Here is a 57,671-nt window from a genome sequence, read left to right as displayed (position 1 = left end):
TGTTCTGCCTGTGTTTCGACGAACAGGCCGATCCGGTGGAGGTCTTCCGCGAGCATCGCGCCTTCGAACGCCATCTGCCCGCCGTCCCCGCCGCCCCCCATATGGTGGAGAGCCGCGATCCGGAGCGGCGCCTGCGCATCGGCTACCTGTCGCCGGACTTCCAGCGCTATCCGGGGCCGGGCTACCATTTCCTGCTGCCGCTGATCGAGGGGCACAACCGCGGCGCGGTCGAGGTCACCTGTTATCACAACGACCGCAGCCGCGATGCCACCACCGACCGTTTCCAGGCGGCCGCCGACCGCTGGCGCGGCGTGGCGGCCTTGTCGGACGAGGAGCTCGACCGGCAAATCCGGGAGGACCATATCGACATCCTTGTCGATGCCGGCGGCCACATGTCGCGCAACCGCATGCCGCTGATGGCCCGGCGGCCGGCGCCGTTGCAGGTCAGCCTGCCGCTCTATCCCAACACCACCGGTCTCGGCGCCGTCGATTACCAGTTCGCCGATCCCCGCCTCGCACCGCCTCAGGCGGACGCGCTGCATGTGGAGGAGCTGATCCGGCTGCCCGGCTGCGTGCTGTGCTACCGGCCGGCGGAATCCGTCTTCGCGCCGCCGGCCCGGCCGCCGATGGAGCGCAACGGCCACATCACCTTCGGGTCCTTCAACAACATCACCAAGGTGAATGCCGCCACCATCGCGCTGTGGGCCCGGCTGCTGGCGGCGGTGCCGACGGCGCGGCTGGTGTTGAAATGGCGGGGGCTGGGCGATGGCGGTGGGGCCGGCCTGCGTCTGCTGGCCGCCTTCGCCCAACACGGCATCGAGGCGGAGCGGCTGGACCTGCGCGGCATCACCCCCGATCCCTATCAGGACTATGTCACCATCGACGTGGCGCTGGATCCAGCCTTCGCCAATGGCGGGACGACGATCTGTGACGCGCTGTGGATGGGGGTGCCGGTGTTGAACCAGAGCGGGCCGACCAAGATCGGCCGCTGGGGGGCGACGATGCTGGATGCCGTCGGGCTCGGCGAGCTGGTGACACGCGACGACGGGGAGTATCTGGCCCGAGGCGTCCGGCTGGCGACCGACCGCGCCTTCCTCGATGCGCAGCGCGGGAACTTGCGCGAACGGATGCGGCGGTCGGCCCTGATGGACGAGTTCGGCTATGTCCGCGCGGTGGAGGCTGGCTACCGCGCCGCCTGGCGTCGCTGGTGCGCAGGTTTGCCAGCGGCCGCCTTCGATGTGGGGGAAGGGGAGGGCAGGGCATGAGCGTCCGTGATCTGGCCGGCGTCCGCAGCATCCTGGTCGTCAAGCTGGACGAGGCCGGCGATTTCGTGATCGCCACCCCCTTCCTGCGTGGCCTGCGTGCCGCCGCGCCCCAGGCGCGCATCCTGCTGGCGGTGCGCGAGACGGTGGCGGATCTGGCCATCACCTGCCGTTGGGTGGATGGGGTGGTGGCACCCAGGCCGAAGGAGGGCGGCGGCATCGATTTCCGCGGCATCACCCCCGGCGGGTTGGCGCTGTTCGCCGAGTGCTATCGCGCCGGTTTCGATCTGGCTCTGGTGCCGCGTTACGACTTCGACCGCCATGGCGCGACGACGCTCGCCGCCAACAGCCGGGCAAAGCTGGTCGCCGGCTTTGCCGAACGGGTCACGCCGTGGAAGGCGGAGGGCAACCGGGGCTTCGACCGCGCCTATGGCGTCGCCATCGCGCCGCCGCCCGGCCGGCACGAGGTGGAGCAGAACGCCGCCCTGTTGGAGGCGATCGGCGCCCGGCCGGATCTGGGGCCGCTGGAGCTGACCCTGACGGCGGAGGATCGCGCAGAGGCGCGGCGGCTTCTTGGAGCGGGTGATGGGCGGCCGCTGATGGTGGTTGCGCCGGGCGCCGCCAGCCCGCGCCGCGACTATCCGCCCGGCCCGCTGGCCACCGTGGTTGCTACCGTCGCCGGACGTCTCGATGCCCGGATCGCCGTGCTGGGCACGGAGGCGGAGCGGCCGGCGGCCATCGCGCTTGCCGGGGCGTTGCCGGAACGGACCATCGACCTGACCGGCGCCACCCCCCTGCGGGTCGCCGCCGCGCTGATGGCGGAGGCCGTGCTGGCGATCACCATGGATTCCGCCCCCGCCCATCTGGCCGCCGCCGCCGGGGTGCCGGTGGCGGTGTTCTCCTGCCATCCGGTTGGCGGCGATCCCAATCATTTCCACGCCCCGGACCGCTTCCGCCCCTGGACCGGCGGCCGGGACGGGCGCGCGCTGGTCCTGCGCCCGGATGCGGCGGTGCCACCTTGTTCCACCTCCTGCACGGCCGCCGACGCGCATTGCATCGCCGCCATCGATCCGGCGACCGCCGCCCGGCGCATCCTGTCCCTGGCGACCATCTGCGGGGAGGAGCGGCGATGAGCGGCCCGACCATCCATGTTTCCTTCCCGCGGCCGCCGGATGCCTATCCGGCCGTGCTGCACTGGCACGCCCAGCTCAGCCGCCATGTCTTCGCGGCGCTGCAAGGCCGGTTCGGTGGGCGGGTGCGCTTCTCTCCCTGGGAGGCGCCGCTGGAGCCGACGGGCCGCGACGTGCTGGTCTCCTTCCTGCCGCATCCGGCGCTGAAGGACTGGAAACGCTCGGTTCTGATCGAGAATTCCAATTTCGATGTCGACAAATGGCGCTTCGCCGCCTTCCGCCGCTTCGGCCTGAACGCGCCGGTTGATTGCGTGCGTGAGACCGAGGACTGGATGCGTCATCAGTTCGCCGCGCTGGTGTTGAGCAACGACGTCGCCATCCGCCGCGTCGCCCGCCGTGATCCGCAGGTGGCGGCCTGTCACGACCATATGGCCTCGCTGGTCCGGCATCTGTCGATCCACCCGCACCCCATCGACAAGGTGGAGTTCTCCCGCCTCGCCACCGGCTTCGCCCTGCCGCCGAAGGTGCGGATGCTGGTCTATCACGCCGGTCCGCGCAAGAATTCCGCGGAGCTGATCCAGACCCTGCGCGCCATCGGTTTGCAGGAGAACAGCGATTTCAGCGTCGTCGCCCATGTGCCGAAGGACCGCGCCGATCTGATGGCCTTCCTGCGCCAGAATTTCCTGGTCGTCGGCAACGGCTCCTACTCGGAGACCGGGCCGATCAACATGATCGAGTATCTGCTGTCGGGCTTCGCCATCTACGGCCATGACGACTGGTGGGACGGGGCGGGGAATCCGCGCTTCGCCTGGAGCTACGAACCGGCGGCGCAGGAGGCGAACCGGGAAAATCTGCGCCATATCTTCCACGAGCTTGGCCCGGCCGGGGTCGCCGCCGAACGCGACCGCGTGCGCACGGTGTTTCTGGAGCGTACCGACAATGACTGGCCGGCGCTGCTCGGCCCCGTCTGCGACCATGTCGAGGCACTGCTGGACAGCGACCATCCTGGCCATATCGGCGGTTGAGCCGATTGCTGGCTGAATGGCCGCGAAAGTTGCTTTCGAAAAAGAAAGTGGGCGGACCCCGTAGGATCCGCCCGAGGCGAGGAGACCGAAAGCCGGTGCCCGAACGTGCCTGCGAAGGCACCGGCGCTCCGGAGACCCGGCGGCGTGACTGTGCCGCCGGGCCGCCCGAACCGAGCGTCTCCTATCCCTGTGACAGCATTACCCCGCAATGAGCCCGCGCAGCTGCCGGTTGGCGACCGCCAGCATGGCGAGGTCGACCGCCGGCTGGGCCCGCAACTCGGCCAGAAGCTGCTCGACCCGCTCCACCACCAGCTTGCGGCTGGCGATCCAGCCATCGACCGCCGAGGCCTCGTCGCCGGCACTTTCCAGCACGCGGACGGTGAGCGCGCTCTGGTGGGCGAACAGGTCGTCGACGATGGCGGCGACCGCTTGGCGCTGCCAGTGGTTGTCGACCTTGGCGGTGCTGGCGCGGTCGCGCAGCCATTCCAGGCCGAAGCGGCGGCCGAGACCGAAATAGACCGAGGCGACGCCTTCCACCGCGCGGCCGGTGCGCTCGGCGATCCGCACCAGATCCGGAGCGGCGGCCAGCACCGGCAAGGCGGCGATCCGGCGGGCCAGATCCTCCGGTACGCCCTGGGCCATGGCATCGGCGATGCGGGTGGCGAGGCGCGAGGATTCCTCGGCGTCGAGGAAGCGGTCCAGGCCGGCGCCCAGGGCCTCGACCCCCGGACGGAAGGCGGCGGATTCGCGGCCGAGATCCAGCGGGTGCGGGCTGTGCGCCAGGAACCAAGCCACCGCCCGTTCCAGCAGATGGATGGTCTCCAGCATCAGCGCGGTCTGGAGGGCCGCCGGCACGGCCGTATCGAGCGCGTCGATGGCGTCCCACAGCGGGCGAAGCTGGAAGACGTCGCGGGTGATGGCGTAGGCGCGGGCGACATCCGCCGGGCCGAGGCCGGTCTTCTCCACCATGTCGCGGACGAAGGTGGGGCCGACGCGGTTGACCAGACTGTTGGTGACGGCGGTGGCGATGATCTCGCGACGCAGGCGGTGGCGGAAGATCGCCTCGCGCTGGCCCTCGCGCAGCGGCTGCGGGAAGTAGCGCAGCAGGTCATCGACCGTCGCCGGATCGTCCGGCAGCTCCGACGCCAGCAGATCGTCGTACAGCGTGATCTTGGCGTAGGCCAGCAGCACCGCCAGCTCCGGCCGGGTCAGGCCGCGGCGTTCGGCCATCCGCTGGGCCAGCTCCTCGTCGGTCGGCAGATACTCGATGGCGCGGTTCAGCCGGCCGGTCTTCTCCAGGTTGCGGATGAAGCGCAGCTGGGCTTCCAGCAGGCCGGCGCCTTGCGCCTCGGCGATGGTCAGGGCCTGGGTCTGGCGGTAATTGTCGGCCAGCACCAGCCCCGCCACCTCGTCGGTCATGGCGGCCAGCAGGGTGTCGCGCTGCTTCAGCGTCATGTCGCCGCGCGCCATGACGTCGCCCAGCAGGATCTTGATGTTCACCTCATGGTCGGAGGTGTCGACGCCGGCCGAATTGTCGATGGCGTCGGTGTTCAGCCGCACACCCCGGCCATCGCGTCCCTTCTGGGCGGCCTCGATGCGGCCACGCTGGGTGACACCCAGATTGGCGCCCTCGCCGATCACCTTGGCGCGGATCTGGCCGCCATCGACGCGCAGCGCGTCGTTGGCCTTGTCGCCCGCCTCGGCGTTCGTCTCGGTCGAGGCCTTGATGTAGGTGCCGATGCCGCCGAACCACAGCAGATCGACCTCGGCCGTCAGCAGGCGGCGCATCAGCTCGGCCGGCGACAGATGGGCCTGTTCGATGCCGAAGCGGGCGCGGACCTCCGCCGTCAGCTCCACCGTCTTGGCGCTGCGCTCGACGATCATGGCGCCGGTGGACAGCTTGGAGCGGTCATAGTCGGCCCAGGACGAGCGGGGCAGGGCGAACAGCCGGTTGCGCTCCTCCCAGCCGGTCGCGGCGTCGGGATCGGGGTCGAGGAAGATGTGGCGGTGGTCGAAGGCCGCCAGCAGGCGGATGTGGCGGGACAGCAGCATGCCGTTGCCGAACACGTCGCCCGACATGTCGCCGACGCCGACGACGGTGAAATCGGTGGTCTGGATGTCGGTGCCCATCTCGCGGAAATGGCGCTTCACCGATTCCCAGGCGCCGCGGGCGGTGATGCCCATCGCCTTGTGATCGTAACCGGCCGAGCCGCCCGACGCGAAGGCGTCGCCCAGCCAGAAGCCGTGATCGACCGATACCCCGTTGGCGATGTCGGAGAAGGTGGCCGTGCCCTTGTCGGCGGCGACCACCAGATAGGGGTCGTCGGCATCATGGCGCACGACCTCCTTCGGCGGAACGACCACGCCGTCGGCCGACAGGTTGTCGGTGAGGTCGAGCAGGCCGCGCATCAGCGTCTTGTAGCACTCGATGCCTTCGGCCAGGGCGGCCTCGCGGCCGGCGCTCACGGGCGGGGGACGCTTGACGACGAAGCCGCCCTTGGACCCCACCGGGACGATGACGGTGTTCTTCACCATCTGCGCCTTCATCAGGCCGAGGATCTCGGTGCGGAAATCCTCACGGCGGTCGGACCAGCGGATGCCGCCGCGGGCGACCTTGCCACCGCGCAGGTGGACGCCTTCCATGCGCGGGCTGTAGACGAAGACCTCGACCCATGGACGCGGCAGCGGCAGCTCTTCGATCGACCCGCTGTCCAGCTTGAAGGACAGGTGCGGCTTCGGCGCGCCGTCCGGCCCGGTCTGATAGGCGTTGGTGCGCAGGGTGGCGCGGATCAAATTGACGAAGCGGCGCAGGATGCGGTCGTCGTCCAGATTGGTGACGGCGTCCAGCGCGTCCTCGATCCGCTCGAGGATCGGCGCTTCGTCGACTAGGTTCCTGGGGTCGAAGCGGGCGGCGAACAGCCGGGCCAGCAGGCGGGCGGTCTGCGGGTGGGCGGCCAGCGTCGCTTCGATGGTGTCCTGGGCGTAGGCGAAACGGGCCTGCTTCAGGTATTTGGCATAGGCGCGCAGGATCGTGACCTCGCGCCCGGCCAGCCCGGCGCGCAGCACCAGACGGTTGAAGCCGTCATCCTCCATCCGGCCGTCCCAGATGTCGGCGAAGGCCTCCTGGAAGGTCTGCTTGACCTTGACGCAGTCGACGGCCAGGCCGGTCTGGGTGCGGGCCGAGAAGTCGTGGATCCACACCGACGGGGCGCCGCCGGCCGGGCGGACCTCATAGGGCTGCTCGGTGATGACCTTCAGGTCCATATGCTCCAGCATCGGCAGCACGTCGGACAGCGGCACCGGGCGGCCCTGGTGGTAGATCTTGACGTGCAGCTCGTCGCCGTCGGCCTCCAGCGGGTGGAACAGCACGATGCCGAGGCGCTGTTCGGCCAGCACCCGTTCGATGCGGTCGATGTCGTGGACCGCGGCCTCCGCCGTGAAGGTCTCGCGGTAGCCGGCGGGGAAGGCGTCAGCATAGCGGCGCAGCCGGGCGTTGCCGGCCTCCTCGCCCAGCGCCTCGACCAGGGCGTCACGGATGCGGTCGGCCCAACTGCGGGAGACCTGGACCAGCCGCGCCTCGATCTCGCCGATGTCGACCGCCGGGGTCTGGCCCGGTTCCGTCTTCACCATCAGGTGCAGGCGGGCGAGCGCGCTGTCCGACAGCTGGGTGAAGTAGGAGGTGCAGGTGCCGCGGAAAGCGGTTTCCAGCACCGACTGGATCTTGCGGCGCAAAGCCGTGTCGTAGCGGTCGCGCGGCACGAAGACCAGGGCGGAGACGAAGCGCTCGAACGGATCGCGGCGGACGAACAGGGCGAGCCGCTGGCGTTCCTGGAGATAGAGGATGCCGACCGCCGTTTCGAACAGCTCGTCCGCCGGGGTCTGGAACAGCTCGTCGCGCGGGTAGGTTTCCAGGATGTTCAGCAGCGCCTTGCCGTCATGGCCCGACGGGTCGAAGCCGGCGCGCTCCATGACGCGGGCGACCTTGCGTCGCAGGAACGGGATTTCGCGCGGGCTGCGGTTGTAGGCGACGGAGGTGAACAGGCCGACCGCCAGCGTGACGCCGACCACCTTGCCCTGGTCGTCGAAGCGCTTGACCAGGATGGCGTCGAGCGGGACCGAGCGGTGGACGGTGGCCTGCCGGGTCCCCTTGGTCACCAGCAGCGCGCGGGGCTGATGCAGGAAGGCGCGGATTTCCTCCGGCAGGACGGCGGCATGTCCATGCTCGTCGAACACGGTGACCTCGGGGTCGCGCAGCACGCCGCTGCCGCTGCCGTCGACCAGCTCCAGCCATGGCTCACGGCCTTCGTCGCCGATGGCGGCGGTGTAGAGGCGGCTGCCCAGCAGGGTCATGTTGCCGTCGTCGACCCAGCTCAGGAAGTCGGCCGCCTCCTTGGATTCCTCGGCGTCGGGGGCGTGGGCGATGTCGTCGCGGGCGGCGCGCACGCGCTCGCGCATCGGCATCCAATCCTCCACCGCGGCGCGGACGTCGGTCAGCACCCGTTCGATCCCCTCGCGCAGACGGGTCTGGGCGGCCGGGTCCGACAGCGGGTCGATCGAGCAGTGCATGAAGGACTCGTCCCGCGCGCCCTCTTTCTCCTCACCCGATTCCAACAGCTCGACGATGCGGCCGTCGGCGTCGCGGACGACGCGGGTGACGGGATGGATGACGAGATGGACGGTGACGCCCTGCCGGTTCAGCTCCGCAGTGACGGAATCGACCAGGAAGGGCATGTCGTCATTGACGATCTCGACCACCGAGCGTTCGGCCTGCCAGCCATGCTCGTCCAGCCGCGGCGCATAGACCCGCACCTTGGGCCGGCCGGCTTCGCGCTGCTGACCCCATTGCCACATGGCGAGAGCGGCGCCGTAAAGCTGTTCCGGCGTGCCGCGCAGCAGGTCGTCGGGGGGCACGTTGGCGTAGAAGCGCTGTACGAAGCGCTCCGCCCGCGCATTCGGAACCCGGCTGCGCACCAGTTCGGCCAGCTGTTGCCGCAAGTCGCCCGCCAGATCCTTCGTCGCCGTCCGCATGATGGTGATTGTCTCCTCTCGGGTTTTCTTTGGATTGGTAGTACCATCCCCCCACCGGTATTTCGACGGCAAATAAACGGCAGGATTTCTGACCAAGCGGCGAATTGCACTCCTTTGGGGTTATTTTTCCAAAGATTTGGACAATCCGGTGACATATCCACCGAATTTATCCATGGTTCATTCACACACGCGTGCTGGGCAATGGCGCGGCAAAGGCGCACAGCGTTCATCCGCCGCACCCGGCGGTCACCGGAAGACGGGGCCGGGCGCGGCGAAGCCGACTCGATTCGTCGGCATCGGCCATTTGCCGGCAAGATGATGGAAAATCAGGAAAAGGGACGGCGGGAAGCGTCAGTGATATTGACTAAACGGTCTTTCCGGTTCCAGCCGGCGCGTTTTCGGACAAGCAATCGACAAGCCGGCGGGCATGGGCGGAAAGATCAGCGAAGTTGCGGGCGCACAGCACCAGCAGGCGGGGCGCCCAGGGGTCGGTCAATGGCATGACGCGGAGGCCGCTGCTGTCGAGCGCGCGCAGCGCCGCGGTTTCCGGGACGATGCCGACCCCGACCCCGCGCTCCACCAGACGGCAGAGCGCCACCGGTCCCCGCACCCGCACGCGGTAGGACAGGCTGCGGCCGGCCCGGGTGGCATGGCTGTTCAGATAGTCCTGAAGCGCGCTGCCGGCGCTAAGACCGACGAAGGGTTCATCCAACAGCTCGGCGAAGGCGACACCGTCGCGTTCCGCCAACCGGTGGCGCAGCGGCAGGACGGCGACGAGCCGGTCGCTGCGGAAGGGGCGGGTCTCCAGCCTGCCGAGATCGACCATGTCGGCGACCACCCCCAGATCCGCCAATCCAGCGGCCACCGCCTCGACGATGAGATGGCTCGGCCGTTCCTCCAGATCGATGTCGATGCTGGGATTGTCGGCCAGGAAGCCGGCCAGCGCCTCGGGGAGGAATTCATTGATGGCCGCGGTGTTGGACAGCAGCCGGACATGGCCTTTCAGCCCCTTGGCATATTCCGCCAGCTCGCCGCGCATCCGCTCCAACTGGTGCAGCACGAGGCGGGCATGATGAACAACCGCCAGCCCGGCCGGGGTGGGGCGGACGCCCCGGCGCGAGCGTTCCAAGAGGGGAATACCGAGAGTCTCCTCCATCCCGCGCACCCGTGCGCTGGCGGATGCGAGCGCCATGGCGCTGCGCTCCGCCCCGGCGGTGATGCTGCCGGTTTCCACGATATGCAGGAACAGCCGCAGGTCGGTCAGGTCGAAGCGCATGGTCTGTTTGGATGGAACCATAAAGTGTTACGAGAGCACCCATATAATGCACTCGGGGGAACCACAAAATGGTGAGATGGTCCCCGTTTCCCGGACAGTCGGGGTTCGCCCAGGAAGAGGGACGGCCCCGATGACGGGGAAACGGAAGCGGTATTCGGCGGAGTTCAAGGCGAAGATGGCGCTGGAGGCGATCCGGGGTGAGCTGACGGTGTCGGAACTTGTGGCCAAGCACGGCGTACACCAGACGCTGATCAGCGCCTGGAAGAAGCAGGCGATGGAGGGGATGGCTGGTGTGTTCGCCGGCAAGGCGGAAGCCGCTGAAACCAGCCATCAGGGCGAGGTGGAGAAGCTGCACGCCATGATCGGCCAGTTGGTCGTGGAGCGGTATTTTTTGCGCAAGGCCTCCGGTCGATGAGCATCGGTCGGAGGCGGGAGCTGGGCGAGGCGGATCGTCCGCGTCTGTCGATCACCCGACAGTGCGAGCTGGTTTCGATCAGCCGGTCCAGCTACTAAGGAGCGGCCAAAGGCGAGCCGGCCGTGAACCTGGAGTTGATGCGGCTGATCGACGAGCGGGGGCACACTCAACCGGAACAGATTGGCGGCGTGACACGAACCTGAACCAAGCTTATTCCAGCCGCCAAACTGTCCGGGAAATGGGAGCCAGCTCAGACGACGATTGCGAGCTATTCGACCATGATCGAGAAGCGTCAATCGAAAGTGATTGGGGCCTGATCCGGCAGAAAGATTTGAGCGACGTTGTCGATGAAGTCCTGAACCGTGGGGAGCTCATCGCCAGGTCGGAAGCCCGGTGCCGACACCACTTTCAATTCGTGAAATTTGGTTCCGGAAATAGCGACGGTCTTTCCGGACAATGGCTTGGATGCATCGCTGACCATGTAGAGAACAGCCGGCGCAATGCGGTGGGGTTGCCACTTCTCAGCCAAATCCGGAGGCAGCAGTTTTTCGGTCAGGCGGGTTGTCGCGGTCGGTGCGATCGTCCAGACACGGATTCCGAATTTGGCGCCTTCGATGGCAAGTACGTTGCTCAAACCCCAGATGCCTGCCTTGGCGGCGCCGTAGTTCGATTGCCCGAAATTGCCAAGCAATCCAGAGGCCGACGAGGTGTTGACGATCACACCGCCACCGCCGTTTTCCTTCATCCAGGCGAAGATTGGCCGGGTCACCGCATAAGTGCCCTTCAGATGGACACGGACAATGGCGTCCCAGTCCTCTTCCTCCATCTTGATAAAGCTTTTGTCGCGCAGAATGCCGGCGTTGTTGACGAGAATATCGACCCGTCCGAAGGAATCGATGGCCGCTTGAAGCAGAGCGCTTCCGGTTGCCGGGTCGGCGACATCGCCACCATTGGCGACGGCTTCGCCACCATGGTCGCGGATTTCCTTCACCACCATTTGAGCGGCCGGTGATCCCTCGCCGCGCCCGTCTGCGGAGCCGCCGAAATCATTGACGACGATTTTGGCTCCCTCGCGGGCGAACAGAAGAGCGTATTCGCGACCGAGTCCGCCGCCCGCGCCGGTGATGATGGCGACCTTGCCGTCAAGCAATCCCATTTTTTCTTCCCCTGTTTCATCGTCTTGCGTTGCGGTCCGGATTCCAGGCCGGTTGCCGCCTTTCCATGAATGCCCTCGGCCCCTCCTCGAAATCGGGGTGGCTCCATTGAAGGCGCAGCAAATTCCAGCCATGTTCAAGCGACCGTTCATAACCGCTTTCCAAAGCCCCCCAGATCGCCTGCTTGGACAGGCGCAAGGCGTTGGGCGAGTTGGCTGCGATGGCTTTGGCCAATTCCCGCGCCCGCGCCATTGCCGATGGCGCGTCGGGTTCCAGCAAATCCACCAATCCCACTTGGAAAGCGCGCTCCGCAGTCATCCGATAGTTACGTCCGGCAAGCGTCAGCAGCAGCGCCGTGCCAAGCGTGGACCGTCGGGCGATGCCGATGTTCTCCAACGCGCCGACCTGGCCGACGCTGGTGTGTGGGTCCATGAACGACGCCTTGGCAGAGGCGACGACGATGTCGCTGTCGACGACGAAATGGAAGCCGCCACCGGCCACCAACCCGTTCACGCAGCAGATGACCGGCTTCCAGACCTTGTTCTGGTGGGGAGAGAGGTGATTGACCTCCTGGAAGGTGCCGTGTTGCAAGGCGTCCGCCTCGCCGGTCTTAAGGGCCGACACCGAAGCGCCGGTGCAGAAATGGCGCTCGCCCGCGCCGGTCACGATGACAACCTGCACGTCCCGGTCGTCGTCGACACGGCGCCAGAGCTCCCGCAACCCGCGATGCATGTCCCAGGTCAGAGCGTTGCCCTCGTGGGGTCGCGATAGCGTGATCGTGGCGACGCCGTCCTCAACCGCGTACAGCAGTCCTTCTGGTAAATTCATTCGATGCTCCTAGCCGCCTTTATTCACCAGGGTGGCGAGCGGTCTGGTCGCCGCGTTGAGATGATCAACGTTGGGCTGTATGGGCGCGCGTCGTCGGCCGCCGCGCTGACGGCGGCGTGACGGTGTCGGAGTTGGTGGTGGAGGGGATTGGGTGACGGCTGGGGCACGCTGCCCCGGTGCTCAGCAGATGAGCCGGGGCATGCGGCCGAGGGCGAGGTGGATGATCGCCTGATCAGGCGCGCTGGTCGGCAGGTGCACCTTGATCTGCGTCTTCATCTCCACGATACGCGCGGCGGTCTTCACCAAGCGCAGCCGCAAGGTGTCGAATTGCACCGTGCGCCAGCGGGAGCGTTTCGGCATCAGCGAGCGCAGGCTCCACAGCAGCCAGTACGCCCCGGCGTGCAGGAACAGGCGGAACTGGTTGGCCGTCGCCTTGGTGCAGGAGGTCCGGTCTGCGGCAAGGTGGGATTTCCAGGCTTTTATATGATTTTCCGCCTGTCCCCTCGCGCAATACAGGCCGGCATACAGCCAGCGACCCGTGCCGTGGCGTAGGTTGGTGACGATGAAGCGGCTGTCGGTGCCCTGGTCTCCTGCCTCGACGCGCGCGACGATGCGGCGGACCCGGCTCCAGGTGCTGGCCCCGTCATAGAATTCCTTGAAGCGGCGCACCTTGTCGGCTCCGGGCATGGCCTGGAAGCGCGCCGCGGTGCTGGCCTCCAGCGTGGTGACGTGACGGCGCAGTGTGCTGCTGGTCGGCAGACCGAGCACGTAGTCGAGCCCCTCCGCCTCGCACCAGTCCAGCACCTCCGGGCAGGCGTAATGGCCGTCGGCGCGCAGCAGGATCTCGGTCTTGGGCCAGTTTGCCCGAATGGCGCGGAGCAGGCGACGCAGGAAGGTCCGGATCTCCGTCCCCTTGGGCCGCTTGGCTGGGCGCAGCACAGCGGTGACAAAGCGGCCGTTGCCGTCGAAGACAACGATGGGCTGGAAGCCGTACTCGTCATAATGGGCGTTGAACAGGCGCAACTGCTGACCGCCATGCACCGTGTCGAAGGTGTCGTCTACATCCAGCACGATGCGCTTGGGCACCTGGCGAAAGGACGCGCAGTAGAGATCGACCATGGCTCGGCCCATGCGCAGCAGTGCGCGGGTATCCGGCAGGTTCTCCAGGCGCGAGATGGTGGCTTGCGAGCAAAGGTCACGCTCGGACGGCAGGCGTTCCAGGGCCATCTTGAACAGCGGGTCGGAGCGTAGGCTGCCGGCGTCGTTGCCGTCCTCGTAGCCCGCCGCGATGGCCAGCAGGCGAAAGCCGATGATGTCGGCCAGCGAATGCACGGTGCGCGTTGGATCGCGCGGGTCCTCAATACAGGCGGCCAGCCGATCGGCAATCCGCAGCCGCTTCGCCACCTCCCGCAGCACCAGCAGCCCGCCATCGGAGGACAGGCGGCCGCCATCAAAGCGCCCGATCACCGGCTTTCCAGCAACGGGTGACAGGCCGGGCAGCGGCAGGGTATGATCAACCATGGCGGGTGGGCGCTCCGGAAACGGCAGGAGTTGGCGTCAGCACCCAAATCCTACGGCCGCTCAACGGATGCCGCTACACCCGCCAACCCTCATGAATTTTCCCGGCTAGGGCGGCTTGGGCGCAAGAGCGGCGGCGGCTTCTATGATTTCCCGCCGGGAGCGCGCAAGCATCTTTGGCCCGGTCTGGCCGAACTTTATCCCGTCGCGGCCGAACAGCCGGGGGTTGACGAGGTGAAGCGCCGTCTGTTGTGCATCCAGGCGCTGGAGACGGCGCGTTGCGTCGAGGAGGGTGTGATCACCGATGCCGCCGGGGCGGATCTCGGGTCGATCCTGGGACTCGGTTTCCCCACCTGGACAGGGGGGACGCTGTCCTACATCGACACCGTGGGGCTTCGCGCGTTCGTCGCCGCGTGTCAGGAATTGGCGGAGCGCCATGGGCCGCGCTTCCTTCCGTCGCCCTGGCTGGTCGAACGCGCTGCGCGCAACGAAGCGTTCCTGCCGGTGGTCGGCTCTGCCTGAGCGGTTGGACGAAGGGAGACGATGATCATGCGTCGGACGATTTTCGATGAAGAGCATAAACAGTTTCGGGATTCGGTGCGGCGGTTCTTCCAGAAGGAGATCGGTCCCGAGGCGGCGCGCTGGCGCGACCAGGGGCAGGTCGACCGCGACGCTTTCCTGAAGGCGGGGCGGCAGGGCCTGCTGCTCATGTGGGCGCCGGAAACCTATGGCGGCGCCGGCGTGGATGATTTCCGGTACGAGCAGATCGTCTATGAGGAGAATTTCCGCCACGGCGAGCCAGGGTTCTTCCTGGTTCTCCATTCCCGCATCGTCGCCCCCTATATCGGCCGTTTCGGCACGGAGGAACAGAAGCGGCGCTTCCTTCCCGGCGCGGTCAGCGGGGAAACCATCCTGGCGGTCGCGATGACCGAGCCCGGGGCGGGGTCCGACCTCGCCAGCATGCGGACACGGGCGGAGGATCGTGGCGACCACTGGCTGCTCAACGGTTCGAAGACCTATATCTCCAATGGATTGCTGGCCGACGCGGTGGTTGTGGCGGCGCGCACGGTGCCCGACAGCCGCCATGGCATCGGCCTGTTCATCGTCGAGCGCGGGATGGAAGGCTTTTCCCGCGGTGGGCGGTTCCACAAGATGGGGCTGCATGCCCAGGACACCGCCGAGCTGTTCTTTGACAATGTGCGGGTTCCCAAGGCGAATGTCCTGGGCGATCCGACCAGGGGATTCCATTTGCTGGCCCATGGGCTGGCCGAGGAGCGGCTGATCGCGGCCGTCGGGTCGATTGCCCATGCCCAGGTGGCGTTCGATCTGACGCTCGACTATGTCAAGGAGCGCCATGCCTTCGGCCGCCCCATCGGAACCTTCCAGAACAGCCGTTTCAAGTTGGCGGAGATGCGTGCGCAGCTCGACGCGGCGCAAACCTTCGTCGACCAATGCGTCCTGGAGCATAACGCCGGCCGTCTGACCGGCGAGACGGCCGCCGCGGCGAAGCTGATCACCAGCGAGTTGGAAGGGCGGGTCGCCGACGACTGCGTGCAACTCCATGGCGGCGCCGGCTACATGGAGGAATACCGGATCAGCCGCATCTACACCGATGCCCGGATCACCCGCATCTTCGCCGGCAGTTCCGAAATCATGAAGGAAATCATTGGCCGCTCGCTCGGTCTGGATGACCGCGCGAAGTCCTGAGCCGGAACGAAGGGGAGGAGAGGGGCATGAAGACGGAGATCACGCGGCTGCTCGGCATCGAGTATCCGATCATTCAGGGCGGCATGCAGTGGGTCGGGCGGGCGGAACTGGCGGCTGCGGTCTCCAATGCCGGTGGACTTGGCATCCTGACGGCTCTCACCCAGCCGACGCCTGAAGAGCTGGCATCGGAAATCGCCCGGTGCCGCGCCATGACCGACAAGCCGTTCGGCGTCAACCTGACGATTCTGCCCGCCGTCACGCCGCCGCCCTACGAGCGCTATCTCGATGTCATCATCGAGAGCGGCGTGACCATCGTCGAGACCGCCGGCAACAGTCCGAAAGCGTTCGTGGAGCGCATGAAGGCCGCGGGTGTCCGCATACTGCACAAATGCACCACCGTGCGTCACGCCCTCAGCGCCGAACGCAACGGCGTGGACGTCATCAGCATCGACGGTTTCGAATGCGCCGGCCATCCGGGCGAGGACGACATTCCCGGTCTGGTGCTGATTCCCGCCGCGGTCAGGGCGCTGAGGATCCCGGTGGTGGCGTCGGGTGGGATCGGCGACGGGCGCGGCATGGCCGCGGCGCTGGCATTGGGGGCGCAGGGCGTCAATATGGGCACCCGCTTCCTGTGCACGAGGGAGGCGCCGGTTCACGAGGCCATCAAGCAGGCGCTGGTCCAGGCGTCGGAGCGCGACACCAGACTGATCTTCCGGACCCTGAAGAACACCGCCCGGGTTTTCCGCAATGCGGTGTCAGAGGAGGTGGTGGCGATGGAAGGGCGACCCGGTGGCTGCCTTTTCGAGGATATCCGCCCCCTGGTTGCCGGCGCGCGTGGCCGTGCCGCCCTGGAGGCCGGCGATGTGCATGGCGGCGTGGTGACGGCCGGCATGGTGGTTGGTCTGATCGACGACATTCCCACCTGCGCGGACCTGATCGCGCGGATGGTGGCTGATTGCCGGGAGCATCTCCGCTTGGCCCTGGCCCTGACCGAGACCTGATCCCGCGCCGGTCTCCGGGAGGGGCGCTTGTAGAACAAAGCTATCCGATCGTCTCCACCGTGACAGCGTGTCAATTGCAAGCATAAGTAGCCAGGGGGGAGGGCATGGGAAAAGTCCGTTCCGGAAAGTCCTTGTACGTCAGCATTCGCGCCAAGCTGTTTTTTGCCTTCGGCGCGGTCGCGATACTTGCCGCGGTGGCGAGCGGCATCGGTCTCTGGGCGATGAACGATGTCCATGACCGCATTCTGACCATCAGCGGCAAGGGGTTGTCCACGGTACTGCTTGCCCAGCAGCTCCAGGCGGACACCGGCACTGTCATGGCCCGGGCGCCGGAACTGGAAGGGCTTGCCAACCGCAGGGATCTGCCGCCTCTCGCCGATGACATGCGCGCCCAGGTCGATCTCCTGTCCGAAACGGTCGAAAAGCTTCTGCCGCTGCGTCCGGATGATCCGATCCTCGCCGGACTGACCGGAACCGTCGATCGCATGCGCAGCGCGCTGGAGGCGCAGATTCAGGCGGTGACCGAGCGTCTCGACTGGCAAACGAAGCGGCAATCGGCCCTGCGCGCGACCGAAAAGGCTTACGGCGCCTTCGTAGATGCCAGCCGTTCCACGGCCGCCGCCGCCCGTGCGGCGCTGGAGCATAGGGCTGCCGGTGACACGCTGGCTGGATCGGCCGAGCCGTTGAGTGCGTTCACGACGGTTTGGGATTTGACCTCTGTCGCCGGGGACATGCTGGATCGCCTGCGCGCCGGATCGGGCATGCTTGACATCCGCGAGCTCGATGCGCAACGGGAGACCATTGCGGCTCTGGCCGTTCGGGCGCACGCCCTGTTGGCGGTCCTCCCGGCGGAAAGCGCCACATCTCTGGAACCGCCTCTCATGGCGATGGCGGGCCAGGGGAGTGCGGCCGACGGTCTGCTCGCATTGCGCCGTGCCGAACTTCTGGCGGGGAATGCCAGCCGCACCGCCTCGATCGAGAGCCATCAGCGGTCCGAAGAGTTGAACATGGCCGGGTCGCAGCTCGTTCATGTCGTCCGTACCGAGAGCGACGAGCTGGTCGCCGGCGCCACCGAGCGTATCGAGAATGGACGTCGCCTGCTGATCGGGATCAATGTCGCGACCGTCGCCGGAACGGTGCTGATTACGTGGCTGTATGTTGGCCATTTCGTGGTCAACCGGCTGTCACGCCTTTCGACGGCCATGGCGGAGGTTGCCGGCGGGCGCCTGGACGCCCCGCTGCGGATGGCTGGACGCGACGAGATCGCCGATATGGCGTCGGCGCTGGAAGTGTTCCGAATCAATGCGTTGGCCGCTCAGGAGGCCGAGGAGCGCGCCGGGCGGTTGCGCCATCAGGCGGCCGAGGAGCGCCGCAAGACGACGCTTGAACTTGCGGCTCATTTTCAATCGACCTTCATGTCCGCGACGGAACGGGTCGCCCGATCCTCCTCCGATATGCATGCCAGTGCCGAATCGATGGCCGAATATGCCGGGCAGGCCGCGACGGAAGCGGCATCGGCAACCGTGGCGTCCCGCACGGCCATGAGCCGGGTTGAGACGGTGGCGTCGGCGGCGGAGCAGTTGTCCTCCTCGATCGCCGAGATCACGCGGCAGGTCGAGACCTCCGCACGGATCGCCCGGTCTGCGGTCGCCGACGCCCGCGAAACCGATGTCACGGCCCAGAGCCTGAATGAAGCGGCCGCCCGGATCGGCGAGGTCGTCCGGCTGATCGGCGAGGTCGCCGCCCAGACCAATCTGTTGGCGCTGAACGCGACCATCGAAGCGGCCCGCGCCGGGGAGGCGGGGAAGGGCTTCGCGGTGGTGGCGGGGGAGGTGAAGCACCTTGCCGCCCAGACGGCCAAGGCCACCGAGGAGATCAGCAACCAGATCGGCAGCATACAGATGGTAACCGCACGAACCGTCGACGCGATCCGCAAGATCGGCCGCACGATCTCGGAAATCGACGTCATCACCGGAGCCATCGCCACGGCGGTGGAGCAGCAGGGGGCAGCGACGCGGGAGATTGCCCGCAACGTGGTCGAGGTCGCGGACGGAACCAGCCTCGTTTTGTCCAGCATCGACGCCATCGCCGCCGCCGCCGCCCAAACCGGCGAGGCCGCCGTCCAGGTGGTCGACGCATCGCTGGAGATGAACACCGAAGCGGACGCCCTTTCGAACGAGGTGACCAGTTTCCTTCAGCAAGTCCGTGCGGCGTGACCAGGCGCTTTCCGGCGCGGTCCCGACCCAGTGCCATACGATCGCGTGGTCGTTAACCGGAGGGGCCCGCAAAAAAGGTACTTCAACACGGGGAAAGCTGGAGTTGCAGGTGGATTGACGTTTGCGACCCGCCTATATTGGGTCCAGTGAATGAAGATTCCATCTCTCTAATCTGACAGCGGGTGTATCGCCTGTGATGACCGGCGGCAAGGCAAAGGGAGCGGCAGGCTCCCCACGGGTTTCTTCCTCGAAGAGCGAAGCCGTGAAGACAAAGAGCAAGTCTTCTTCCGGTCTCAAGAGGGCGGAACGCGACCTCTATCTGGAGGCGTCGGCGTCGGCGGTGGCGACGGTGGTTGCCCTTCCGGAGCCGCGGGCGAAAGGCGACGCCTCGTCGCTTGTCCGGGACACGGTCGCGAAGCTGCGCAACATGATCATGTTCCATATCCACGAGAATGGCTTTCTCGGCTCCGAGGACAAGCTGATCAATGATCTCGGGGTCAGCCGGCCGACGTTCCGCCAGGCTGCCCGCCTGCTCCAGCACGAGCAGCTACTGACCATCAAACGGGGCGTGGGCGGCGGCTTCTTCGCCCGCATGCCGTCCGCCGAGACGGTGAAGCACATGATGTCCATCTACCTGATGGCTCGGGGCGTCACCTTGAGTAGCATCACCCAGGCCGGAGGCCCGCTCATCACCGAAGCCGCCCGCTTGGTTGCGGCCAATCCCTCGCGGGAGGTCCGGGCCAAGCTGAGCGCGTTCGTGGATGAGCATGCAGGCTTCGAGAATAGCGATGACACTCGTGCTCAGGCGCAGGTCATTCTTGCTTATCAGGATCTGCTGGCGACACTATCCGGAAATCCGGTTATCGAGCTTTTGGCCCAAACCATCAACCGGATCGTCCGGGAGCCTCGTTACGGCACCTTCAAGTTCACGCCGGAAAGAACCAGGGTCTATGCGGAATATCAGCGCCGACTTGCGGCAGCTGTTCTTGACGGGGATCCTGATGTGGCTGCCATCATAGCACAGCGGCATATGCACAACATGCTTGAATTTCTTTCACAAGATTTGGCGAAAGGGCTGGCTACCGACCAGGGATCGTCCGCCACCGTCTGACGCAGCCTGTTTCAGGAGACCGACATGATGTCGCCGGTTCGGGTGGAACATCCCGACGAGGGCCTTTGCCTGATCACCATCGATCGGGCGGACGCGCGCAACGCCCTCAACGACCTGGCCTATGCCCAGCTCATCGCCGCTCTCGACGATGCCGAGGCTGACCACGGCGTGCGGGTGATCGTGGTCACCGGCGCCCACGGTCATTTCACAGCCGGCAATGATCTGGCCGATTTCCAGGCGATGCCGGCTGATGCGCAGAGCGTACCAGGGATCCGGTTCCTGGCCCGGCTCAATCGGTTGGAGAAGCCGATCCTTGCGGCGGTGGAAGGTATCGCCGTTGGCATCGGCCTAACCATGCTGCTGCATTGTGATCTCGTTTATGCCGGTCGCTCGGCCCGTTTAAGGGCGCCCTTCGTGCAGCTTGGCCTGACGCCGGAAGGTGGATCGAGCCTGTTGCTGCCGTTGCTGCTCGGTCATCGGCGGGCTGCGGAGATCCTGCTATGCGGCGACTGGCTGTCGGCGATGCGAGCGGAAGCGTTGGACATCGTGAACGAGACGACTGAGGATGGTATGGCGCTGGAACGGGCGTTGCAGCGAGCAGCTCAACTCGCGGCTCTTCCGCCGCAAGCCCTTCGCGCCACGCGGCAGCTGATGTGCCGCGCGCGGCAGACGACCATCGACGAGACGATCATGTCGGAGGAGCGGGTTTTTCTGGACCATGCCCGCTCCGCTGAAGCGCGGGCTGCCTTTTCGAGCTTCTTTCAGAAGCGCTGATGGAGAGCGCCGCTTCTCCACGCGGGCGGCAAAGGCATCTCGCTCGCCGATTGAAAGGCGGTGTCCGATGGCTTCCTTCGAACACCGTTTTCAATCCGGCTGCTGTTTGTGGCTGATGGCTGACGGCTATATTGCCGCCGTCCGTCATACCACAGCCGTTTCGGGTGGCGCCTCCTCCGAGGGGTGCTTTGCCAGCTCCCGGCGAACGATCCTCTTGAGGAGGGTTTTGAGAAGCCTCATATCATCGGGATCGAGAGCCTCCGCTGCGTCCTCCTCGGCGGCCTTGGCGATCGCGAAAAGTTCGATGGCCAGCGCGCGTCCGCTCTGCGTCAATTGAAGAATGGCCGCCGGTCCGGTGCCCGCCATGGTGATGAGATCGGCTTGGAGCATCGTCCGCAGCAGATCGTCGCTCAGGCGCTCGTCGCTGACGGTCATCAGGGAATCGATCTCGCCGACGCTTGCTTCGTGGCGGGCCGCCAAAAGCGACATCACGTAATACTCGCCGTTCCCGATCCCCTTTTCACCACAGCGCCTGCGCACCGGCGCATAGAGTTGAAGCATGACCAGAGCGGCAAGATAGCCGAGGAAGTCTTTGCGGAAGCTGCTTTCGACCTCGACGGTCGAGGTGGCTTCGCGTGGAGGCTGGGGGAACATCCGGGCATAGCGACCGCCGTGGAAGAGCAGGGGCTGTTCGTCGGAATGGTCGAAGGCCAGCACCTCTCCCACGAAGATTATGTGATCCCCCCCTTCGTAACGATAGGCGGTGCGGCATTGGAAGCGTGCAGAGCAGCCTTCCAGCAGAGGGGTGTCGCCCAGCCCTTGCGTCACCGCCAAGTCGGAGAACTTGTCTTCGCCCCGGCGGGCGAAGCGGTCGGACAAGGGCTTTTGGCTGGCGGTCAGCACATGTACCGCGAAATGCCCGCAGTCCATGAAGGCTGGCAGGCTGGCCGAAGTTTTGGCGAGACTCCAAAGCACCATCGGTGGGTCGAGTGACACCGAATTGAAGCTGTTGGCCGTCAACCCGACAGGGGTGCCGTCAGCCGCATGGGTGGTGACGATCGTCACGCCGGTGGCGAAGGCCCCGAGCGCGCTGCGGAACTGCTTGGGATCGATTACAGCAGGCGATGTGTTCACGGAGCGTCTCCTGGTTTTGTCCAATTGGCAGATAATGAAGAGATATCTGAATTGAATGGAACCCCGTCGCCGTCGGGCTTGCCCTGGTTGTTCCGCAACCATCCGGATCGATGCGAGGATGTCTCTTAAAGGGAGCCGGTCAGAAATGCCTCGATCAGCGCGGCCACTTGAAGCGGCTGATCGTGATGCATGTTATGGCCGGCGTCTTCGATGACGATTTCCCGTCCTCGGCGCAAGGTGCCCAGTCGCTCGGCGAGATCGGCAGGATGTTCGGCAAAGGCCGAGGTTACAAAGGAGCGGGCGCCACGCAGACACAGGGTATCGGCGGTAACATTGCTCCAAATATCCTTGACCTGATCGGCGGCGAGGGGCAGAGCGGTTATCACCCGCGCCCGTGGGTCGGAACGGTATGCCCATCGCCCCTCGGCACGTTCGACCGTCAGATGTTCTATCAGGAACGCGCGGCGATCGTCGGAAAGCCGGGGGTAGAGCCTGGAGAACTCCTCGTTTACCGCTGATTGGCTTTCAAAGAACGTGTCTTCCTCCCGAGGGTTGCGGTGGCGGAGCCAGCGGGACAGCACTTTTGCCGGGGATCGCCCGCCGTAGCCCGGCACCGGGGCGTAACCCTCCATGTTCACCCACTTCGCAACCCGTTCGGGACGCGCGCCCGCGTAAAGGCCGGACACGTTGCCACCCATGCTGTGTCCGACCAGCATCGCAGGCCTGTCTGGAGAGTAGGCATCGAGAATGGCGTCAAGGCAGGCAGCATAGTCGCTGAGGTGATAGAAGCCGCTTCCCCAGGCACTCAAACCGAAGCCATGCCAGTCCGGCGCGATGATGTTGAAATGCCGAGTGAAACCATCGACCATGAATTGGAAGGTCGCCGAGGCATCCTGCCAGCCATGCAGCAAAAAGATGGTGGGTTGTCCCTTCTCACCCCATCGCCGTATGTGAATGGGGATTCCCAGCACCTCGATGAATTCGGAACGGCTTGCCTTCATGGCCGGCGGCATCCTGCTGTGGGTATGCTAAATGGAGAGGACTAAACGCCGCACATTGCGGCGGCGAGGTGGGCCGACGCAGCAGATGTACGGAGTGGTGCCCCTTAAAGGGCGTCCTTCAGCTCCGGCACCGCCTTGAACAGGTCGGCGACCAGACCATAGTCGGCGACCTGGAAGATGGGCGCCTCCTCGTCCTTGTTGATGGCGACGATGACCTTGCTGTCCTTCATGCCGGCGAGATGCTGGATCGCGCCGGAGATGCCGACCGCGATGTAGAGGTCCGGGGCCACGATCTTGCCGGTCTGCCCGACCTGATAGTCGTTCGGCACGAACCCGGCGTCGACCGCCGCGCGGCTGGCGCCCACCGCCGCCCCCAGCTTGTCGGCCACCGCCTCCAGCAGGGGGAAATTGTCGCCCGACTGCATGCCGCGCCCGCCCGAGATCACGATCTTCGCCGCCGTCAGTTCCGGCCGCGCCGACTTGGTCAGCTCCGCCGAGACGAAGCGCGACAGGCCCGAGGCCCCGGCCGCCGCCACCTTCTCCACCGAAGCCGAACCGCCCTCGGCCGCGGCCGCCTCGAACGCGGTGGCGCGGACGGTGACCACCTTCACCGCATCCGACGACTGCACCGTGGCGATCGCGTTGCCGGCATAGATCGGCCGCTCGAAGGTATCGGGCGAGACCACGCCGGTGATGTCGGAGATCGCCTGCACGTCCAGCAGAGCCGCGACCCGCGGCGCGACGTTCTTGCCCGCCGAGGTGGCGGGAGCCACCACATGGCCGTAGCCGCCGGCCTTGACCAGCGAGACCGCCAGCGGAGCGACATCCTCCGGCAACTGGTGGGCATAGGCGGCATCGTCGGCGACCAGCACCTTGGCGACGCCAGCCACTTTGGCGGCGGCCTGGGCGGCGGCCCCGGCCCCCTGGCCGGCGACCAGCACATGGATGTCCCCGCCCAGCTTGACGGCGGCGGCGATGGCGTTGAGCGTGGCGGGCTTCAGCGAAGCGGCATCGTGCTCGGCAATGACGAGAATAGCCATGGTCAGATCACCTTCGCTTCGGTCTTCAGCTTCTCGACCAGGGTCGCCACGTCGGGCACCTTGACGCCGGCCTTGCGCTTGGCCGGTTCGACCACCTTCAGCGTCTTCAGCCGCGGCGTCGCGTCCACCCCCAGCGCGTCGGGGGTCACGGCATCGAGCGGCTTCTTCTTCGCCTTCATGATGTTGGGCAGCGAGGCATAGCGCGGCTCGTTCAGGCGCAGGTCGGCGGTGACCACGGCCGGCAGCTTGAGTTCCACCGTCTCCAGCCCGCCATCGATCTCGCGGGTGACCGTGACCGAACCATCGGCCGGCGCGACCTTGGAGGCGAAGGTCCCCTGGCCCCAGCCGAGCAGCGCCGCCAGCATCTGGCCGGTCTGGTTGCAATCGTCGTCGATCGCCTGCTTGCCCAGGATGACCAGGCCGGGGCCTTCCTTCTCGACCAGAGCTTTGAGGATCTTGGCGACAGCCAGCGGCTGGGTCTCGGCGTCGGTCTGGACCAGGATGGCGCGGTCGGCGCCCATCGCCAGCGCGGTGCGCAGCGTCTCCTGGGCCTGGGCCGGGCCGACCGACACGGCGATCACCTCGGTCGCCTTGCCGCTCTCCTTCAGGCGGACCGCCTCTTCGACCGCGATCTCGTCGAAGGGATTCATCGACATCTTGACGTTCGCGGTCTCGACGCCCGTGCCGTCCGCCTTCACGCGGATCTTCACGTTGTAGTCTACAACCCGCTTCACTGAAACGAACACTTTCATAGGCATTTCCCAGAAATAAGCGAGGATCGGAGATCGGCTGGCACCCGCCGGGGCGGCGGCGCAACACGATGCGCGGCTGTCCCACCTGCTTCAGGGTACGCTCTATTGAGATATCTCAATTTTGGCATGAAGGACAAGTTCAAAATTGTCGGTTCAGTGGAATGGTGTGCTTGCCATTTTACGGCCCCTCAATGCGTTATGAACAATGGTACCGGCGCGCGAGTCAGCAGGATGCCTGTCGTACTGCCGATCATTGCTTCCCGCAGCCATGAGCGGCCGAAGCCGCCCATGACCACGAGATCTGCGTCGAACGCATCGAGACGCGCCAGAACCTGGCCGCTGACACCGTGGGTTTCGTCGAACGGCAGTACAGTGATCGAAGCCGTTACACCGTGCCGAGCGAGGAAGTCCAGCAACTGGCTGCCAGCCGGCGGGGATGTCGCCGCCTGGCTTTGCGCCATGACCATGAAAATCTCAGTGGCGCCTGCGTTGCGGAGCAGGGGGAGGGCACTGTGAACCGCGCGCACCGCTTCGCGGCTGCCGTTCCAGGCGACGATGATCCGGTTGCCGACGGCAGGGCGTGTCAGGCGGGGAGGCACCACCATGACGGGCACGCCGGAGGAGAGGATGGCGCGGTCCCCGGCACGGCCGTTTGTGTTGTCCGTCTCGGTGTTGCCGACCACGGCGAGATCGTAGTAGCGCGCTTGTTCCGCGATTCGTTCGGCTGGATTGCCCGTATCCTCCAGCCAGCGCAGGTCCCCATCGCCGGTTCCGCCATGCTTATGAAAGGCGATGCGCGCCTTCTTGGCCAATTCGTCGCTGGCGCGCTCCAATTCGGCCTGCAATCCGGGACCGGCAAAATTCTGCGCCGCGCGCGGGAGGGTCAGTGCCGGGCGGACATAGATCCCTGTCAGGCGGGCACCGTGCGCCGTCGCGAGGCGTGCTGCGACGCCGACGCGGACGTTCGCCTCGGCGGTGTGATCGACGTGAACGAGAATGTCTCTGAGCATCATGGCCACTGTCCTTCCAAGCGAGGTCCGCGATACGACGGCGGAGCCCATTGCGGCTAATGATATACCTCATTTCTAAAAATGTATCCCGGCATAGGAAAAATATGACAGTTCCATCTGGCGATCATCGGCATTGGGCGCTAAAATAGGTATCGCAATACAAGGTGCGGGACGTCGGGCATCCGGCCTTCTCCGCACGCTTCCAACCGGTTGAGGAGGAAACGCCAGATGAGCGCGAAGGCGGTTGTGGCAGGTGTTGGGATGATCCCATTCGTCAAGCCTGGGACCAGTGACACCTATGACCTGATGGGCGCCCGCGCGGTCAGGTTTGCGTTGGAAGACGCCGGCATCACTTACGGCGACGTTGGTCAGGCCTATGCCGGGTATGTCTATGGCGACAGCAGCTGTGGACAGAGAGCGCTGTATCACGTCGGCCTGACGGGAATTCCGCTGGTCAACGTCAACAACAACTGCGCCAGCGGGTCGAGCGCGCTGTTCCTGGCCAGGCAGGCGGTCGAGGCCGGGGCGGTGGATTGCGCGCTGGCCTTCGGCTTCGAACAGATGATGCCGGGGGCGCTGCCGACGGTGTTTGCCGATCGGCCGGATCCCCTGGCTGACTGGAAGAGCCTGTCCCAGGATCTTCAGCCGGCCGATCCGGCGACGCCGCCGGCCGCCCATCTGTTCGGCGGCGCCGGAGTGGAACATGCGGCAAAATATGGAACCAGGCCGGAAACCTTCGCCCGTATCTCGGAAAAGGCACGCCGTCATGCCGAACACAACGATCGGGCCATCTTCCGGACACCGCTGACGGTCGAACAGATCCTGGCGTCGCCGACGATCTACGGCATCCTGACACGCTATCAATGCTGTCCGCCGACCTGCGGCGCGGCGGCTGCGCTGATCGTGAGCGAAGACTTCGCCCGCAAGCGCGGAATCGATGCCAGCATCCGCATCCTTGGACAGGAACTGATGACCGACCTGCCTTCGAGCTTCGGGGAGCGGTCGATGATCAAGGCCGTCGGCTTCGATCTGTCGAAGACGGCGGCGGCGCGCGTCTATGAGATGGCGGGGATCGGACCCGACGAGGTGGATGTCTGCGAACTGCATGACTGCTTCACCGCCAATGAGCTGGTGACTTACGAGGCGCTCGGATTCGCACCCGAGGGCGGGGCGGAGAAGTTCATCCTCGACGGTGACAACACCTATGGCGGAAAGGTCGTCACCAACCCTTCGGGCGGGCTGCTGTCCAAGGGCCATCCCCTGGGGGCGACCGGTCTGGCCCAGTGCTTCGAACTGGTGGAGCAGCTTCGCGGCAAATGCGGCCCACGGCAGGTCGAAAATGCGCGTTTCGCCCTCCAGCACAACATCGGCACCGGCAGCGCCTGCGCGGTGACCCTCTATGGCAAGGTGTGACCTTATGTTCCAGGGAAACACGCTTCAACTCCACGCGCTTGGCGACGGACTCGCCGAGCTTCGTTTCGACCGCGCCGGGGAATCGGTCAACAAGCTCGACCGGCTTGCCCTCGATGAGCTGAACCGGGCTCTTTGCCTGGTGCGGGAGGACCGCACCGTCACGGGACTGCTGATCACCAGCGGCAAGGACAGTTTTATCGTCGGTGCCGACATTTTCGAATTCACGGACCTGTTCGGGATGGCGGAGGACGAGATTGCCATCCACAACGCGGGTCAGAGCGCGGTGATTACCGCCCTTGCCGATCTGCCGGTTCCCACCGTGGTCGCCGTGAACGGTTTGGCGTTGGGGGGCGGGCTGGAACTGGCCCTGGCGGCGGATGTCCGCATGCTGTCGGATTCGGCCAGGATCGGACTGCCCGAAGTGGGGCTTGGCATCTTTCCCGGCTTTGGCGGCACGGTGCGCTTGCCGCGTCTGATCGGTGTCGAGGCTGCGCTCCAATGGATCATGTCCGGCACGCCGCGCAAGGCGGACGACGCTCTGCGGGCGGGGGCGGTGGATGCCGTGGTTCCGCCGCCGGAGCTACGGGAGGCGGCGCTGGAACGTTTGCATGGACTCGTCGCCAGCCCGGACTGGAGCGAGCGTCGGAAGGAGGCCTTGTCGCCCGTCGTTCGGGCCGGCGAGGATCTCGCTCCCATCTTCGCGGCGGCGAAGGCGAAAGCCCGAAAGACGGGGCCTCATCTGCCGGCCTCCCTTGCCGTGGTGGAACTGATCGAAAGCGCGGCCGGCGTCGATCGTGACGCCGCCTTGGCCCTGGAGGCGCGTGCCTTTGCGCATATCGCCCGCACGCCGGCGGCTCGTGCGCTGGTCGCCGTCTTCATCAACGATCAGGCGGTGAAAAAGACTACGAAGCAGCAGACCAGGGCGGCACGGCCCGTCTCGCGCGCGGCGGTGCTTGGCGCCGGGATCATGGGTGGCGGTATCGCCTATCAGAGTGCGGTGTGCGGAATTCCCGTAATCATGAAGGATATCGCGCAGTCCGCCCTCGATCTCGGCATGACGCAGGCCGGCGCCCTGCTTGCCAAACGGGTCGAGACGGGAGCGCTGTCATCGGCCAAGGCGGATGGCATTCTCGCGTCCATCCGGCCGGGTCTGACCTATGACGGCATCGCCGAGGCCGACGTGATCGTCGAGGCGGTGGTCGAGAACATCGCCATCAAGCGCGCCGTGCTGGCGGAACTGGAGGAGCATATTCGTCCCGACGCCGTGGTCGCGACCAACACCTCGTCATTGCTCGTCGCCGATCTGGCTCGGGATCTGGAGTGGCCGGAAAACTTCGTCGGCATGCATTTCTTCAATCCGGTGCACCGTATGCCGCTCGTCGAGGTGATCCAGGGACCGCACACCTCGCCGGAGGCGGTGGCTACGATCGTCGGCTACGCCAGCGCCATGGGTAAGACGCCAGTGGTGGTTCGCGATTGTCCCGGCTTCCTGGTCAACCGCATTCTGGCGGCCAATGTGCTGGGGTTCCTGCGGCTGATTCACGATGGTGCGGATTTCCTGCGGATCGACGCTGCGATGGAGGGCTTCGGTTGGCCCATGGGGCCTGCATGGTTGCAGGATGTCATTGGTATGGACACCAGCCGCCATGTGATTGAGGTCATCGCGGCGGGCTATCCCGAGCGGATGAGGGTGGAATTCGCCACCGCCCTGGATGTGATGGTCGAGAGCAAGCGCTTCGGCCAGAAGAGCGGTGCCGGCTTCTACCGCTATGAAGCCGATGCCGCGGGGCACCAGCGCAAGGTGGTCGATCCGGATGTCGGAGCGCTTCTCGCGACCGTGCAGCCTGGCGGTTCACGGATTATCTCCGATGAGGAGATCGTCCAGCGCACGATGCTGCCGATGATCTTGGAAACGGCGCGGTGCTTGGAAGATGGCGTGGTCGGCTCGGCGGCGGAGGCGGACATGGCCCTGATCCTGGGGATCGGCTTCCCCCGCCATCTTGGTGGGGCGCTGCATTACGCCGATGAGCTTGGCGCGAAAACCATCATGGAGTGGTGCGATCGCTATGCCAACCTTGGGCCTTTGTACCACCCGACACCCCGGATGCGCCGGCTTGCGGTGGATGGTGCGGGCTGGGCAAATCTGGTCCAGCGGCCAGGAGCGCTATGATCGCGGAGGAACGGCTTGGCCGTAGTCGATCATGCTTCAGGCCGTGGTATAGGAGCGGAGAGACGCTCTCTTGAGAATTTGCGCTTCAGCCAATCGCAAGAATCGTTGGTTGCGCGCCCCCGCAACCACCATTACCGAACGCACCTGTTCCCGAAGGCCGGCCGCCTCCGAAGCGCCGGCCTTCACTGCTTTTGGGCTCAGTCCGAGGCTGAGCAGCGCCACCAGATCACCCTCCAGCGTGATCTCGACCCCTCGGGCATCGGCTGTGCCGAAGCGCACCGCCACCCGCACGATCATCGGGCGCAGCCGCTCGCGTGCTTCTATCCGGTGCTCCGGATCCTCCAGTGTCGCCGCCAGATCGGCGATCCGCTCCCGGTACAGGGCAGCCAAGCTGTCGGGCAGTTCCACAAGCGCTGGGGGGAGGGGAGGCAGGGCTCCGAAGTCGGGTTAACAGCGGTTTACGGATTGGGAAGTTTCTGATTCGGTGGAGGCTCAGGGCCGTCCACCACATCACCTCAGACATGCGGGGCGAGGCGTGTCTTGTCGAACGCGCTTTCAACGTTGGACCCGGCGGCGCTCGCCGAGGCCGTGCAGTTCATCACCCAACAGTTCGAGCGCCAGGACGCATAGCATCGGCGGTGATGCCCGTGACCATCATCTCGCGATCGTCAACAAACTTTGCAACAGAGCCAACTGGGTCGGCGCGCGGCAGGTGTCGATTTCCTGACAGGCGCACGCCGCAGCGGTCGCTGCCTGCCAGTCGGCCGTGGCGTGCGCCCGGAAGGTGCGCAGGATACGACGGGAGACCAGGTGGCGTTGGAGGTTAAGGCAGTTGAGAGTGGCGGCATCCGAGCAATATAAGGCCGTGAGGGGTACGTCGCCAACGTTCCCGTGACAACGCTTCGAAAGACCATTTTATGACTCCACCTTTGCACTTTATGATTCCATCCAGATCTTTTCCGGATGGAACCATAAAGTGTTACGAGAGCATCCATATACTGCACTCGCTCCGCCTCCGAGCACCGCGCCGCCCTCGCTCGTGCCTTCACCGCTTGGCGCGAGGTGATAGGCCTTGCTCAGGTCAACTGACCAACGATCCAGAAGCGGGGCTGTTTATCTTCATTGCGTCCTTGGCTGGTCAAGTTGACAACACTCCCGGAGAAGGATCAATCAGCCAATGGTTCCCACCGTCTGGCAAACATGCTTCAGTTCCGTGAAATCGGCGAAGGCATCGTAGCCGTGCAACCGGCCCAGGCCGCTTTGCCGGTAGCCGCCTGTTTCCGCCTCGGCGAACAGGCGGTTGTGGTCGTTGATCCAGACGGTTCCATTGCGCAACGCCCGGGCCATGCGCAACGCCCGGGCGCCGTCGCGGGTCCAGACGCTGGCCGACAGGCCGAACACGGTGTTGTTGGCCTTGGCCACCGCCTCCGCTTCGGTCTCGAAGCGCTCCAGCACGACGAAGGGGCCGAAAATCTCGTCCTGGCAGAAGAAGGCGGAGGGGTCGTCGTGCGCCACCAGCGATGGGGTGAGGAACGACGCGGCGGCGGGGCTGTCCGTCGGCACCCCGCCACGCAGCAGCACCTCGTCGCAGGCATCGAAGGCCCGTTCGACCTGGGTCTGCACCTGATCGCGCGCCGGCCGGTCGATCAGCGGTCCCATCCGTATCGCCGGATCGAGGCCGTTCCCCACCGTCATGGCCGCCAACGCTGCCCGCAGATGTGTCTTCATCGCGTCGAAGGCCGATGCATGGACCAGCACCCGGCGGGCGGCGGTGCATTGCTGGCCGGAGATGATGGTGGCGGCGGTGGCGATGCGCGCCGCGGTCTCTGCCGGATCGGCGTCGGGGAAGACCAAGCAGCAGCTCTTGCCGCCCAGCTCCAGCGACAGCTTCTTCATGGTGTCCGCCGCCGCGACCATGATGCGCTTGCCGGTGGCGGTGGAGCCGGTGAAGCTGACCACGTCGACCAACGGCGAGTCGACCAGGCGGGCGGCGGCGGCATGGCCGGTCTCGCTGATCATGTTGCAGACGCCGCGGGGCAGGCTGGGAACCTCGGACAGGGCGCGCAGGAAGGCGGCGGTCAGCAAGGTGGTCTGTGCCGCCGGCTTGACCACGACGGTGCAGCCGCAGGCCAGCGCCGGACCGATGGCCCGCGCCAGCAGCACCGCCGGCGCATTCCACGGAATGATCAGCGCCGCCACGCCGGCCGGCTCTCGCAGCATGGTGGACAGCACGCCCGGCTCGACCTCCAGCACATGGCCGGGAACATGGCGAGCGAGGCCGCCGTAATAGCGGATTTCCGAAATGGCGCCGGCGATCTCGCCCCGCGACTGGGCGATGGCCTTGCCGTTCTCCAGCGTCAGCAGGCGGGCGAGATCCTCGGCTTGCGTGTCGAGCCTGTCGGCCCAGCCGAGCAGGATGGATTGGCGCAGCCGCGGGTTTTGCGCCCAGTCGGGCCGATTGAAGGCGGCATGCGCGGCGGCGATGGCGGCCTCGGCCTCGGCGCGTCCGCCATCGGCGGCATGGCCGAGGACGCTGCCGTCGGCGGGGTTGATGCTGGCGAAGCGGTCGGTGCCGGGCACCCATGCGCCGTCGATCCAATGCCGGCTGTCCAAGTTGGTCACCGCTATCCTCCCCTACCCGTTGGACGTTTTCATTGCGAGGGGCGCGCGGGACCTGCGCGCTCTCCTTCCCACCGCCAGCTAATCGCTGGCGGCGGTGTCAAGGCAAATAGTCTTTTCTAATCAATGAGATCACTTTACCTGATGGCTCTCGGCGGCATCTCTTGCGGCAGTCCGGCCGGCGTCCAGATGTGCGCCGGGGCGCGCCGCCTCGATCAGGCGTTCGTTCATGGTCTCCATGAAGCGGACGGCGGCGAGGCTGAGCGGCCGCCGCGGGTGATGGAGCCAGGCGAGCGTGCGCATGATCGTCGGTTCCACGATCGGGGTCGCCCGCAGGGTGCCGTCGGCCAGACCGCGATGGACGGCGATGCTGGGCAGCACGGTGACCCAATCGGTGCGCGCGACCAGTTCGGCGATGGAGATCAGGGTGTCGATCTCCAGCTGGGGTTTCAGGTCGATGCCCTGCGCCTCGGCGGCCTGCTCCAGCACCGCCCGCAACCCGTGCCGCTTGGACGGGATGACCAGGCGGAATTGCGCGAGGTCGCTGAGCCGTACCGTGTCAGGCAGGGGAGGCGGCTGCGCCGCCCCGCTGACCAGAACCATCTCCTCGTTCAGGATGTCCGTGGTTTCCAACCCCAGCCGCTTGCGCGGCCGGTTGATCACCGCGATGTCGAGCTGGCCCGAGGTCACCTGCTCCACGAAGGTGGCGGTGTAGCCGTCGGCGACACTCAGTTCCACGCTGGGATACTGGTTGGAGAAGATCTCGATCGTCCGCGACAGCACCGACTGGGTGACCGAGGCGATCAGGCCGATGGAGACCTGGCCGGAGATGCGGCCGGCCAGATTGCCGATCTCCTGCTTGGCGGCGGCGATGTCGCGCAGGATCGGCAGGAACAGCCGGAACATGGTGCGGCCGGCCGCGGTCGGGATCATGCCCTGCGGGCTGCGCTCGAACAGCTTCTCGCCGAGTTCGGCCTCCAGCTTGGCGATCTGCATGCTCAGCGCCGGCTGCACGACGTTCAGCCGCCGCGCCGCGCGGGTCACGTTGCCTTCCTCGTACAGGCACATGAAATACTGGAGCTGGCGCAGGTCCATCAGATGCTCGCGCTCGGCTGATCGGCCGGGGCTTGGCGGGCGGGGGAACGGCCGGACCGGCGCGCGGCTTCCCCCCAGCGCCGCACCCGTCCGCTGTCCAGCTCGAACAGGTCCAACACCCGCCCGACCGTGTGATCGATCAGGTCGTCCAACCCATCCGGCTTGGCGTAGAAGGCCGGGACCGGCGGGGCGATGATCGCGCCCATCTCGGCCAGGGCGGTCATCGTGCGCAGATGACCGAGATGGAGCGGCGTCTCGCGGACCATCAGCACCAGCCGGCGCCGCTCCTTCAGCACGACGTCGGCCGCCCGGCTCAAAAGGCCGGTCGTGGTGCCGCAGGCGATATCGGACATGCTGCGCATGGAACAGGGCGCCACCACCATCCCCATCGTCCGGAACGACCCGGAGGAGATCGAGGCCGCGATGTCGTCCGCCGGATGGGCGACGCTGGCGAGCGCGCGGACCTCGGCGACCTTCCAGTCGGTCTCCATGGCGATGGTGACCTCCGCCGATCGGGTCAGCACCAGATGCGTCTCGATCTCCAGCGCCCGCAGGGTCTGCAGCATCCGGATCCCATATACGACCCCCGACGCGCCGGAAATGCCGACGATCAGCCGCCGCGGGGCCGTCGGGCGCGGTCGCCCGTCCGGATCTATGCCGTGGTGCGGCGTATCGGCGGAGATCTCCATCGGTCGGCATCCTCATCCTGGTCGGTCGCCGCCCGCGAATGGGGCGCACGGCTTGCGGTCGGACTATGGCGGAACCGGGTTCCCATCACAAATAATGATTGGGAATGCTGATCATCATAAAAACTGATAGAGGTTGGGTGGACGGTGGAAGTCCGCTTTCATCAAGGCTGCGATGGTCCGCGAAACTATCAGTCAGTCATGCGATCAAATCGGATGATCGGGCCGATGATTTTAAATTATTTGATTAGCGTTCCAAATCGCGCGACCTATGAAGCGGCGGAACGAGCGCCGACGATCAGCCAATGCACGTTGAGGGAGTAAAGTCCTTGGTCAGTAACGAATCGAACGCCGGCGGATCCAAAGAATTCGAGCAGAGTGCATCGGATCTTTTCCTGACCCAGCTCTCCGCGCATGGCGTCGATTACTTCTTCGCCAACGGCGGAACCGATTTTCCGCCGATCGCCGAGGCGTTCGCCCGGGCGGCGGAAGCCGGCACGGCCGTTCCGCGCCCCATGGTGGTCCCGCACGAGAATCTCGCGGTGTCGATGGCGCACGGAGTCTACATGACCACCGGACGGCCGCAGGCGGTCATGGTGCATGTCAATGTCGGAACCGCCAACACCGTCAACGCGGTGTTGAACGCCAGCCGCGACGAGACCCCGGTGCTGCTGTTCGCCGGCCGCTCCCCCTACAGCGAAAGCGGCCGCCACGGCACCCGCACCCGCTACATCCACTGGGCGCAGGAGATGTTCGACCAGGGCGGCATGCTGCGCGAGGCGGTGAAGTGGGATTATGAACTCCATCTGCCCGAACAGGCCGGCGACCTAGTGGCGCGCGCTTGGCAGGTGGCGATGACGGCGCCGCGCGGCCCGGTCTATGCCACGCTGCCGCGCGACGTGCTGGCCGACCCGATCCGGGTGGCCCGCCCCGATGCCGGCCGCCGCGCCGCGCCCGCCGCTCCCCACCCGCAGCCCGACGACATCCGCACCCTGGCCGACTGGATCGCCGGGGCTGAGCGTCCGCTGATCGTCACCCAGGGCGCCGGGCGCACCCAGGCCGGTTTCGACGCGCTGGCGCGGCTGGCCGAGCGTTTCGCCCTGCCGGTGGTCTCCTTCCACCCGCGCTTTCTCAACATCGCCGCCGACCATCCGATGAATCTCGGCTCGCTGCCCGGCGGGCTGCTGGCCCAGGCCGATCTGGTGATCGCGCTGGACGCCGATGTGCCCTGGATCCCGGCGCTGGAATCGCCGCCAGCGGGCTGCCGCGTGGTGCATGTCGCGACCGATCCCACCTACACCCGTTATCCGATGCGCAGCTTTCCCGCCGACCTCTGTATCGCCGGCGAGACCGCCGACGTGCTGACGGCCGTCGAAGCCCTTCTGGATCGTCACGAGGGGCTGGACCGCAAGAGCATCACCGCCCGCGGTGAGGCGTTGCGGGCGCAGTCGCAGACGCTCGCCGGCAAGCGGCTGTCCCCCGACGCGGCGCCGTCCGACGGCCGCATCGGTCCGGAATGGCTCAGCGCCTGCATCGGCGAGGCGGTCGGTCCCGACGCGATCATCGTCAACGAATATCCCCTGCGTCTGGACCATTGCCCGCAGACCCGCAGCGGCACCTATTTCGGCCTCAGCGCCGCCGGTGGCCTCGGCTGGGGACTGGGGGCGGCGCTGGGGGCCAAGCTGGCCAACCCCGACCGGCTGGTGGTGGCGACGCTGGGCGACGGCGCCTACATGTTCGCCAACCCGACAGCCTCCCATTGGGTCGGCGAGGCCCACGACCTGCCGGTGCTGACAATCGTCTTCAACAACCAGCTCTATGGCGCCGTGCGCAATGCCACCATGGCGATGTACAAGACCGGCGTCGCCGCGCGCAACGGCGGGCGCATGCTGGCCGACCTCAGCCCGTCGCCGGCCTTCGAGAAGCTGGTGGAGGCGAGCGGCGGCGTCGGCTTCCGGGTCGAGCGGCCGGAGGAACTGCGCGACACCCTGCGCCGTGCGGTGGCGGTTGTGACGCAGGAGCGTCGTCAGGCGCTGGTCAACGTGCTGTGCGACTACTGATGTCGGCGCGCGATCCGGCCATGGAGACGGCGACGTCTCAAGCTTCCGCGGTGCCGTCCGCTCCGAAGCCGCAAGCGACTCCCGCGGCCGGGGCCGGCTGGGGCAGCGGCGGGTTGAGCAGCGAGGCGGCGCGGCTGCGCCGCCGCTTCCCCACCGTCGCCGATCTCGCGGCGCAGGCCCGGCGGCGGACGCCGCGCTTCGCCTATGATTTCGTCGCCGGCGGGGTGGGGGACGATCATGGGCTGGCGCGCAACCGCCAGGCGCTCGATGCCATTCAGATCGTGCCGCGCTATGGCATCGACCTGCGGGGCGTGTCGACCGAGACCACGCTGTTCGGCCGCGGCTATGCCCTGCCGGTCGGGGTGGCGCCGATGGGGCTGGCCGGCCTGCTGTGGCCGGACGCCGACGAGGCGATCGCCGCGGCGGCCCAGCGCGCCCGCATCCCCTACGTGATGTCGACGGTCGCCAACAGCTCGATCGAGCGCATCGCCCGCATCGCGCCGGACGTGTTCTGGTACCAGCTCTACAATGTGCCGGAAAACGACCATGCGGTGTCGCTCGACCTGATCCGTCGGGCGCAGGCGGCGGGCGCCCATGCGCTGGTGCTGACGATGGACGTGCCGGTGCGTTCCAAGCGGGTGCGCGACGTGCGCAACGGCCTCGTCGTGCCGTTCCGCCCGACCCTGCGGACGGCATGGGACGTGGCGCGGGCGCCGCTGTGGGCGCTGGCGATGCTGCGGCGGGGCCAGCCGCGCTTCTTCAATTTCGAACCCTATCTGGGTCCGGACGCCAGCACCGGCGATCTCGCCGGCTTCGTCTACCAGAAGATGACCGGCCCGCTGACCTGGGAGTCGGTCGCCCGCTTCCGCGACGTCTGGCGCGGTCCGCTGATCGTCAAGGGCATCCTGCATCCGGACGATGCCGACAAGGCGGTGTCGCTGGGGGCCGACGGCATCCTGGTCTCCAACCATGGCGGCCGCCAGTTCGACGCGGCTCCGGCGGCCATCGACGCCTTGCCGGCGATCGAGGAGCGGGTGCGCGGCCGTGCCACCGTCCTGGTCGACGGTTCCATGGTCTCCGGCCTCGACCTGCTGCGCGCCCGCAGGCGGGGAGCCGCCGCGGCCTTCGCCGGCCGCGCCTTCCTGATGGCCTATGCCGCCGCCGGTGCCGACGGGCTGGACCATGTCGTCCGCCTGTTCACCGAGGAGTTCCGGACCGCCCTCATCCAGAGTGGAACCCTGCTTCACGATCCCATGCCACCGCGCGCCGGTGCGCCCGGGCCCTAGCACGCCCGCACCGTAGCGCGGCGGCGACCGGGCCGGCCGACCCCGTCGGCCCCCGCACGCATCCACATGCCCGCAAAAGACCCAGGCAAAGGGCGGGCCTTGCCACACCGGGAGGACATTCGCCATGGACGCCAACTGGACCGCCATGTCGCTCGCCATCGTCTACATCCTGGCGATGGGCGTCATCAGCTATGCCGCCAAACGTTTCGCCAACACCGCGCACAATTTCACCTCCGGCGGCACCACCTATCCGGCGCTGCTGGTGGGCTTCCTGCTGATGTCGGAGTTCATCGGCACCACCGCCAGCGTCGGCACCGCCCAGGCCGCTTACAAGTGGGGCATCTCGGCGGCGTGGAACCTTGCGGCGCTGGGCATCGGCTTCGTGCTCTACGCCTTCCTGTTCGCCCGCAAGTTCAAGGATCTGGGCGAGAACACCATCTCCGGCGTGATGGCGAAGACCTATGGCAAGGGGACGAAGCTCGCCACCAGCATCATCATGATCGCGGCGCTGCAGATCGTCGCCATCTCCGTCTATGCCAGCGGCGGCGCCGTGCTGGCCGGGCTTCTGAAGATCGACCGGGCGACCGCCATCGTCATCACCGGGGTGGTCGCGGCGCTCTATGTCAGCATGGGGGGCATGCGCTCGGTCATCTACACCAACGTGATGCACGCGATCGTCAAATACATCGGCATCCTCGTCGCCACCGCCTTCGCCCTGTCGCAGGTCGGCGGCATGGGGGAACTGCGCGCCCGCCTGCCGGCCGAGATGTTCGCGATAGACACCGCCGGATGGCCGCAGATCTTCGCCTGGATCCTGGCGGGAACCGGCGCCGTCTTCTCCACCCAGTATGTGCTCCAGGCGATCAGCACCGTCGACAACGCCGCCAAGGCGCAGCGGGCCAGCCTCTACACCGCCCTGCTGCTGGTGCCCTTCGGGCTGGCGGCGGCGCTGTGCGGCATGTGCGCGTCGCTGATGTTCCCGAAGATCAACGCGCTCCAGGCCTTCCCGATGGTCGTGTCGCAGATGGACAGCCTGATGGCCGCGGTGGTGGTCGCCGGTCTGGCCGGCTCGCTGTTCGGCACGATCTCCGCCATCAGCATCGGCACGGCGACGCTGCTGTACAAGGATTTCTATCTGCCGGCCGTCCATAAGACCGACGCCGTCACGGCCGCCGACTCCCGCGCGTTGATGTTCGTGCGGATCGCGTCGACCGTCGTCTGCCTGCTGCCGATCCCGCTCGCCATCTTCGCCCCCGACGTGCTGAAGGTCACCTTCCTGGCGAAGTCGCTGCGCCTGACCCTGGCGGTGCTGGTCCTCTTCATCTTCTACGCCCCGCAGTTCGGCACGCCGAAGGGCGCCCTCACCAGCATCCTGCTGTCGCTGGTGCTGACCATCGGCTGGTATCTGGCCGGCGATCCCTATGGCATCGACAACGCCTATGTCGCCCTGGTCATCCCGCTGATCGTGATGAGCGTCAGCCACCTGCCGCGCCTGATGTCCGCCTCCCGGACGATGCGGGACACCGCCTGAACCAGGGCCACGCCCGGCTCCTCGCGAGACCTCTTGCCCGCTCCCTTGCCCGCATCGTCTCACCGTCCATTCCAAGGCAGACAGCCATGAGCAACCACGCCACAGACCGTTTCCTCACCCCGGCCCCAATGTTGTCTCCGGTTCCGGAAACGCGGAGCGCCGCCTACAGCCTGCGCGGCTGGCTCGACCGGCTGGAGGCGACCGGCCGCCTGACGGTGATGCGGCCGGGTGTCGGGCTGGTGCACCAGCTCGCCGCCGTCGCCAAGCGCCTGGACGGAACGACCGCCACGCTGTTCCCCCACCCCGACGGCCATTCCGGCACGGTGGTGTCGGGCCTGGTGTCCGACCGGGCCTGGATGGCGGAGGCGCTGGGGGTACCGGGGGACGAACTGATCGCCCATTGCCAGCGCGCCGCCACCGAACCCCTGCCCTGGCGCGAGGTGGCGGAAGCGCCGGCGCAGGAAATCGTCCACCGCGGTCCGATCGACCTGACCCGGCTGCTGCCGATCCCGACCCATAATGAGCATGACAGCGGCCCCTACATCTCCGCCGGGCTGACCATCGCCCGCGATCCGGAGACGGGGGTGCAGAACGTCTCGATCCACCGCTGCCAGATCAACGGGCCGGACCGCATCGGCATCCTGCTGCTGCCGCGCCACACCGACCATTTCTACCGCAAGGCGGAAGCGAAGGGCGAGGCGCTGGAGATCGCGCTGGTGATCGGCGTCGATCCGGCGACGCTGCTGGCCTCCCAGGCCATCGTGCCCGTCGGCCAGGACGAGCTGGAGATCGCCGGGGCGTTGCGTGGCGAGCCGCTGGACGTCGTGCGTTGCAAGACCAACCGGGTGCGTGTCCCGGCCGAGGCCGAGATCGTCATCGAGGGCCGGCTGCTGCCGCGGGTGCGCGAGGCGGAGGGACCGTTCGGCGAATTCCCGCAATATTACGGCGAGCGCGCCAACCGCCATGTGATCCAGGTCGATGCGGTGACCCACCGCGTCCGTCCGCTCTTCCACACCATCGTCGGCGGCGGGCTGGAGCATCTGCTGCTGGGCGCCATCCCGCGCGAGGCGACGATCCTGGCGACGCTCCAGCGCAACTTCCCCAACGTGCAGGATGTCCATCTCTCGCTGGGCGGGGTCGGTCGTTACCATCTGGTGGTGAAGCTGCGGCAGACCCAGCATGGCGAGGCGAAGAACGTCCTGCTCGGCGCCTTCGCCGCCCATTACGACATCAAGCATGCGGTGGTGGTCGATCCCGACGTCGACATCCACAACGCGCGCGAGGTCGAATGGGCCATTGCCACCCGCTTCCAGGCCGACCGCGATCTGGTGGTGGTGGGGAACAGCCAGTGTTCCAAGCTCGACCCCTCGACCGACGAGGGGCTGGGGGCGAAATGGGGCATCGACGCCACCATCCCGGTTGGCTCGCCCGAGATGAAGTTCAAGCGCATCCGCGTTCCGGGCGAAGAGTCCGTCGATATCGACCGGTTGGCCGCCCCCGCCGCCGTCTGGCGCGCGGCGATCGAATGAGGATGACGATGACGGCCACGCAGACCGTTGAGACCAAAGGCTATCCGCCCCCGTTCGTCGGCCGTGCGATGCCGCGGGTGGAGGATGCCGCCCTGCTGACCGGCGTCGCGCGCTATGCCGACGATTTGCCGGTGAAGCCGGGCACCCTGCATGCCGCAATCCTGCGCTCGCCGCACGCCCATGCAGAGCTGCTGGACATCGACACCGCCGCCGCCCTGGCGTTTCCCGGCGTCGCCGCCGTGGTCACCGGGGCCGAGGCCAGGCGCTTCGCCAGCCCGTTCCTGGTCGGCATCCGCGCGCCGATGGAGCATTGGTGCCTCGCCATCGACCGTGTGCGCCATGTCGGCGAGCCGGTGGCGGTGGTGCTGGCCGACAGCCGCTATGTCGCCGAGGACGCGCTCGACCGGATCGAGGTGCGCTACCGCCCGCTGCCGCCGGTGACCTCGATTGCGCAGGCTTTGGAGGAGGGGTCGGAGCCGCTGCATCCGGCGGTGGGCTCCAACCTCGTCAACAGCCGCAGCTTTCGCTACGGCGATCCCGAGGCCGCCTTCGCCAGCGCCGCCCGCAGCGTGTCTGTCGAGGTCGAGTATCCCCGCAACTCCTGCACGCCGATGGAGTGCTTCGTCGTCCTGGCCGACTATGACCCGGCCGAGGATGCCTACGAGGTGCTGTCGAACTTCTCCGGCCCCTTCGCCGTCCATCCGGTGATGGCGAAGGCGCTGAACGTGCCGGGATCGCGATTGCGGCTGAAGACGCCGCCCCATTCCGGCGGCAGCTTCGGCAACAAGCAGGCGGTGTTCCCCTATGTCGTGCTGATGGGGCTGTGCGCCCGCGTCGCCGGACGGCCGGTGAAGTGGGTGGAGGACCGGCTGGAACATCTGATGGCCGCCACCTCGGCCACCGCGCGCCGCATGCGCATCGACGCGGCGGTGGAGCCGGACGGCAGGGTGCTGGCGCTGCGGATGGAGCAGACCGAGGATTGCGGCGCCTATCTGCGCGCGCCGGAACCGGCCTCGCTCTACCGCAACCACGGCAACCTGACCGGCGCCTACGACATTCCGAACCTCGCGGTGACCAACCGCATCGTCGTCACCAACAAGACGCCGACCGGCCTCAACCGCGGCTTCGGCGGCGGCCAGCTCTATTACGGGCTGGAGCGGCTGATGAACCGGGTGGCGGCGGAGCTGGAGCTGGACCCGCTCGATGTCATCCGCCGCAATCTGGTGGCGGCCGAGGCGATGCCCTACCGCACCGCGTCGGGCGGCACGCTCGACAGCGGCGATTACCGTGCGACGCTGGAGCAGGCGGTGCGCGAGGGGGCGCTCGATGCGCTGAAGGCGCGGCGCGAGGCGCTGCGGGCGGAGGGGCGGCTCTACGGCATCGGTTACGCCGCGGTGGTCGAACCGTCGATCTCCAACATGGGCTACATCACCACGGTCCTGACCGCCGAGGAGCGGCGCAAGGCCGGGCCGAAGAACGGCGCGCAGGCGACCGCCAGCGTCGCCGTCGATCCCACCGGCGGCGTCTCGGTCACGGTGGCTTCCGCCCCCCAGGGCCAGGGGCACCGCACCGTGCTGGCCCAGGTGGTGGCGGACGTTTTCGGCCTGCGGTTCGAGGACATCCGCGTCAACACCGACCTCGACACCGGCAAGGACGCCTGGTCGATCGCGTCGGGCAATTATTCCAGCCGCTTCGCCGGAGCGGTGGCGGGGGCGGCGCAGGTCGCCGCGACCCGGTTGCGCGACCGCATGGCGGCGCTGGTCGCTGGTCAATTGAACTGCCGGGCCGACGATGTGCGCTTCGCCGGTGGCAAGGTCTTCTCCGACGCCAACCCGGACAACGGCCTGTCCTTCTCCCGCGTCGCCGCCGCCGGCCACTGGTCGCCCGGCACTTTGTCAGGAGGGCAGGGGCCGGACGGGCAGGAGGCGGCGCTGCGCGAGACCGCTTTCTGGACACCGGAGCCGCTGAAGGCGCCGACCGACGCCGATCACATCAACAGCTCGGCCTGCTACGGCTTCATCTTCGATTTCTGCGGGGTCGAGATCGACCGGACGACCGGGGCGCTGCGGATCGACCGCTACGTCACCATGCACGACGCCGGCCGGCTGCTGAACCCGCTGCTGGTGGAGGGGCAGATCCTGGGCGGCTTCGCCCATGCCGTCGGCACCGCGCTGTACGAGGAATATGCCTATGGCGACGACGGCCGGTTCCTGTCCGGCAGCTTCGCCGACTATCTGGTGCCGACCGCCTGCGAGGTGCCGGTCCCGGTGATCCTGCACCGCGAAAGCCCGTCGCCGGTGACCCCGCTCGGCGCCAAAGGGGTGGGGGAGGGGAACTGCATGAGCACCCCGGTCTGCCTCGCCAACGCGGTGGCGGACGCGCTGTCCGGTGCTTGCGTGGATGTGGTGCCGTCCCTGCCGATCACCCCGGCCAAGCTGGCGGCGCTGATCCATCCGCCGGAGCCGCCGCGCCCGACCTCCGCAGTCGGCTCTTCCACTTCGCCGCCGGCCGCCGTCAAGGGCGGGCGCGGCCTGACCGGGGAGGGCAGTCGCGAGGTGCCGGCGACCCCCGAACAGGTCTGGGCCATCCTGCTCGATCCCAAGGAGCTGGCGGCGCTGCTGCCCGGCTGCGAGGCGCTCGACCTCGTCGGTCCCAACGCCTACCGGGCAGAGGTGGTGGTCGGCATCGGTCCGGTACGCGGACGCTATACCGCGGAGGTGGCGCTGTCCGACCTTGACCCGCCGAACGCGCTGACCCTGACCGGCAGCGGCACCAGCGCGCTCGGCTCGGGCAGCGGCACCGGGCACGTCACGCTGGAGCGCACCGCCGAGGGCACGCGCGTCACCTACCGCTACGGCGCGTCGGTCGGCGGCAAGGTCGCCGCGGTCGGCGGCCGGATGCTCGACAGCGCCTCGCGCCTGCTGATCGGCCAGTTCTTCGAGAAGCTGGTCGCCCGTGCCGGCGGCCCCGCGGCCCTCACCCAGCCTCCGTCGCTTCTGGCCCGCCTGCTCCGCCTTCTGGGGATCGCCCGATGAAGCCCGCATCCTTCGACTATCTGCGGCCGGCGACGGTCGCCGAGGCGCTGGCGGCGCTGGCGGCCGGGGGCGACGATGCCCGCGTGATCGCCGGCGGCCAGTCGCTGATGCCGATGCTGAACATGCGGCTGGTGCAGCCGCGCCTGCTGATCGACCTCGGCCGGCTGGAGGAACTGCGCACGCTGCGCGCCGAGGATGGCTGGCTGACCGTCGGCGCCGCCGTCACCCAGGCCGAGGTGCTGGCCCGCCCGACGCTGGCGCGGGAGGTGCCGCTGCTGGCCGCCGCCCTGCCGTGGGTCGGCCATTTCCAGACCCGCAACCGGGGCACGCTCTGCGGATCGGTCGCCCATGCCGATCCCAGCGCCGAGACGCCGCTCTGTCTGGTCGCCACCGGCGGCGAGGTGGTGCTGCGCAACGCGAAGCGCCGCCGTACCGTTGCCGCCGCCGATTTCTTCCTGGGCCCGCTGACCACGGTGAAGGCGGCGGACGAGATCGTCGAATGCGTCCGCTTTCCCCTGGCCCGGCCGGGCAGCGGCCATGCCTTCCGCGAGCAGTCGATGCGGCACGGCGACTTCGCCATCACCGCCTGCGCCGCCACCGTGCACGGGCAGGCCGCCAGCCTCGCCGTCGGCGGGGTGGCCGACCGGCCGACGTCGCGGTCCTGGCCGCTGGTCGACGGCGGGCTGCCGCCGGATCTCGACGAGGCGCTGAACGCTTTCGCCTGGGACCTTGGCGGCGACGACGACCAGCATGCCACCGCGCGCTACCGCCGCGACCTCGTCCGCCGGATCGGCCGCACCGTCCTTGAAGAGGCCCTGTCATGCCGCCGCTGAAATCCACATCCGCGCTGACGGCGGAGACGCGCCATGCCGTCTCCATCGTCCTGAACGGCAAGCCGCGCACCGGCCATGCCCATCCGCGCCTGCTGCTGAGCGATTTCCTGCGCCACGAGCTGGGCGCCCACGGTACCCGCGTCGGCTGCGAGCACGGCGTCTGCGGCGCCTGCACTGTCCGCATCGACGGGGTGGCCGCCCGTGCCTGCCTGACGCTGGCGGTGCAGGCCGACGGCCGGCGCATCGACACCGTCGAAGGGCTGGCGGAGACCAACGAGGGGCGCATGACCGCGCTTCAGGAGGCGTTCCGCCGGCATCACGCCCTGCAATGCGGCTTCTGCACGGCCGGCATCCTGATGTCGTTGACCGATTACCTGGGCCGCAACCCGAAACCCACCGAAGAGGAGCTACGCGACATGCTGAGCGGCCATCTCTGCCGCTGCACCGGCTATGCCGGCATCGTCCGCGCCGTGATGGAGGTCACGGGCCAGACGATGAAGGAGGTCTCCCATGTTTGACCTCGGCCGCAGCATCCTGGCCAGCGCGGAGCGCAGCCCCGACGCGGTCGCCATCATCGACGGCGACCTGCGGCTGACCTACGCGCAATGGCTGGAGCGCATCCGCCGGCTGGTCGGCGCCTTCGACCGGCTCGGCCTGCATCCCGGCGACCGCATCGCCACCGCGCTGCAAAACACGCACGAGATGGCGACCATCCATTGGGCCTGCCAGCTCGCGGGCATCGCAATCGTGCCGCTGAACTGGCGGGTGAAGGCGGACGAGCTGGATTATTGCCTGCCCAACGCCGAGGTGCGCGCCCTGTTCCATCAGGACGTGTCGGCCGACGCCGTTCGGGAGTCCGGCGCGGCGCGGGCGCTGCCCTGCATCGCGGTGGGCGATGGCGGCCAGCAGGCCGACCACCGCTTCGCCGACCTGCTGGACAGCGAACCGGCTCCGGCGCAGCCGCGCGCCACGGCGGAACATGTCTCGCTGTTCCTCTACACCTCCGGCACCACCGGCAAGCCCAAGGGCGTGCCGCGCCGCCACCGGACCGAACGTGCCGCAGCGATCGCCCATGTCGCGCAGAACTGCTACCGCCGCGGCGAGCGCACGCTGGGGGTGATGCCGCTCTACCACACGATGGGGGTACGCTCGCTGCTGGCGATGGCGCTGGTGGATGGCTGCTTCGTCTGCCTGCCGCGCTTCGACACCGGCCGCGCGCTCGATCTGATCGCGGCGGAGCGGCTGAGCTGCCTCTATCTGGTGCCGACGCTCTATCACGACCTGCTGGCCGACCCGAAATTCGCAGCCACCGACGTGTCGTCGGTGCGCAAGCTGGGCTTCGCCGGGGCGTCGATGACCGACGGCCTGCTGAAGCGGCTGGATGCCGCCTTCCGGCCCGAGCTGTTCGTCAACCATTACGGCTCGTCGGAGATCTACACCTTCACGTTCGACCAGAACGCGCCGGCCAGGCCCGGCTCCGCCGGCAAGGCGGCGCTGAACCAGCGCATCCGCATCGTCCGCCTCGGCAGCTTCGATCCCGACGACTGCGCGGCGGCCGGGGAGGAAGGGCAGATCATCGCCGACCTGGCGGGCGACGAGTCCTTCGAAGGCTATTGGAAGCGGCCGGATGCCGACGCCAAGGCGCTGCATGCCGGCTGGTACTTCACCGGCGACATCGGCTTCCTCGACGGCGACGGCGACCTCTTCGTCACCGGCCGGGTCGACGACATGATCATCACCGGCGGCGAGAACGTTTCTCCGGTGGAGATCGAAAGCGTGCTGTCGCTGCATGACGGCGTGCTGGAGGTGGCGGTCGCCGGCCTGCCCGACGAGCGCTGGGGCCAGCGGGTCGTCGCCTTCGTCAAGCGCGCCCGCGGCGTCGAGGCGAGGGATCTCGACGACCATTGCCGCACCTCCGGCCTCGCCAACTTCAAGCGCCCGCGCGAGTACGTCTTCCTCGACGAAATCCCGAAATCGCCGGTCGGCAAGATCCTGCGCCGCAAGCTCCAGGCCGGCGAATTCTCGCTCGAACACAGCCCGACACTTTCCTGACCCCAGCCTTCATCCATGGAGTTTCAACCGTGACCCCTTACCGTTTCGACAGCAACGACCGCCTGCTCGCCGACCTCGACGGCTTCCGTGTGGAGATCGACGAGGCCAAGGAGCGCGCCGACATCGTGCTGCATCGCCCGCCCTTCAATATCGTCAGCATGCTTCAGCGCGACCAGTTCAGCGCCGTGTTCGCGGCGTTGGACCGCGATCCCAAGGTGCGGGTGATCGTCCTGCGTGCCGAGGGCGAGAATTTCTCGTCCGGCGGCAACATCGCCGGCTTCATGGAGAAGTCGGCCGAGCATGTGTCGGAGCTGGCGGTCAACATCGCCGCCCCGGAACGCTGCCGCAAGCCGGTGATCGCCCAGGTCCGCGGCTATTGCTTCGGCGTCGGCTTCGAGCTGTCGCTGGCCTGCGATTTCCGCGTCGTGTCGGAGACCGCACAGTTCGCCCTGCCGGAGATGCGCATCGGCATGATCCCCGGCTCCGGCGGCTCGGCCCGTTTGCTGCACATGATCGGCATCTGCCGGACCAAGGACATGGTGATGCGGGCCAAGCGCATCCCCGGCCGCCAGGCCGCCGACTGGGGTTTCGTCACCGAGTGCGTCGCCGATGCCGAACTGGAGGCGACGGTCGCCGCCCTGGTCGACGAACTGCGCGGCTTCTCGCCGCTGGCCCAGCGCACCATCAAGGGCGTGCTGAACAGCGGCAACAATGTCTCGGTCAACGGCGCCATCGAGATCGAGGGGCAGGCCTACGGCCGTCTGCGCGGCTCCGAGGACTTCAAGGAGGGCGTCGCCTCTTTCCACGAAAAGCGCAAGCCCGTCTTCAAGGGGATCTGAGCGTTACAGCCGCCGCGCCAGACGGCGCGGATTCCGGCGGTTACAATCAATGAATGCGTGCACCACCCTCTCTCATTGTTCTAAGAGAGGGTGATGCATGCCTGGAGGCCGGGGGCTCGGATTAAGACCCGGACTAAATTTTTACAAGAAAGTAATAAATCCGCGTGCACCATCACCAAGAATCCGCCTTGGTGATTTGAAAATTGTAAAAAGTCCGCAAGGAGAAGATTTTATGAAAATCCGAGCATTTTTTCTTTCTTGCGTACTGGCAATGGCGACGGTGGCAGGGGTGGTGTCGATCACCTTCTTGGCCGTGGAGTGGGGCAACTACCGCCGCTCTGTTGATGCCGGAACCCTCTCCGAGGCGATGGGTGCGGTGCTGCGGGTCACCGAAAAGGTTGTGCTCAGCCGGGGTGTGCAGAATGGAGCCCTGCTCGCGGACGCTCCGGCCGGCGACGAGTCGCGCGCCAAGATCGATGCCGCCCGTCGTGAAATCGCCAAGACGCTGGCGGAGGCCAACCGCACTGTTCAGGCCGCCAATTATGCCGGCAAGCCGGCAGCGCTCGGTACATTGCGCACGGTCGAGCAGGCGTTGGCGGCACTCCACAGTGAGGTTGACGCCGCGATTGCCCGCCCCAAGTCCGAACGCGACCAGGCTTTTGTCAAGGGATTCGGTGAGCGCGTGGTTGCCCGGGTCATGGAACTGAACGGCATCGCCAATGGATTGGAACAGGGCGTGGCGCTCGCCGACGCCGACGTCGCACGGCTTGGCGGCATCGCCCGCCTGTCCTGGGACATGCGCGAAGCCGGCGGGCGCCGCGTTGCCATCTTCACCACGGTTGTCGGTGCCAAGCGGATGCTGACCAGCAACGAAATCGAACTGGCCGCCGCCCTGGCCGGAGAGACGCGTCATGCTTGGGCGCGCCTCCAGGCCACCGCCGCGCAGATTGCCGACGCGCCCGCCCTCGCGGCGGCATTGAAAGGTACCGACGCGACCTTCTTCGGCGCCACCGATGCGCTTATCGCCGATTTGATCGCCAGGGGACGGACAGGTGTTGACTACGGGATTTCCTTTCAGGACGCCTGGTCGCGCTTGGTTGGCGGCGTGCAAACCGCGCTCGCGGTGCGGGATGCCGCCATTGCGGAGGCGCTGAGCCAGGCGGAGGCGGCGCGCGGCCGCGCATTCGTCCGCTTGCTGCTCGCTGTCGGCGGTTTGGCGCTTGTCGTTCTCACGGTGGTCGGCGTCGCGATCCTGATAGGCCGGCGTATCGTCGACCCGCTGGTCGGCATGACGGCAGTGCTGTCAAAACTGGCGCAGGGCGAACGCGAGGTGGTGGTGCCGGCGCGTGGGCGCGCGGACGAAATCGGCGAGATCGCCGCGGCGGTCGAGGCGTTGCGTGTGACTGCCAAGGAAGCCGATCGGTTGGCCGCCGAACAGGCGAGCGAGCACGCCCGACGTCAAGAACGGACGCGTGTGATGGAAGCGGCGGTTGCCGGCTTCGACAACTCGATCACCGCCATCCTGGCCACAATGGACGGCGCCACGACCGAACTCGACGGCACGGCGCACACCATGACGGCGGTCGCCGACGAGGCGAGCCGACAGGCGGCCACGACGGCCGCCGCGGCTGAGGAGACGGCTGTGACGGTGCAGACGATCGCCGCGGCAACTGAGGAAATGACCAGCTCGATCCAAGAGATCGGTCGTCAGGTGGCTGGCTCCAACGCGGTCGCCGCGACGGCGCTGGCGCAGGCCCAAGAGACCACCCGCACGGTGATTCACCTTACGGGGGCGGCGTTGCGGATCGGAGAGGTCGTGAAGCTGATCCAGGACATCGCCAGCCAGACCAACCTGCTGGCTTTGAACGCGACCATCGAGGCGGCGCGCGCCGGAGAGGCCGGCAAGGGTTTCGCCGTGGTCGCCAGCGAGGTCAAGCAATTGGCCACGCAGACGGCCAAGGCCACCGAGGACATTGCGGCGCAGATCGCGGCGGTGCAGCAGGCGACCGAGGGGACCAGCCTGGCCATCGACGGGATCGGTAAGACGATCGCCAGCATCAACGAAATCAGCGCGGCGATCGCCGCTGCGGTGGAGGAGCAAAGCGCCACCACCAGCGAGATCACCCGCAACGTCCAGCAGGCGGCTCACAGCACCACCGAAGTTAGCTACACCATCGCCGACATGAACCGGACCGTCGGGCAAACCAGCAGCGCGGCAACTCAGGTGACCGGCGCGTCGGGCGCGCTGGCCAGCGAGGCCAAGGTTCTTCGCCAGGAGGTCGAGAGCTTCCTTGCCAGCATTCGCGCGGCCTGATCCTTCGACCGGTCCCTGAACTGATTGAGGTGATGTGGTGGACGGCCCTTTCACCGGGAAACGGTGTCAAGCTGATGTCGTTGAAGAAACCATGTGTGTCTTGTGCGGCTCCAGGAAAGCCGGGAAGTAGGAGCCTTGACGTAACTTGGGGTTCTTCAGATCGAGCGTGCCCAGCCGGGTTTCCAGTTGGCGCGGCCGCGAGCCGTTGCGGTAGGTCGACCGCTCGTCGCTGCGTTCGTGACGTGAAGCCCCGATCAGCCCATCGACCTCGAAGGCCATCAGCCGGTGCAGCGTGTGCTCGGCGATGGCGCGCAGGAAGTCGCCGTCGGTACTCTTCTGGATCTGTTCGAGAAGCGCCATTCTGTCGTCGGTCATCGTGGGAGCTCGGTTGGGGTTGGGGGTCGCAACACAACCTTACCGAAAACGCGCGATGACCACCTCCCTTCGCCAGATCACAGCCCACGGGGCGGAGGATCGGCGAATTTCCTCCACGCCTCTGGACGTTGCCGCTCACCCAGGATTGATGCCCGCTTCACGGCGCCGGCCATATCCCACCCACCGCTCAGCCTGTGTGAACCTGGGTGAGGAAACTGTCCACCGCCGAACGCAGGCTGCCCGCCTCTCCCACCAGATTATCGGCGGCGGCCAGCACCTGTCCGGCCATCGCGTCGGTCCCGTCGGCGTCCTCGATGATTCCGGCCATCAGCGTGCGGACGGTATCGGCACCGCCTACGGCGCGGCTGGCCTCCTCGGCGATGCCGTGGACGACCTGCCCCTGCTCGGTGACCGACGCGCTGATCGCTACCGCGATGTCCTCCAGTCGGGCAATGATCTTTCCGACCGACTGGATCGCCTCGGCGGACTGGCCAGCCGCCGTCAGGATGCCGGCGATTTGCTGCTGCACGCGCTGGGTCGCCTGCGACGTCTGGCCTGCCAGCGCCTTGACCTCCTGCGCGACGATGGCGAAACCCCGCCCTGCCTCTCCGGCCCGTGCCGCCTCGATGGCGGCATTGAGCGCCAACAGGTTGGTGCGGCTGGCGATGTCATTGATCAGTCCAACCACCTCGCCCACCTCGTCGGCGGCCTGCAACAGCTTCGCCATGGTGGTCTGCGACTGCTGGGCGCTTCCCGTCGCTTTCCTGGCAATGTCTTCGGCCTCCGTGACCCGGTGTACGATCTCCTGGATGCTGGCCGACATCTGCTCGGTGGCGGCAGCCACGTTCTCGATGCTTTCCGACGCTTGCCCCGCATTGCGGGCGACAACCGCCGATTCCTGTTTGGCATGGTCGGCGACCCGGTCCAGCCCCCTGGCGGTGCGCTGCATCTGCTCGGCCGCTTCGCCGACCGCTGCGACGACGCCGGCCATCCGTCCCTGGAAATCGTCGGCCAGTGCCGCCAGCGTGGCACGCTGCTGCTGCTCGGCGCGAAGCCGCGCTGCTTCCTGCGCTCCCTTCAACGCTTCGGCCTCGCGCATGGCCTGTTGGAAGACGGTCAAGGCCCGGGCGGTGGCGCCGATCTCATCCCGCCGGCTGCCGCCATGGATGACCACCGACAGGTCGCCATCGGAAAGCCGTCGCATCTCGCCGACGATCCGGCCGAGTGGACGGGACAGGGAGCGGGTGCTCACCAGAAGTGCCAAGGTCAGCACGATGAGGCCGCCGCCGGCGCCGGACATGGTGGTCACCATGACGGTCCGGTGGTAGCGCTCCTCCGCTTCGGCATTCTCCTGGGTGATCGCCTGCGCGATGTCATCCGCGAGGCCGTCGAACTGTTGCATTGACGTGTCGATGTTCATGTTCTGCAAGGAGGCTTCCGCGCCCTGCCGGTCCCCGTCCAGCACCTGCCGTCGGGCGACGTCGACGATCGCGAGGATGCTGTCGAACTGGACGACGGCGGACCCGATTTCGTCGCGCCGCTGGGGAAGGATGCGTTGCAGTTCAGCGACGCTGTCCACGAACAGCGTCTTCAGGGCCGTCATGTCCTGTTCGGCGTATCGCAGGGTATCGCTGTTGTCCTGCGCAACCAGTCCCAGCGCCAGAATTCGGATCGAGCGCAGGGCTCCGGTGGCGACCAGGGCGGTCTTGCTACGTTCCGACAACGTGACCACAGACTCGTACCCGGACTTGATGGAGCGCATCTGCACCAGGCTGTAGAGGGCGAGGCCGGCGCATAGCAGGATCATCAGCGACAGGAGAAACCCGACCTTGCCGGCGATCGGAAGATGGGCCAGCAGGCCGCCCGTGGACTCTCCGTCGCCCGTTCCGACCGCGTTGCGGCCCCATTTAAGGAAATTCTGCGTCGAGGTCATTGTGGTGCCTGCCCATGCCGGTTTCCTCGGTTCCGCGACCGCGGCGGACGCTTCACGCGTTGAGCTTCCGCCGGATCAGCGCGTCATAGCTGTCGGGAAGCAGGCGCGACATGCGGTAGAGGGTTCGCGCGCCGCTGCCGACCAGCAGGCGCTTGTCGCCATTCAGCAACCCCTTCACGATCTCTCTCGCGCAGTCCTCGGGCGAGGTCGTCATCTGGGAGAGCATGGCCCGCGCCAGGCGGCGATCCTGGTCGTTCTCGTTTCGGGCATGGGTGGAGTTCCTGGAAATGTTGGTGTTGATGCCGCCCGGATGCACCAGCACCGCCCGCACGCCGGTTCCCGCCAGTTCCATCCACAGGGCTTCGGTCAGGCCACGCACAGCGAATTTCGACATGGTATAGGGGATCTGACCGGGGCAGGCCACCAGTCCGAACACGCTGGAGATGTTGACGATGCAACCGTCCTTCTGCGCCAGCATGCCGGGAAGGAACGCCTTGGTCCCGTAGATGACTCCCCAGAGATTGACATCCAGCACCTTCTCGATCTCCTCGATCGTCAAGTTCCGCATATGGGCGATGACCGAGATGCCGGCGTTGTTGACGACCATGTGGACGGCGCCGAAGTCGCGCGTCACTTCGTCGGCGAAGGCGAACACCGCTTCGCGCAAGGATACGTCGACATGGTAACAGCGTGCCTCGGTGTGGGCGGGCAGTAACTCCGCCGTTCCCAACAGGCCGGTCTGGTCGATGTCCGCCAGGGCGAGCCGGGCGCCAAGCGGCGCCAGCCCGATTGCCAGCGCCCGGCCAATGCCCGATCCGGCGCCGGTGATCGCTACCACTTCATCTTTGAACATCGATCCTTCCCATTCATTGATTGTCGGCGATTGCCGGAAGCCGGCGTCGTATCAGGCCCGGGGCGCCCCGGATTTCAGCAGAAAGCGGGCAAGCGCCGGCAGCAGCACGAGGGCGCCGACCATGTTGCCGATGAACATGAAGGCCAGAAGCACCCCCATGTCGGCCTGGAACTTGATCGGCGACCAGGCCCAGACCGTGACGCCCGCCGCCAGCGTGAAGCCGGTGAGCATGACCATGCGCCCAGTGAAGAGGAGTGCCGCCTCGAAGGCGGTCGGCAGCGGCTCGCCCTTGCGCAGGTGGGCCAGCAGAATGCTCATCACGTAGAGCGCGTAATCGACGCCGATGCCGACGCCCAGCGCGATGACCGGCAATGTCGCGACCTTCACGCCGATGCCGAGCATGACCATCAGCGCCTCGCAGAGCAGCGAGGTCAGCGCCAGGGGCAGCATGGTGCAGAGCACCGCCCGCCAGGACCGGAAGGTGACGAAGCATAGGACCAGCACCGCGCCGTAAACCCAGAGCAGCATCTCCCGATTGGCCTGGCGGACGACGATGTTGGTCGCCGCCTCGATCCCGGCGTTGCCGGCTGCCAGCAGGAAGCGGGCGGAGTCGCTATCATTGGCCTTTGCATAGGCGTCGGACATCTCCACCACCGACGCCAGGGTATCGGCCCGGTGGTCGCGCAGGTAGGCGGTGACCGGCAGCACGGAGCAATTGTCGTTGAACAGACCGCGCGGCGCGTTGGCGGTGATGGTGTTGAGCATGTCGCGGTTGCGCGGCAGATCGTACCATTTCGGGCTGCCCTCGTTGTAGCCGCTCAACAGCAGGCGCTGCTGGCTGGCAAGCGACGCGGTGCTTTCGACGACCGGCAGGCTGCGCAGCTTCCAGTCCAGCGCATCGACCCGCATCAGCGCATCATAGGCCGAACACTCGCCGACCGGCGTGCGCACCATCACGATGAGCATGTCGCCGCTGGCACCGTAATGGGCGTTGATGAACGCGTTGTCGCGGTTGTAACGCGAGTCCGACCGAAGCTCCGGCGCGCCGGGGTCAAGATCGCCAACCTTCAGATGCTGGCTGACCAGAAAGGCCGCGATAGCCGCCGCCAGGCTGACCGCCACCGTGGCGGCGGCCCGGCGCGGTTCGGTTAGCCGGCCGAGCCAGTGCCACACCGGATGGCTCTGGCCCCGCTCGGCCCGCAGGCTCCGTTCCGCCGCCTGCGGGCTGACGCCGACATAGCTCAGGAGAATCGGCAGGAGGATCAGGTTGGTGAAGATCAGGATCGCCACGCCGAGGCTGGCGATCATGGCAAGTTCCTGGATGACCTGGATGCGGATGATCAGCAGCACGCCGAAGCCGACGGCATCGCACAACAGCGCCGTCAGCCCGGCCAGGAACAGGCGGCGGAAGGTGTAGCGGGCGGCCACCTCCTTCGGCGCGCCGCGTCCCGCGTCCTGCATGATACCGTTCATCTTCTGCGCGCCGTGGCTCATGCCGATGGCGAAGACCAGGAAGGGCACCAGCACGGAATAGGGGTTCAGTTCGAAGCCCAGCGCCGGCAGGGCGCCCAGCTGCCAGACGACGGCCACCAGCGAGCACGCCACGACAAGCAGGGTGCTGCGCACGCACCGCGTGTGGGCATACAGCACCGCCATGGCCAGGACGATCGACAGCAGGAAGAAGGCGGCGATCTTCCGCAAGCCTTCGATCAGGTCGCCGACGACCTTGGCGAAGCCGGTGACGTGCATACGCACGCCCTGGGCCTCGTAGCGCGCCCGAAGCTGCTCCAGCGTGACGTTCAGCGAACCATAATCCAGCTTGCGGTGCTGCTGCGCGTTGTCGGCCAGCAGGGGGACGGAAACCAGGGCGGATTTCTCGTCGAAGGCGACGATCTTGCCGACCTCTCCGGACCGCTGCACGTTGACGCGCAATTGCTGGAGGTCATGCGGCCTGCCTTGGTAGTCGTTCGGCACCAGGGTGCCGGCATCGAACCCATCCTCGGTGACCCCCTGCCAGCGGGCGTTCGGCGTCCATAGGCTTTTCAGGCCGACCCGGTCGACGCCGGGAATCGAAAACAGGTCGTTGGTCAGCCGCCTCAGAGTTTCGAGGAAGTCCGCATCGTAGATGTCGCCGTTCGGCGCCTCGATGGCGACCCGGATGACGTTCGGGTTCGGCAAGTCGCTCTTCATCGCCAGGTAGTTGACGATGAAGGGATGTTCCGTCGGGATCATCTTTTCGAAGCTGCCGTTGCTGCGCAGGCCGGGCAGCTGGAAAGCCGCCAGCACCGTCACCGCGACGCACAGCAGGAGAATCCACTGGCGATAATTGAACAGCAGGCGCTCGATCATCGATCCTGAACGCGGATCGAAGGGCAGCGCGCTGTCCTCCAGGTGAGGATTGTCGACGGATGCGGTCATCGGAGGTCGCTCATTGTCGGAAGCGCCGCGATGCGGCTGGGGCCATGGCTGCCGGCACTGACGAGGCTGCCGTCGGCGGCCAGGGTCAGCGCCGAGGGATTGCTGCCCGCCGAGACGCCGAGCGGGAGAAGCGTTCCCTGATGGAGCCGGTAGAGGTCGCCGGCCTGATTGGCCAGGAGCGTCCCGCCGTCCGGCATCCGCAGGCTGGCGGTGATGCTGACCGGCGCCGGGAGCGGCACCGGAACGAAGCTGCGGCCGCCGTCGATGGACCGGAAGACGTTGCCTTGCAATCCGGCCACCGTCATCCCGTCTTCGCCCAGTTGCAGCGTGAACAGGCTGCCGCGGTAAGGCAGGCAGAGAGATTCGAAATGTTCGCCGCCGTCAATGGAGCGCAGCAGCACCCCCTGTTCTCCGGCGATGACGATCTCCTCGCCCCTGGTCTGCACGGCATAGAGATGGCGGTCCACCGGATCGCCCAGATGGGACGACCAGGCTTCCCACTGCCGGCCATCCTCGCTGCGCAGCAGCAGACCATTGGCCCCCGCCAGCCATAGACGGCCGGCGGAGTCGACGGTCAGGTCCAGCCAGGGCTTGTCCGGCCCGTCCTCGGCCAACCGGGCGGCCAACCGGGCGGCTTGGCTCTGCGCAAGCTGGCTCCGTTCGTTGGACAGGCTATTGCCGGTGGCGATCCGATCCGCCGCCTGCTGGTACAGGCGTATGACGTCCCGGCCATCGAGCACCCGTTGCCAGCTCGCGCCGGCATCGTCGGTTCGCAGCAGCACGCCATTATGGCCGGCTGCCCATCCATGGGTCGCGTCGGCGAAGCGGACCACCGTCAGCGTCACGCTGACCGGTACTGCGGACTGGCGCCAGGTTCGGCCATCATCGTCCGAATAGAGCGCCACGCCATGTTCCCCGACCGCGACCAGCCGCTGCCCGGCCTGGGCAAGCCCGAGCAGCGTGACCCGCTCCACCCGGGGCGTCGCCATGGCGGGCCGCTCCATCGGGTCAGCTTCCCGGAAAACCGGATCCGGCACCGCGCCGGCAGCGAGGCTGCCAACGCATAGGATCAGCGCGAGCACAGCGGCCCGGCGCGGCGTCCGATGCATCGTTCCCTCCTCAACGCAACTGGTTGCCGACCATCGCGTCGGGCGTGAAGTCCGAATCCTTCAGGTCGGTGCTGGGGGTGACGCCAATCGCGGAGGCCGGCGCGTTCATGAAGGGACCCGCATACCAGGCGCCGGACAGGAGGTCGTAGAAGCCGAAGGTCACGATCTCGGTCATGCTCATCTCCGCGTAGGTGACCGGCATGCCATAGAGCGTCTTCCACAACTGTCCGTTCGCGTCCCAGCGGTCGGCGAGGACGGCGAGCCAGGAATCCTCGTCCACGTAATAGCGGCTGCGCGGCGAGGTATGACGCTTGCCCGACTTCAGGCTGGCTTCGACCACCCAGACCCGATGCCGCTCCCACCGGACATGGTCCGGGTTGAGGAACGCCCCGGTCATCAGCGCTTCGGGATTGTCGGGCTGTAGCATCTTGTAGGCGTTGTAGGGGATCAGCATCTCCTTCTTGCCGACCAGCGTCCAGTCGAACAGGCCGGGTCCGCCGGCGAAGACGCTGACTTCGTCGAAGCTCAGCAGACCCGCCGAGGTCGGCAGCGGCGTGTCGCCGTTCGGGTTGGGAAGCTTGCGCACCCGGCGCTGGCCGGTCAGGTACACCCAGGTGTTGGTTTTTGCGTCGTCAACATGCAAGCGACCGACCAGGGCCTCGCCGGCGCGGATCGGCGGGCCGTCGTTCATCACCCGTGTCAGCCAGAAGACGCCGTCGAACTTTTCCGCCGAACCGTTCGGGTCGTAGTAGGGCATCAGGATGTCCTGCTCGCCCTTGACGACCATCACCTTCTTGCCATCGGCGGTGACCATCCAGGTCTGCCCGTTGATGGTCCGGGTCTGCGTCCCCTGATAGCGCAGCAGATGGTTCCACATCACCTCCAGCCCCGATTTCGGGATCGGGAAAGGCGGGCCGCCGTAGGCGCCAGACGGGATCGGATAGTTGGCCCCGTCGACCAGCTTGGCCCGCGTGGCGTTCCTGAGGGTGTTGTCATAAACCCATTGCGGCGCCACCGCCGTGCGGTGGGTCGGGTAGACGTCCATCCGGTAGTTCGGATAGCGTTGCAGCATCGCCTTCTGGCCGTCGGTCAGCGCGTCGGCGTATTGGGCCATGGTCTTGGCGCTGATCGAGTAGAGCGGCTTTTCGGCCGCGAAGGGATCCGGGCGGCGCTGCGCCGAGGTGAAGCCGGACGGCAGCTTGACTTCCCCGCCGTTCCAGGCGGGGATGGTTCCGTCCTTGTTGCCGGCGCGTTCGCCCCCCAGGGGGGTCAGGGTGGACTTGAGCTGCTGGGCCTCCTGTTCGCTGACGGCGGCGACGGCGGGCAGGCCGGCTGAGACGCTCGCGGCCAGAACCGCGCTCAGGAAAAGCGAATTCAGTTTCATCGATTTCTCCAGGGGGATCAGAACGTGCGGCTCACGTTCAGTGAAATGAAGTCACGATCCCGGAAATACTGTTTGTAATTCCAAGCCTGCGTACCCCCGGCGCTGACCGGACTGACGAGAACTCCGGAATTTCCGAAGTAATGGGTGACGTTCAGACCGAGCTGCCAAACATCGAGATAGGTCGCCTTCACACCGAGATTGAGTGAGCCGCTATTCTCGGGCAGGGGGGCCACGCCAACCATGTTGCGCGACCCCTTGGGCTGATAGCCCAGCCCGATAGGAAGACGCAGGTCCACCCCCGGAAGCGCCTGATAGTAGACGGGTTCGAACAGCACCTGGAAACGCAGGCTGTTGCGTGTGCCGTTGGGCGCGCACACCGAACCTGGGAAGCTGGTCGGCTGGCAGCCGCTCAACGTGTCGGCGTTCTTCTGCACGCTGAGCACGCGCGCGAAGGCCACCTCGCCGACCAGGGAGGCGTCGTCCCACAGCGGTGTGGTGCCGAGATTCGATCCGAAGGCCGAGACGTTGGCGTGGAAGGTCCGCCCCACCGCATAGCGCGGTCCATTGCCGAGGTCGTAGGCGTTCGGGGACAGCAGATCCTGGTTCGTGCGGATGGACGTTTCGACGGCGTAGTTGAACAATCCCATGCTGCGGTTGGCGCTGGCGCCGAAGGCGTTGATGCCGTTGTGATAGGCTTCGTAGAAGGTGCCCCTGAGCGGATTGGTGACGATCTGGCTGGATTTGTCGTTGAAGCG

The 57,671-nt window shown here is 66.8% G+C and carries 41 protein-coding genes and 2 pseudogenes (2 of these 43 running past the window's edge); 22 read left to right on the top strand and 21 right to left on the bottom strand.

Annotation, left to right across the window (positions count from 1 at the left end; translation table 11 throughout):
- The 3 genes in view from AZL_RS33565 to AZL_RS21320 are tightly spaced (each overlapping or abutting the next) and all read left to right on the top strand, a layout consistent with a single transcriptional unit that may run on beyond the window.
- Positions 1 to 1,265, top strand: the final stretch of a protein-coding gene (locus tag AZL_RS33565; protein WP_052293729.1) for a tetratricopeptide repeat protein. 1,366 nt of this gene lie to the left of the window's left edge; only the last 1,265 of its 2,631 coding nucleotides appear in the window; the start codon falls outside the window, past its left edge; it ends in the stop codon at positions 1,263 to 1,265.
- A complete protein-coding gene (locus AZL_RS21325; RefSeq protein ID WP_012976534.1) occupies positions 1,262 to 2,395 on the top strand; it encodes a glycosyltransferase family 9 protein in 1,134 nt (377 codons plus the stop codon). Before AZL_RS33565 ends, AZL_RS21325 begins: the two co-directional genes overlap by 4 nt.
- Complete coding sequence (locus tag AZL_RS21320) at positions 2,392 to 3,417, top strand: hypothetical protein (protein WP_012976533.1); 1,026 nt, start codon at positions 2,392 to 2,394, stop codon at positions 3,415 to 3,417. Before AZL_RS21325 ends, AZL_RS21320 begins: the two co-directional genes overlap by 4 nt.
- A 198-nt stretch (positions 3,418 to 3,615) precedes the next feature.
- Here AZL_RS21320 and AZL_RS21315 read toward each other — a convergent pair whose 3' ends face one another.
- Together AZL_RS21315 and AZL_RS21310 are read right to left on the bottom strand one after the other, a co-directional pair.
- The gene (locus AZL_RS21315; protein WP_012976532.1) at positions 3,616 to 8,445 is read right to left on the bottom strand and encodes an NAD-glutamate dehydrogenase; all 4,830 of its coding nucleotides are present in this window, start codon (positions 8,443 to 8,445) and stop codon (positions 3,616 to 3,618) included.
- Between the two features lie 364 nt (positions 8,446 to 8,809).
- On the bottom strand, positions 8,810 to 9,721 hold the full coding sequence (locus AZL_RS21310; protein ID WP_012976531.1) for a LysR substrate-binding domain-containing protein: 912 nt from the start codon (positions 9,719 to 9,721) through the stop codon (positions 8,810 to 8,812).
- Positions 9,722 to 9,851: 130 nt separating this feature from the next.
- On the opposite strand from AZL_RS21310, the pseudogene AZL_RS34580 reads away from it, so the two are divergent.
- Positions 9,852 to 10,294, top strand: a pseudogene (locus tag AZL_RS34580) (transposase); the annotation flags it as partial.
- Between the two features lie 134 nt (positions 10,295 to 10,428).
- On the opposite strand, the gene AZL_RS21300 reads toward AZL_RS34580, so the two are convergent.
- The 3 genes from AZL_RS21300 to AZL_RS21290 all read right to left on the bottom strand — a co-directional run bounded on the left by AZL_RS21300 (position 10,429) and on the right by AZL_RS21290 (position 13,639).
- Entirely contained in the window at positions 10,429 to 11,292 is an 864-nt protein-coding gene (locus AZL_RS21300; RefSeq protein ID WP_012976529.1) for an SDR family oxidoreductase, read from the bottom strand.
- 16 nt (positions 11,293 to 11,308) lie between these two features.
- Entirely contained in the window at positions 11,309 to 12,118 is an 810-nt protein-coding gene (locus tag AZL_RS21295) for an enoyl-CoA hydratase/isomerase family protein (protein ID WP_012976528.1), read from the bottom strand.
- A 180-nt stretch (positions 12,119 to 12,298) separates the two neighbouring features.
- Positions 12,299 to 13,639 carry an IS1380-like element ISAzs3 family transposase gene (locus AZL_RS21290; protein WP_012973088.1) on the bottom strand — a complete coding sequence of 447 codons (1,341 nt, stop codon included), beginning with the start codon at positions 13,637 to 13,639 and terminating at the stop codon, positions 12,299 to 12,301.
- A 30-nt stretch (positions 13,640 to 13,669) separates the two neighbouring features.
- On the opposite strand from AZL_RS21290, the gene AZL_RS21285 reads away from it, so the two are divergent.
- The 6 genes from AZL_RS21285 to AZL_RS21260 all read left to right on the top strand — a co-directional run bounded on the left by AZL_RS21285 (position 13,670) and on the right by AZL_RS21260 (position 20,445).
- Positions 13,670 to 14,158 (top strand): hypothetical protein, encoded by a 489-nt coding sequence (locus AZL_RS21285; protein ID WP_042444419.1) that lies wholly within the window; start codon positions 13,670 to 13,672, stop codon positions 14,156 to 14,158.
- A 27-nt stretch (positions 14,159 to 14,185) separates the two neighbouring features.
- Positions 14,186 to 15,343: an acyl-CoA dehydrogenase family protein gene (locus tag AZL_RS21280; RefSeq protein ID WP_042444763.1), complete on the top strand. Its 1,158-nt coding sequence runs from the start codon at positions 14,186 to 14,188 to the stop codon at positions 15,341 to 15,343.
- 26 nt (positions 15,344 to 15,369) lie between these two features.
- A complete protein-coding gene (locus AZL_RS21275) occupies positions 15,370 to 16,344 on the top strand; it encodes an NAD(P)H-dependent flavin oxidoreductase (RefSeq protein WP_012976525.1) in 975 nt (324 codons plus the stop codon).
- Positions 16,345 to 16,475: 131 nt separating this feature from the next.
- The gene (locus tag AZL_RS21270) at positions 16,476 to 18,560 is read left to right on the top strand and encodes a methyl-accepting chemotaxis protein (RefSeq protein WP_052293728.1); all 2,085 of its coding nucleotides are present in this window, start codon (positions 16,476 to 16,478) and stop codon (positions 18,558 to 18,560) included.
- 196 nt (positions 18,561 to 18,756) lie between these two features.
- The gene (locus AZL_RS21265) at positions 18,757 to 19,671 is read left to right on the top strand and encodes a FadR/GntR family transcriptional regulator (RefSeq protein ID WP_148219529.1); all 915 of its coding nucleotides are present in this window, start codon (positions 18,757 to 18,759) and stop codon (positions 19,669 to 19,671) included.
- A 24-nt stretch (positions 19,672 to 19,695) separates the two neighbouring features.
- Positions 19,696 to 20,445, top strand: a complete 750-nt coding sequence (locus tag AZL_RS21260; protein ID WP_012976522.1) for an enoyl-CoA hydratase-related protein — start codon at positions 19,696 to 19,698, stop codon at positions 20,443 to 20,445.
- 144 nt (positions 20,446 to 20,589) lie between these two features.
- On the opposite strand, the gene AZL_RS21255 is transcribed toward AZL_RS21260, so the two are convergent.
- The 5 genes from AZL_RS21255 to AZL_RS21235 all read right to left on the bottom strand — a co-directional run bounded on the left by AZL_RS21255 (position 20,590) and on the right by AZL_RS21235 (position 25,385).
- Positions 20,590 to 21,579: a flavin reductase gene (locus AZL_RS21255; RefSeq protein ID WP_012976521.1), complete on the bottom strand. Its 990-nt coding sequence runs from the start codon at positions 21,577 to 21,579 to the stop codon at positions 20,590 to 20,592.
- Between the two features lie 125 nt (positions 21,580 to 21,704).
- Positions 21,705 to 22,580 carry an alpha/beta fold hydrolase gene (locus AZL_RS21250; RefSeq protein ID WP_042444415.1) on the bottom strand — a complete coding sequence of 292 codons (876 nt, stop codon included), beginning with the start codon at positions 22,578 to 22,580 and terminating at the stop codon, positions 21,705 to 21,707.
- A gap of 104 nt (positions 22,581 to 22,684) precedes the next feature.
- On the bottom strand, positions 22,685 to 23,620 hold the full coding sequence (locus AZL_RS21245; protein ID WP_012976519.1) for an electron transfer flavoprotein subunit alpha/FixB family protein: 936 nt from the start codon (positions 23,618 to 23,620) through the stop codon (positions 22,685 to 22,687).
- Between the two features lie 2 nt (positions 23,621 to 23,622).
- Positions 23,623 to 24,372 carry an electron transfer flavoprotein subunit beta/FixA family protein gene (locus AZL_RS21240; RefSeq protein WP_012976518.1) on the bottom strand — a complete coding sequence of 250 codons (750 nt, stop codon included), beginning with the start codon at positions 24,370 to 24,372 and terminating at the stop codon, positions 23,623 to 23,625.
- Positions 24,373 to 24,560: 188 nt separating this feature from the next.
- A complete protein-coding gene (locus tag AZL_RS21235; protein ID WP_012976517.1) occupies positions 24,561 to 25,385 on the bottom strand; it encodes a universal stress protein in 825 nt (274 codons plus the stop codon).
- Positions 25,386 to 25,610: 225 nt separating this feature from the next.
- Here AZL_RS21235 and AZL_RS21230 point away from each other — a divergent pair, with 225 nt between their 5' ends.
- Positions 25,611 to 26,795 carry a lipid-transfer protein gene (locus tag AZL_RS21230; RefSeq protein WP_012976516.1) on the top strand — a complete coding sequence of 395 codons (1,185 nt, stop codon included), beginning with the start codon at positions 25,611 to 25,613 and terminating at the stop codon, positions 26,793 to 26,795.
- Between the two features lie 4 nt (positions 26,796 to 26,799).
- Positions 26,800 to 28,965, top strand: a complete 2,166-nt coding sequence (gene fadB, locus AZL_RS21225; protein ID WP_148219526.1) for a fatty acid oxidation complex subunit alpha FadB — start codon at positions 26,800 to 26,802, stop codon at positions 28,963 to 28,965.
- Positions 28,966 to 29,001: 36 nt separating this feature from the next.
- On the opposite strand, the gene AZL_RS21220 is transcribed toward fadB, so the two are convergent.
- The 4 genes from AZL_RS21220 to AZL_RS21205 all read right to left on the bottom strand — a co-directional run bounded on the left by AZL_RS21220 (position 29,002) and on the right by AZL_RS21205 (position 33,368).
- Complete coding sequence (locus tag AZL_RS21220) at positions 29,002 to 29,355, bottom strand: hypothetical protein (RefSeq protein ID WP_148219525.1); 354 nt, start codon at positions 29,353 to 29,355, stop codon at positions 29,002 to 29,004.
- 780 nt (positions 29,356 to 30,135) lie between these two features.
- A complete protein-coding gene (locus tag AZL_RS21215; RefSeq protein ID WP_042444757.1) occupies positions 30,136 to 31,578 on the bottom strand; it encodes an aldehyde dehydrogenase family protein in 1,443 nt (480 codons plus the stop codon).
- A gap of 138 nt (positions 31,579 to 31,716) precedes the next feature.
- Entirely contained in the window at positions 31,717 to 32,679 is a 963-nt protein-coding gene (locus AZL_RS21210; protein WP_012976513.1) for a LysR family transcriptional regulator, read from the bottom strand.
- Complete coding sequence (locus AZL_RS21205; RefSeq protein WP_012976512.1) at positions 32,679 to 33,368, bottom strand: UbiX family flavin prenyltransferase; 690 nt, start codon at positions 33,366 to 33,368, stop codon at positions 32,679 to 32,681. Before AZL_RS21205 ends, AZL_RS21210 begins: the two co-directional genes overlap by 1 nt.
- A gap of 326 nt (positions 33,369 to 33,694) precedes the next feature.
- Between AZL_RS21205 and AZL_RS21200 the strand changes: the two genes are divergently transcribed.
- The 10 genes from AZL_RS21200 (at position 33,695) to AZL_RS21155 (ending at position 48,844) form a co-directional block, all read left to right on the top strand.
- Entirely contained in the window at positions 33,695 to 35,425 is a 1,731-nt protein-coding gene (locus AZL_RS21200; protein WP_052293727.1) for a thiamine pyrophosphate-requiring protein, read from the top strand.
- Positions 35,425 to 36,711, top strand: coding sequence for an alpha-hydroxy acid oxidase (locus AZL_RS21195; protein WP_148219524.1), 1,287 nt, complete (start codon positions 35,425 to 35,427; stop codon positions 36,709 to 36,711). The genes AZL_RS21200 and AZL_RS21195 overlap by 1 nt, the downstream gene beginning before the upstream one ends.
- Before the next feature lie 124 nt (positions 36,712 to 36,835).
- Entirely contained in the window at positions 36,836 to 38,242 is a 1,407-nt protein-coding gene (locus tag AZL_RS21190; protein ID WP_012976509.1) for a sodium:solute symporter family protein, read from the top strand.
- A 128-nt stretch (positions 38,243 to 38,370) separates the two neighbouring features.
- Positions 38,371 to 39,771, top strand: coding sequence for a UbiD family decarboxylase (locus AZL_RS21185; RefSeq protein ID WP_012976508.1), 1,401 nt, complete (start codon positions 38,371 to 38,373; stop codon positions 39,769 to 39,771).
- 2 nt (positions 39,772 to 39,773) lie between these two features.
- Positions 39,774 to 42,806, top strand: coding sequence for a xanthine dehydrogenase family protein molybdopterin-binding subunit (locus AZL_RS21180; RefSeq protein ID WP_148219523.1), 3,033 nt, complete (start codon positions 39,774 to 39,776; stop codon positions 42,804 to 42,806).
- Positions 42,803 to 43,639 carry an FAD binding domain-containing protein gene (locus AZL_RS21175; protein ID WP_012976506.1) on the top strand — a complete coding sequence of 279 codons (837 nt, stop codon included), beginning with the start codon at positions 42,803 to 42,805 and terminating at the stop codon, positions 43,637 to 43,639. The genes AZL_RS21180 and AZL_RS21175 overlap by 4 nt, the downstream gene beginning before the upstream one ends.
- The gene (locus AZL_RS21170) at positions 43,627 to 44,157 is read left to right on the top strand and encodes a (2Fe-2S)-binding protein (RefSeq protein ID WP_012976505.1); all 531 of its coding nucleotides are present in this window, start codon (positions 43,627 to 43,629) and stop codon (positions 44,155 to 44,157) included. The genes AZL_RS21175 and AZL_RS21170 overlap by 13 nt, the downstream gene beginning before the upstream one ends.
- A complete protein-coding gene (locus AZL_RS21165) occupies positions 44,150 to 45,691 on the top strand; it encodes an AMP-binding protein (RefSeq protein WP_012976504.1) in 1,542 nt (513 codons plus the stop codon). The genes AZL_RS21170 and AZL_RS21165 overlap by 8 nt, the downstream gene beginning before the upstream one ends.
- 29 nt (positions 45,692 to 45,720) lie before the next feature.
- Positions 45,721 to 46,530, top strand: a complete 810-nt coding sequence (locus AZL_RS21160) for an enoyl-CoA hydratase/isomerase family protein (RefSeq protein ID WP_012976503.1) — start codon at positions 45,721 to 45,723, stop codon at positions 46,528 to 46,530.
- A gap of 232 nt (positions 46,531 to 46,762) precedes the next feature.
- The gene (locus tag AZL_RS21155) at positions 46,763 to 48,844 is read left to right on the top strand and encodes a methyl-accepting chemotaxis protein (protein WP_012976502.1); all 2,082 of its coding nucleotides are present in this window, start codon (positions 46,763 to 46,765) and stop codon (positions 48,842 to 48,844) included.
- A 96-nt stretch (positions 48,845 to 48,940) separates the two neighbouring features.
- Here AZL_RS21155 and AZL_RS21150 read toward each other — a convergent pair.
- The 7 genes and pseudogenes from AZL_RS21150 to AZL_RS21120 all read right to left on the bottom strand — a co-directional run.
- Positions 48,941 to 49,219, bottom strand: a pseudogene (locus AZL_RS21150) (transposase); the annotation flags it as partial.
- A 187-nt stretch (positions 49,220 to 49,406) separates the two neighbouring features.
- Positions 49,407 to 51,152 (bottom strand): methyl-accepting chemotaxis protein, encoded by a 1,746-nt coding sequence (locus AZL_RS21145; protein WP_012976500.1) that lies wholly within the window; start codon positions 51,150 to 51,152, stop codon positions 49,407 to 49,409.
- 52 nt (positions 51,153 to 51,204) lie between these two features.
- Complete coding sequence (locus tag AZL_RS21140) at positions 51,205 to 52,005, bottom strand: SDR family NAD(P)-dependent oxidoreductase (RefSeq protein WP_012976499.1); 801 nt, start codon at positions 52,003 to 52,005, stop codon at positions 51,205 to 51,207.
- Between the two features lie 51 nt (positions 52,006 to 52,056).
- Positions 52,057 to 54,423 carry an efflux RND transporter permease subunit gene (locus AZL_RS21135; RefSeq protein WP_012976498.1) on the bottom strand — a complete coding sequence of 789 codons (2,367 nt, stop codon included), beginning with the start codon at positions 54,421 to 54,423 and terminating at the stop codon, positions 52,057 to 52,059.
- Positions 54,420 to 55,412 carry a WD40/YVTN/BNR-like repeat-containing protein gene (locus AZL_RS21130; protein ID WP_158306002.1) on the bottom strand — a complete coding sequence of 331 codons (993 nt, stop codon included), beginning with the start codon at positions 55,410 to 55,412 and terminating at the stop codon, positions 54,420 to 54,422. The genes AZL_RS21135 and AZL_RS21130 overlap by 4 nt, the downstream gene beginning before the upstream one ends.
- Positions 55,413 to 55,542: 130 nt before the next feature.
- Positions 55,543 to 56,916: a DUF1329 domain-containing protein gene (locus AZL_RS21125; protein WP_012976496.1), complete on the bottom strand. Its 1,374-nt coding sequence runs from the start codon at positions 56,914 to 56,916 to the stop codon at positions 55,543 to 55,545.
- A gap of 17 nt (positions 56,917 to 56,933) precedes the next feature.
- Positions 56,934 to 57,671, bottom strand: the 3' end of a protein-coding gene (locus AZL_RS21120; protein ID WP_247894427.1) for a DUF1302 domain-containing protein. It continues 861 nt past the right edge of the window; 738 of the gene's 1,599 nt are visible here — the last part of the coding sequence; its start codon lies beyond the right edge, outside the window; it ends in the stop codon at positions 56,934 to 56,936.

The organism is Azospirillum sp. B510, assembly GCF_000010725.1.
Taxonomy (GTDB): Bacteria; Pseudomonadota; Alphaproteobacteria; order Azospirillales; family Azospirillaceae; genus Azospirillum; species Azospirillum lipoferum_B.
The sequence above is the reverse complement of the archived record's forward strand: the minus strand, read 5'-3'. Positions and strand labels throughout refer to the sequence as shown.

What these genes read in the sequence shown, in the direction of transcription:
- AZL_RS21325 (WP_012976534.1), top strand. Translation starts at nt 1,262, where the DNA reads ATGAGCGTCCGTGATCTGGCCGGCGTCCGCAGCATCCTGGTCGTCAAG.
- AZL_RS21320 (WP_012976533.1), top strand. Translation starts at nt 2,392, where the DNA reads ATGAGCGGCCCGACCATCCATGTTTCCTTCCCGCGGCCGCCGGATGCC.
- AZL_RS21315 (WP_012976532.1), bottom strand. Translation starts at nt 8,445, where the DNA reads ATGCGGACGGCGACGAAGGATCTGGCGGGCGACTTGCGGCAACAGCTG.
- AZL_RS21310 (WP_012976531.1), bottom strand. Translation starts at nt 9,721, where the DNA reads ATGCGCTTCGACCTGACCGACCTGCGGCTGTTCCTGCATATCGTGGAA.
- AZL_RS21300 (WP_012976529.1), bottom strand. Translation starts at nt 11,292, where the DNA reads ATGGGATTGCTTGACGGCAAGGTCGCCATCATCACCGGCGCGGGCGGC.
- AZL_RS21295 (WP_012976528.1), bottom strand. Translation starts at nt 12,118, where the DNA reads ATGAATTTACCAGAAGGACTGCTGTACGCGGTTGAGGACGGCGTCGCC.
- AZL_RS21290 (WP_012973088.1), bottom strand. Translation starts at nt 13,639, where the DNA reads ATGGTTGATCATACCCTGCCGCTGCCCGGCCTGTCACCCGTTGCTGGA.
- AZL_RS21280 (WP_042444763.1), top strand. Translation starts at nt 14,186, where the DNA reads ATGCGTCGGACGATTTTCGATGAAGAGCATAAACAGTTTCGGGATTCG.
- AZL_RS21275 (WP_012976525.1), top strand. Translation starts at nt 15,370, where the DNA reads ATGAAGACGGAGATCACGCGGCTGCTCGGCATCGAGTATCCGATCATT.
- AZL_RS21265 (WP_148219529.1), top strand. Translation starts at nt 18,757, where the DNA reads ATGACCGGCGGCAAGGCAAAGGGAGCGGCAGGCTCCCCACGGGTTTCT.
- AZL_RS21260 (WP_012976522.1), top strand. Translation starts at nt 19,696, where the DNA reads ATGATGTCGCCGGTTCGGGTGGAACATCCCGACGAGGGCCTTTGCCTG.
- AZL_RS21250 (WP_042444415.1), bottom strand. Translation starts at nt 22,580, where the DNA reads ATGAAGGCAAGCCGTTCCGAATTCATCGAGGTGCTGGGAATCCCCATT.
- AZL_RS21245 (WP_012976519.1), bottom strand. Translation starts at nt 23,620, where the DNA reads ATGGCTATTCTCGTCATTGCCGAGCACGATGCCGCTTCGCTGAAGCCC.
- AZL_RS21240 (WP_012976518.1), bottom strand. Translation starts at nt 24,372, where the DNA reads ATGAAAGTGTTCGTTTCAGTGAAGCGGGTTGTAGACTACAACGTGAAG.
- AZL_RS21235 (WP_012976517.1), bottom strand. Translation starts at nt 25,385, where the DNA reads ATGATGCTCAGAGACATTCTCGTTCACGTCGATCACACCGCCGAGGCG.
- AZL_RS21230 (WP_012976516.1), top strand. Translation starts at nt 25,611, where the DNA reads ATGAGCGCGAAGGCGGTTGTGGCAGGTGTTGGGATGATCCCATTCGTC.
- fadB (WP_148219526.1), top strand. Translation starts at nt 26,800, where the DNA reads ATGTTCCAGGGAAACACGCTTCAACTCCACGCGCTTGGCGACGGACTC.
- AZL_RS21210 (WP_012976513.1), bottom strand. Translation starts at nt 32,679, where the DNA reads ATGGACCTGCGCCAGCTCCAGTATTTCATGTGCCTGTACGAGGAAGGC.
- AZL_RS21205 (WP_012976512.1), bottom strand. Translation starts at nt 33,368, where the DNA reads ATGGAGATCTCCGCCGATACGCCGCACCACGGCATAGATCCGGACGGG.
- AZL_RS21195 (WP_148219524.1), top strand. Translation starts at nt 35,425, where the DNA reads ATGTCGGCGCGCGATCCGGCCATGGAGACGGCGACGTCTCAAGCTTCC.
- AZL_RS21190 (WP_012976509.1), top strand. Translation starts at nt 36,836, where the DNA reads ATGGACGCCAACTGGACCGCCATGTCGCTCGCCATCGTCTACATCCTG.
- AZL_RS21185 (WP_012976508.1), top strand. Translation starts at nt 38,371, where the DNA reads ATGTTGTCTCCGGTTCCGGAAACGCGGAGCGCCGCCTACAGCCTGCGC.
- AZL_RS21180 (WP_148219523.1), top strand. Translation starts at nt 39,774, where the DNA reads ATGACGATGACGGCCACGCAGACCGTTGAGACCAAAGGCTATCCGCCC.
- AZL_RS21175 (WP_012976506.1), top strand. Translation starts at nt 42,803, where the DNA reads ATGAAGCCCGCATCCTTCGACTATCTGCGGCCGGCGACGGTCGCCGAG.
- AZL_RS21170 (WP_012976505.1), top strand. Translation starts at nt 43,627, where the DNA reads ATGCCGCCGCTGAAATCCACATCCGCGCTGACGGCGGAGACGCGCCAT.
- AZL_RS21165 (WP_012976504.1), top strand. Translation starts at nt 44,150, where the DNA reads ATGTTTGACCTCGGCCGCAGCATCCTGGCCAGCGCGGAGCGCAGCCCC.
- AZL_RS21155 (WP_012976502.1), top strand. Translation starts at nt 46,763, where the DNA reads ATGAAAATCCGAGCATTTTTTCTTTCTTGCGTACTGGCAATGGCGACG.
- AZL_RS21145 (WP_012976500.1), bottom strand. Translation starts at nt 51,152, where the DNA reads ATGACCTCGACGCAGAATTTCCTTAAATGGGGCCGCAACGCGGTCGGA.
- AZL_RS21140 (WP_012976499.1), bottom strand. Translation starts at nt 52,005, where the DNA reads ATGTTCAAAGATGAAGTGGTAGCGATCACCGGCGCCGGATCGGGCATT.
- AZL_RS21135 (WP_012976498.1), bottom strand. Translation starts at nt 54,423, where the DNA reads ATGACCGCATCCGTCGACAATCCTCACCTGGAGGACAGCGCGCTGCCC.
- AZL_RS21130 (WP_158306002.1), bottom strand. Translation starts at nt 55,412, where the DNA reads ATGGCGACGCCCCGGGTGGAGCGGGTCACGCTGCTCGGGCTTGCCCAG.
- AZL_RS21125 (WP_012976496.1), bottom strand. Translation starts at nt 56,916, where the DNA reads ATGAAACTGAATTCGCTTTTCCTGAGCGCGGTTCTGGCCGCGAGCGTC.